The sequence below is a fragment of the Streptomyces sp. S465 genome, assembly GCF_026898115.1.
GTDB classification, from domain to species: domain Bacteria; phylum Actinomycetota; class Actinomycetes; order Streptomycetales; family Streptomycetaceae; genus Streptomyces; species Streptomyces luomodiensis.
Map to the genome: position 1 here is coordinate 9,583,866 of NZ_CP114036.1, position 55,004 is coordinate 9,638,869.

Below are 55,004 nucleotides of genomic sequence, written 5' to 3' on the forward strand. Positions count from 1 at the left end.
TTATTGGAGGGCCGAGCTGCGGGGTGCGCCGGAGGAGTTGGAGCTTCCGGTGGACCGGCGGCGGCCCGCGGTGGCCAGTCGCCGCGGTGGCTGGGTGCCGCTGACCCTGCGGGCCGACCTGCATGCCGCGTTGGCGGAGCTGGCGGCCCGGCAGGGTGTGACGATGTTCATGGTGTGGCAGGCCGCGGTGGCGGTGCTGCTGTCGAAGCTGGGCGCGGGTGAGGACATTCCGATCGGCAGCCCGGTGGCCGGGCGGAACGACCAGGCCGTGGAGGACCTGGTCGGGTTCTTCGTGAACACGCTGGTGGTGCGCACCGACCTGTCCGGCGACCCGGGCTTCGCCGAGCTGTTGGGGCGGGTGCGGAAGAGGGCGCTGGGTGCGCTGGAGCACCAGGAGGTGCCGTTCGAGCGGCTGGTGGAGGAGCTCGCCCCGGCCCGCTCGCTGACCAGGCACCCGCTGTTCCAGGTCATGCTGGCGGTGCAGAACGTTCCCCAGGCGACGATCGACCTGCCGGGCCTGGACATCGAGGCCCGGCCCTCCGAGGTCTCCATGGCCAAGTTCGACCTCGACTTCCACGTCGAAGAGCGCTTCGACGACCAGGGCCGGCCGGCCGGTGTGAACGGCGGGATCACCTACGCCTCCGATCTCTTCGACCGGGCCACGGCCGAGACGCTCGCCACCCGGCTGGTCCACATCCTGGGCACGGTCGCCGCCGACCCCCACCGGTCCCTCCACGGAATCGATCCGCTCGTCGCCGGCGAGCGGCGGCGGATCCTGACCGAGTGGAACGACACAGCACGCCCGGAACCCGCCGCCACCGTGCCCGAGCTGTTCGCCGCGCAGGCCGCCCGTACCCCCGACGCCGTCGCGCTGGTCTGCGGCGACGAGCGGATGACGTACGCGCAGCTCGACGCGGAATCCAACCGCCTCGCCCGGCACCTGATCGACCACGGGGTGCGCCCCGAGTCTGTTGTCGCGGTGGTGATGGACCGTTCGCCCCAGAGGATCGGCGTGCTGCTGGCAGTGCTGAAGGCCGGGGCCGCCTATCTGCCGATCGACCCGACGTATCCCACTGGTCGCATCGGTCTCATGGTGGCCGACGCGGCCCCGGTCGCCCTGGTCACCACGGCGTCCTTCGCCGGCCGACTCGACCAGCCCGACTCCGGCCCCCTCGACCCGGAGTCGGGCCCGGACCGGATCACGCTGGACGATCCGGCGGTGCGGGCGGCGGTGGCCGGGAAGGACGACGGCCCGCTCACCCGACTGGACCGTGCCGCACCGCCGCGTCCTGACCAGGCCGCCTACGTCATCTACACCTCGGGCTCCACCGGCACCCCCAAGGGGGTCACGGTCACCCATCGGGGAATCGACCGCCTGGTCCGTCCGGCCGAGTACGCCGATGTACGTCCCGGCGACGTCGTGGCGCACCTCGCCTCGGTGTCGTTCGACTGCACCACCTTCGAGATGTGGATCGCCCTGGCCCATGGGGCGACACTCGCGGTCGGCCCCGCCGGAACGCCGTCCGTGGCCGCTCTCAGCCGCTTCCTGACCAGCCACCAGGTCACCGTCGCGGTGCTGCCCACGGGGCTGTTGCACCAGGTGGTGGACATCGACGTGGAGGCGCTGCGAGGCGTCCGCAGCCTCCTCACGGGCGGGGACGTGCTCTCGGTACCGCAGTGCCGGACCCTTCTCCAAGCCCTGCCGCGCACCCGGCTCATCAACGGGTACGGCCCGACGGAGAGCACCACCTACACCCACACCCACCCGGTCACCGAGGTTGACGTCGGCGACGGGAGCGACATCCCCATCGGGCGCCCGCTGGCCGACACCCGGGCGTATGTGCTGGACGAGCGGCTGGCTCCGGTGCCGGTGGGAGTGGCCGGAGAACTGTATCTGGCCGGCGGGGGGCTGGCCCGGGGGTATCTGAACCGTCCGGGGCAGACCGGTGAGCGGTTCGTGGCCTGCCCCTTCGAGGGGGCCGGTGCGCGGATGTACCGGACGGGCGACCTGGTGCGCTGGGCCCGTGGCGGGCAGTTGGAGTTCGTGGGCCGCACGGACGACCAGGTGAAGATCAGCGGCTTCCGTGTCGAACCCGCCGAGGTGGAGGCGATGCTGGCCGCGCACGAGCTGGTCGCCCAGGCGGTGGTCGTCGCCCGCGAGGCCACCTCGGGTGGCAAGCGCCTGAACGGCTATGTGGTGCCGTCCGACGCCGCTCTCGCCGGAAAGCCGGACGGGTCCGCGGTGGCCGGCGCGATACGGGAGTCCCTGGCGGCCCGGCTTCCGTCGCACATGGTGCCGTCGGCGGTGGTGGTGCTGGAGCGGCTGCCGCTGACGGTGAACGGCAAGGTCGACCGCGCCGCGCTCCCGGAGCCGGACCACGCCTTCGGCGCCGGTGCGGGACGGACGCCGGCCACCGCCCGCGAGGAGCTTGTGTGCTCGGTGTTCGCGCAGGTACTGGGGCTACCGCGGGTCGGGGTCGAGGACGACTTCTTCGCCCTGGGTGGGCATTCCCTGCTGGCGGTGCGACTGGTCAGCCGCATCCGGGCAGTCCTCGGGGTGGAGATCTCCGTGCGCACCGTGTTCGAGGCGCCGACCGCGGCCGGTCTCGCCCGGAGGCTGACACAGCGCGGTGGCCCGGCGCGGCCGGCGGTGGTGGCCATGGCGCGTCCGCGCGAGCTGCCGGTGTCCTACGCGCAGAGCCGACTGTGGTTCCTGGACCGGCTCGAGGGCCCCAACCACATGTACAACATCTGCCTGCGGTTGCGGCTGTCCGGGCACCTGGACACCGCGGCCCTGCGGGCGGCCCTCGCCGATGTCGTGGCCCGGCACGAGAGCCTGCGGACCACCTTTCCCCTGGTGGGTGATCAGCCGACCCAGCGAATCCGGCCCGTCGAAGAGGTGGCCATCGAGCTGCCGGTCACCGCCGTTGAGGCCGAGGAGCTGGAGGAGCGCCTCGGCCGGCTCGCCGCCCACGCCTTCGACCTCGCCGCCGAACTGCCGCTCAGGACCGACCTGTTCCGTCTGATCCACGGTGAGTCGCCCGACGGCGAGGAATGGGTGCTCTCGGTGGTCCTCCACCACATCGTCAGTGACGGGTGGTCGATGGGTCCGCTGTGGCGGGACCTGTCGGAGGCGTACGCGGCACGGTGTGCCGGCCGTACGCCGGATTGGGAGCCGCTGCCGGTGAGTTACGTCGACTACACGCTGTGGCAGCGGGCGCTGCTGGGCGACAGGGATGACCCTGAGAGCGTGCTGGCCAGGCAGGTGGCCTACTGGAAGGACCGGCTTCGGGCGGCGCCCCAGGAGCTCGCCCTCCCGGTGGACCGGGCGCGGCCGGCGGTGGCCAGCCGTCGTGCCGGATGGGTGCCGCTGCGGATACCGGCGCAGGTGTATGCACGGCTGACCGAGCTGGCGCGCGGTCAGGGGGTGACGATGTTCATGCTGCTCCATGCGGCGGTCGCGGTGCTGTTGTCGAAGAGCGGCGCCGGCCGGGACATCGTGATCGGCAGCCCGGTGGCCGGGCGGCTGGATCAGGCCCTGGACAACCTGGTCGGGTTCTTCGCCAACACCCTTGTGCTGCGCACCGATCTGTCAGGTGACCCGGACTTCGTGGAGCTGCTCGACAGGGTGCGCGCGGCCAGTCTGGAGGCGTTCGAGCACCAGGACGTTCCCTTTGAGCGCCTGGTGGAGGAGCTCGCCCCTGCCCGTTCGATGGCCCGGCCCCCGCTCTTCCAGGTCCTGCTCGCCGTGCAGAACAACCCTCCGGCGGTGCCGCGGCTGCCCGGTGTGCGGGTGGCCGAAAAACCCGCCGGGTTGCTGTCGGCCAGGTTCGACCTGGACATCGAGGTCCACGAGCGGTGTGACGAAGCGGGGACGCCGGTCGGCCTGGACGGCGGGATCGTGTTCGCGGCCGAGCTGTTCGACCAGCGCACCGTGGAGACGCTGGCGGCCCGGCTGGTGCGGGTCCTGGAGGCGGTCACCGCCGACCCCACCATGCCGGTCCACCGCATCGACCTGCTCGACGGCGCGGAACGGCAGCGGATGCTCCAGGAGTGGAACGACACCGCCCGCCCGGTGCCGGACGTGACCCTCGCCGATCTGTTCCGCCGGCAGGCCGACCGCGCCCCCGGCGCCATCGCGCTGGTCTCCGAGGGCGAGCGGGTCTCCTACGCCGAGCTGGAGGCGCGGACCAACAGCCTCGCCCGGTACATGATCGGCCATGGGGCGGGGCCGGAAACCGTGGTGGGTGTGGTCCTCGACCGCTCGGTGGAACAGGTCGTCGCACTCCTGGCCGTCATCAAGACCGGCGGCGCCTACCTGTCCATCGACCCCGACCAGCCGCTCCACCGCATCGACCAGGTGCTCGCCGACGCCTCCCCCGGGGTTGTGGTGAGCACCGGCGAGGTCACCGCCCGCCTGCTGGAACGCCATCCCGGCCAACCCGAGTCGGCGCGGACCGCGGCGGAGTGGATCAGGCTGGACGATCCGGCGGTGCGGTCGGCCGTGGCCGCGGCCGACGTCCGCGCGGTCACCGACACCGACCGGACAACGCCACTGCGGCCCGGCCATCCGGCCTATGTGATGTACACCTCCGGGTCCACCGGCACCCCGAAGGGGGTGACCGTCCCGCACCACGGGGTGGTCAACCAACTGGCGTGGATGCAGGAGGAGTTCGGCCTGCGAGCGGCTGACCGGATCGTGCAGAAGGCGTCGTTCGGGTTCGACGCGTCGGTATGGGAGCTGTTCTGGCCGTTGCTGAACGGTGCCGGGATGGTGATGGCCCGGCCGGGCGGGCATCGGGATCCCGCGTACCTGACCGAGTTGATCAGCAGGGAACAGGTGACGGTCATTCAGTTCGTTCCCTCCATGCTGCGGGCGTTCCTGGAAGACGTCGCCGTGGAGAAGTGCACCACTCTGCGGGCGGTCCTATGCATCGGGGAGGCGCTCCCGGCGCCGGTGCGCGACCGCTTCCAGGCGGTGCTGGCGGTGCCGTTGCACAACCTCTACGGTCCCACCGAAGCCTCGGTCGCCGTCACCTCATGGCGGTGCGATCCGGAGCGGGACGGCGGGACGGTGCCGATCGGACGGCCCATCCGGAACACCCGGGCGTATGTGCTCGATGGAGGGCTCCGGCCCGTACCGCCGGGCGTGGCCGGTGAGTTGTACGTGGCCGGCGACGGGCTGGCCCGGGGGTATCTGGGACGACCGGCGCTGACGGCCGAGCGGTTCGTGGCCTGCCCGTTCGGGCCGGCGGGTGAGCTGATGTACCGGACCGGGGATGTGGTGCGGTGGGACGCCGAGGGTCGCTTGGTGTTCGTCGGCCGTGTGGATGAGCAGGTGAAGATTCGGGGGGTCCGGATCGAGCCGGGTGAGATCGAGGCGGCGCTGACCGGGCACCGGCAGGTGGCGCAGGCGGCGGTCGTCGCCCGGGAGGACACCCCCGGTGACCCGCGCTTGGTGGCCTATGTCGTTCCGGACTCCGGGAGCGGTGACGGGGGAGCTGGTGACGCCGGAGTCGGTGACGCCGCAGTGCGGCTGGCTGCGGTGGTGCGGCAGTTCGCGGCGAGCCGGTTGCCGGAGTCCATGGTGCCGTCGGCGGTGGTGACGCTGGAGCGGCTGCCGTTGACGGCGAACGGCAAGCTGGACCGGGCCGCGCTGCCCGCGCCGGACTACTCGGCCGGCACCGGAAGGGGCGGGCGGGGCCCGGTCACGCTGCGGGAGCAGCTGCTCTGCTCGATCTTCGAGCAGGTGCTCGGGGTGTCGTCCGTCGGGGCCGAGGAGAGTTTCTTCGAGCTGGGCGGGCACTCGCTGATGGCGGTGAGCCTGGTCAACCGGATCCGGGCGGTCCTGGGCATCGAGGTGCCGATGCGGGCGGTGTTCGAGGCGCCGACCGTGGCCGGCCTCCTCGGCCGGATCACCGAGGGTGGCGAGCAGAAGGCCACGGATGTGCTGGTGCCGATACGGTCGACCGGCGACCACGCGCCGTTCTTCTGCGCCCACGCCATCATGGGGCTCGGCTGGGAATACGGCTGGCTGGCCGACTGCGCACCAAAGCGGTATCCGTTCTACGCCCTGCGGCCCCGGGGCTTGGACGCGGCCTCGGCCGAGCTGCCTGATTCCCTGTCGCAGATGGCTGCCGACTACGTCGCGCAGATCCGTACCGTGCAGGCCAACGGCCCGTACCACCTGCTCGGCTGGTCTTTCGGCGGCCACGTCGTCCAGGAGATGGCCGCTCAACTGGAGGAGGCCGGTGAAGAGGTGGCGGCCTTGGTCGTGCTCGACTCGGCCCCGGTGGACGGCCGTCCTACCGCCGAGGTGCGGGCGGGCTTCGCCGAGCAGGAGGACACGGTGGCCGAGGCGCTTACCGGTGAGGAGCACGAGGCGTACGTCCGAATCGTGCGCAACAACACCAAGATCCTGCTGGCGCACCAGACGCGGAAGACAGCCGGCAACCTGCTGCTGATCTCCGGCGACTCGGACCCGAAGGCCGGCCTGTGGCGCCCCTTGGTCTCCGGCGAGGTGCTGGAGCACACACTCGACCGCTCGCACCGCGAGATGCTGCTGAACTCCAAGGCCGCCCGGCAGATCTGGGACATCGTGGCGAACGAACTGGGCCTGGCTGAGGCTGATGAGCCCCTTTTCGGGGGGATTCCCTTTCCCGGGTGCTGATCTGCCGCAGGTCACCGACAAGGAGGAACTCCATGCAGGACACAGCCCCTCGCGAGGCGGGCGACGCGCGGGCCACACCGGCCCCGGAACCGTCCGCCGGGCCGGCCGGCGCCGTCACCGTTCTCGCCCGCGCCTGCGGCGTCGACACCGAGACGGTCGAGGCCGCCGCCCGGCTGAAGGTCGCGGCCGTCGCCACCGGGGCACCGGTCCTTTCCCCCGACGCCACATGGCGCGACCTGATCCAGCGCGTGGCCACTCCGGGAGGGCGGAAGGAGGCCGACGACGCCTGGGACAGCACGACCGGGCACCCCCACGTGTCCGCCGAGCGCCTGGACGGCTACGTGCGGGGCGCCCTGCGCGTGCTCACCGAGTTCCCCGACGAACCGCACACCAGCCACGGCCTGCTGTCCGAGGCGGAGACCGAGGAGACGATCGCTTTGTGCTCCGGACCGGTGAAGCCGTTGCCGGGGCGTCGTTTCCACGAGCTGTTCCAGGACCGGGCGCGCCGCCACCCCGATGCGGTGGCCGCTGTCCAGGGCGGCCGGAGCTGGACCTACCGCGAGGTGAACGAGAACGCCAACGCCATCGCCTGGACCCTGCACCGGGAAGGGGTGCGCGCGGAGGACGTCGTGGCGGTGGTGACGGAACGCACCCTGGAATGGCTCGCGGCCGTCATCGCCGTCTTCAAGGCAGGCGGTTGCTATCTGCCGCTCGAACCGCACTTCCCCGCCGAGCGGATGGCGAACACGCTCACCAGGGGAGAGTGCCGGTGGGTGCTCGCCGACCACGGTGTCGCACCGCTGGAGGAGGCGCTGGCCGGCCAGGACACGCGGCGCCTGTATGTACGGGACGTTCTCGACGAAGGCGGCCCGCGCCACGACCTCGACCTCGCCGTCCCGGGGGACCAGCTCGCGTACATCTACTTCACCTCGGGCTCCACCGGCGAACCCAAGGGCGCCATGTGCGAGCACGACGGCTTCCTCAACCACCTCTACGCCAAGATCGAAGACCTCGGCGTCCAGGAGGGGGACGTCGTGGCGCAGACCGCGCCGCAGTGCTTCGACATCTCGCTGTGGCAGCTCGTCTCCGGGCTCCTCATGGGCGGCCGGACGCTCATCATCGAGCAGGACGTGATCATGGACGTTCACTCGTTCATCGACGCCCTGGCCGACAACGGTGTCCAGGTGGCGCAGCTGGTTCCCACCTACCTCGAACTCCTCCTCTCCACGCTGGCCGAGGAGCACCGGGAGCTGCCCGGCCTGCGCGTCATGGCGGTCACCGGCGAGGCGCTGAAAAAGGAGCTGGTGCGCCGCTGGTTCGACGCCTTCCCCACCGTGCCGCTGGTCAACTGCTACGGCCTTACAGAGGTGAGCGACGACTCCAACCACGGTGTCATGCACGCCCTGCCCGCACACCGCTCCGTGCCGCTCGGCGCCCCCGTGCGCAACTCGCGCGTCTACGTCATGGACGAGACGCTCCAGCTTCTCCCGGTGGGCTGCCCAGGTGAAATCGTGATCGCCGGCGTCTGCGTGGGCCGCGGATACGTGAACGACCCGGAGCGCACGGCGGCCGTCTTCGGCCGCGACCCCCACCGGCCGCCCGAGCGCCTCTACCGCTCGGGCGACTTCGGCCGCTGGCTGACCTCCGGTGAACTGGAATACCTCGGCCGCCGCGACTCGCAGGTCAAGATCAGCGGATTCAGGATCGAGATCGGCGAGGTCGAGGACCGGCTCCTACAGGTTCCCGGGGTGCGGGACGGCGCCGTGGTCGTCGCCGGATCCGCCACCGAGCCGCAACTCGTCGGCTACTACACCGGCGCGGACGCGCCGGACGTGGGGCAGGTCGCCAGGACACTCGCCCGGACCCTGCCCGAGTACATGGTCCCGCCGCGCCTCTACCACACCCCTGAGCTGCCGCTGTCCGGCAATGGGAAGATCGACAGGATCTCCCTGACCGATCTCGCCCAGCGAGAGCGGCACGGTACCGGGCACGTGCCGGACACGGAGTTCGCCACGGAGACCGAGCGCAGCATCGCGGACCTGTGGGCACAGGTGCTGAAGGTCCCGCGGGAGCGGATCGCACGCGCCTCCCGCTTCACCGAACTCGGCGGCACCTCACTCTCCGCGATCCGCCTGTCGATCGCCCTGGACCGCCAGGTGACCGTCGCCGACCTGTGGGACGCCCCCACCGTCGCGGACGTCGCCGCCCTGGTCGACCGCAAGGCCGCCGCGGCGCCGGACACCGCGTCGCAGCCCGTGCCACGCGTGCTCGCCGCACAGCCCGACAACGGCCCCGCCGCCTGGGCGGCCGACCACCGCGACGCCGTCCGCGCGGCCGTCGCCGAGTCCGGCGCCGTGCTGCTGCGCGGCATCGGGGTGCGCACAGCCGCCGACGTCGCCGCGGTCGCGGAAGGACTCGGGATCACCGCGATGACCGAACGCGAAGGCTTCGCCCCGAGGACCGCCCACGCCCCGGGGCTCTACTCCTCCAGCCATTGGCCGTCGGACGAGCCGATGTGCATGCACCATGAACTGAGCTACGCCGCGACGGTCCCCGGCATCCTGGTCTTCGGCTGCCTCACGGCCCCCGACCGGGGCGGCAGGACCAACGTCGCGGACTCCCAGCAGGTCCTCAAGGCGCTGCCGCCCGGTCTCGTCGCCCCGTTCGAGCGCCACGGCTGGCTGCTGACCCGCATGTACCACGAGGTGGGCGTGGCGTGGCCGGAAGCGTTCGGCACCGACGACCGTGCCGAAGTGGACGCGTACTGCGCCGCCGCCGGCATCGACCACGAGTGGCTGCCCGGGGACCGGCTGCGCACCCGCCAGCGGCGCGCCGCCGTCGTACGGCATCCCACGACAGGCGTTCCCGGATGGTTCAACCAGATCGCCTTCCTCAATGGGCTGACGATGGATCCGGCCGTCCGCGAGTACCTCACCGACGTCTACGGGCCGCACGGCCTGCCGTTCCACACGATGGTCGGCGACGGCACGGCCATCGACGGCGACACCGTGGAGGCCGTCAACGCCGTGTACGACCGGTTCACGGTCGGCGAGCCGTGGCGACGCGGGGACGTCCTCGTCGTCGACAACCTCAGGATGGCCCACAGCCGGGAACCCTTCGAGGGGCAGCGCGAGATCGTGGTGGTCATGGGCGACGCGGTGCGGATTCCCGGCCACGTCCGGCCGGGCACCGGCGCGGGCACCGGCGGTGAGCGGGCGTGACCGGCCCCCGCCCGCTGCCCCGGCCGCGTCCGTCCCGCCCCACGCCATGACGACAGGACCAGGGCACGCGGCGCGCGCCGAGCCGCAGCCGGTTCCCGGTGCCGTGCCGCGCGCCGTCCCCGCGTCCTTCGCACAGGAGCGCGTGTGGTTCGCCGGCCGGATGGCGCCCGACGCCTCGGCGTACCGCATCGTCGATGAGTTGGTCGTGCACGCCGCGGTGACCGAGGCCGACCTGCGGCACGCCTTCGTCCTGCTGGTGCAGCGCCACGAGGCCCTGCGCACGTCCCTGCGGGTCGTCGACGGCCGGCTCACACAGTACGTACTCCCGCGGATCGACCTGGCGCTCCGCCACGTCGACCTGACCGGCGCGGACGATGCCCAGCAGGTGGACGTCCGGCGCTCTCGCAGGACAGAGCTGGCACGCCGGCCCTTCGACCTGGAGCGAGCCCCCCTGTGGCGCGCGGAGCTGCTGGCGCTGGGGGAGACGGAATGGGCGGTGGTGTTCGCCGCCCACCACGTCGTCTACGACGCCGCCTCACGGTTCAACCTCCAGGCCGAGCTCACCGAGATCTGCGCGGCTGCCGAACAGGGGCGGGAGCCGAAGCTGCCGGAGCTGCCGCTGAGCTACACCGGCCACGCGCAGCGAGAGCGTGACCGGCTGTCGCCCCGTCGGCGAACCGAGTTGGCCGCGTACTGGCGCGCGCGACTGGCTCAGCTCCCGCCCGTCCACCGCCTGCCGCTGGACCACCTGAGGCCCGCGGCCCGGACGTTCGTGGGGGCCGAGGTGCGGGCCGGGCTCCCCCCGGAGGTCACCGCGTCGCTGCCGGGTACGGCACGGCGGCTCGGCACCGAGCCCGTCATGCTCTGCCTCGCCGCCTACGTGGCCCTGCTGCACCGCCACTCGGGACAGGAGGACATCGTGGTCGGTCTGCCGGTGACGGGCCGTCGTCAGGCCGACGTACTGCCGATGATCGGCACGTTCGTCAACATGCTGGTGGTCCGCGTCGATGTCAGCGGCGGCCCGACCTTCGCCGAACTGGTCCGCCGGGTACGGTCGGCGGCCCATGTCGAGGAGCGGTACGACATCCCCTTCCAGACCCTCGTCGAACTGCTGCCCGTGCCACGGCTGCCCGGGGTGCCACCCTTGTACCAACTGGCCTTCAACCATGTGCCCGCGGGCGGCGGCCTGGGGGCTGCCTCCTCCGGTTCCGCCGGCTGTGAGGACGACCTGCTGCTGGACATCACGGCTGACACGGTCCGCATCGAATACAACGTGGCACTCCTCGAGAAGAGCACCGCCGACGCGCTGCTTGCCGACTACCTCGCGCTGCTCGCCGCGGGACTCTCCGAAGCGGACATGCCCCTGCCGCGCCTTCCGGTCGCGCCCCGGCCGGGAGACGCCCCGTCGACGCGCCCCGCCCGGACGGCCGCGGGCGGGAGGCCACGCACCGCGACGGCGCAGCTGGTCGCCGACGTGTGGAGCGCCGTCCTCGGCACCGCAGTGACCGACGTCCACGACGACTTCTTCCACCTCGGCGGTCATTCGGTGCAGGCCCTGCGCATGCTGGCGCGCCTCGCGGCGGAGCACGACACCGAGTTGAGCATCCAGGCGTTCTTCGCCGACCCGACGGTGGCCGGTCTGGCCACCGAACTCGAACGCAAGCGCCCGAGGAGGACGGCATGGCGGTGACGGGCAGGATCGACGGCGTACCGAGCGACATCTGGCACGAGGAGGTGCTTGCCCCGCAGTTCGCCTACGAAGTGGAGCACCTCCTCGGACACTACCTCGCCATCGAGAAGGTCCTGCTGCTGGAGTACGTGCGGATGGGGCTGGTGGACGCCGCCGGGGCGGCCGGAATCGGAGCACGGCTCGACTCGCTGACCCCGGACGTCGTCCGCGTCGATCCGAAGGACAACATGTCGGACATCTCCTTCGCTGTCGAGCGATACGTCCTGTCCGGACCGGTCCCGCCGTTCCACGCGTGGCACGTGGACCGCAGCCGCAACGACCTCCAGGTCTGCGCCCAGTTGATGTCCGCTCGCGAGAACCTGACCGCTGTGGCCGCCGACCTGCTGTCGCTGGGCCGTGCGGCCACCTCGCTCGCCGCCCGGTACGCGGACGTGCCCATGCCGGGATACACCCATGCCCAGGCCGCGCAGATCATCAGCCCGGGCTTCCACCTCGCGGCCCTCGCCGCCGAGACCACGGCCACCTTGCGCGGGATGCTGCACACCTACGACGAGATCGACGCCTGCCCACTCGGCTCGGGAACGATGGCCGGCCAGGAGCTCGCCTGGGACCGGGTGCGCATGGCCGAACTGCTCGGCTTCTCCCGTGTCCAGCCGCACGCGCTGGTGGCTGTCGCCTCCCGCGGCTGGGCCATGGCGATCGCCGGCGACCTGGCCCGCTACGCGGTGACGCTGAGCCGCTTCGCCACCGACCTCATGGCCTGGGGCGGAAGTGGTTTCGGTTTCCTGGAACTTCCTGACGACCTGTCGGGTATCTCCGCGGCCATGCCGCAAAAGCGCAACTTTCCCGTACTGGAACGTATCCGCGGCCGGTGCGCCCACGTCGCCGGGCGCGCGGCCGACATCGCCGCCGGGCAGCGCAACACCGCGTACACCAACACCGTGGAGGTGTCGAAGGAAGCGGGCGGGCACCTGCGCACCCAATTCGACGCCATGCGCTCGGTGCTGCGGCTGACGCGGGCGGTCCTCGCCGGAGCGACCTTCTCGGCAGACCGGATGCGCGAGGCGTGTGCGGGGGAGTACCTGGGAGGTTTCACCCTCGCGAACCAGTTGACGCTGGAGTGCGGCATCCCCTGGCGGACGGCTCAGGTGATCTCCGGGCGGTACATCAAGCGGGCCCTGGACAAGGGGCTGCGGCCGACCGAACCAGACGGCTCGCTACTGGCCACGCTCTGCGCCGACGCGGGATACGAGGTCGCGCGGACCGGCGCCCTCCTCGTTGCCGCCTTCGACGTCGACGAGGGACTGCGGACCAAGCGATCGGCCGGCTCGGCCCACCCCGACGAGGTGCGGGCGATGCTCGCCGACCAGGACGGCGCGTTCGCGAACCTCGCCGACCAGTGGTCACTGCGCGAACGCAGATCCGCCGATGCCGCCCGCCAACGGGACGACCTGCTTGCCGCGGCCGAGCGGCGGTCATGAGGGAGCCGGCGCTGGTCGCCCGCCGGCCGGGCGTGGACCTGCGCGAGGGCGCGGGCACCGCCTGCGGCACTTTCGGCGAACTGCTTCAAGGGGTGCTGCCCGACGGAGTCGACTTCCTCGTCACGTTCCCGATCACCCGCGGCACCCGGGCGTGGTTCCGCTACGACCCTGACGGCCCACTGAACGTCTTCCCCTCCCACAAGACCAAGTCCTTGCGCCTGGCGCGGGCCATGTTCGACGCCCAAGGCGTCGGCGGCGGCGGCTCCCTGGTCCTCGACAGCGGCCTGGCCGTGGGGAAAGGGCTCGCCAGTTCCTCCGCCGACCTGGTCGCCACGGCCAGGGCCGTGGGGGCGGTGCTCGGCCTGGACACCTCGCCCGCGGCCGTCGAAGGCTGGCTGCGCCCGATCGAGCCCACTGACGGGGTGATGCACCCGGGCATCGTGGTGTTCGAACACCGGACGGTCCGGTTGCGCGCGTCGCTCGGCACACTGCCCCCGGCCACGGTGGTGGCCGTCGACGAGGGCGGTCACCTCGACACGGTGACCTTCAACCAGCGGCCCCTGCACCGCACGCCTGCCCAGAAGCGCGAGTACGAGCGCCTGATAGGGGACCTCACCATGGCCGTCGGTCGCGGTGACCTCGCCCGGGCGGGCGCGATCGCCACCCGCAGCGCGGTCCTCAACCAGCGGCACGTTCCCAAACGGAACCTCGACGCCATGATCCGGGTCAGCGACGAGATCGGCGCTCTGGGCGTGGTCTGCGCCCACAGTGGCACCATGCTCGGCCTCCTGCTCGACGCCGGCGACCCCGACCACCAGCACAAGCTGTCGGCCGCCGCCGCGGCATGCTCGCGCCTGCCCGGCGCCACCACCGTCTTTCGTTCGTTCACGTCACCAGGGAGCGCGCATGCGTCATGACACCATCGTCGACGCGATAGGCAACACCCCGGCCGTACGGCTGCGGGTGGACGCCGCCGAGGGGGTCGAGGTCTACGCCAAGCTGGAGCTGCTGAACCCCTACGCGATGAAGGACCGCGTCGCCCGGCAGATGATCCTCGAGGCCCGCCGGTCCGGTGCGCTCGAGGAAGGCGCGCCCATCGTGGAGAGCTCGTCCGGCACGATGGCGCTGGGAATCGCCCTCGTCGGCACCTACCTGGGGCACGCGGTGCACATCGTCACCGACCCCCGCATCGACCCGATCACCCTCGCCAAACTGGAAGCCCTCGGGTGCGTGGTCCACGTGGTGGAGACGATGACAGGGCAGGGATGGCAGAGCGCCCGGCTGGAGCGGCTCGCGGAGCTGATGAGCGGCATGCCCGGTGCCTACTGGCCCCAGCAGTACAGCAACCCGCAGAACCCCGCCGCGTACCGCGCGTTGGCCGACGAACTGATCGGCGACCTGGGAACGGTGGACGTCGTGGTCGGCTCCGTCGGCAGCGGCGGCTCCCTGTGCGGTACGTCCGCGGCGCTGCTGGAGCGGCTGCCCGACCTGAAGGTGGTCGCTGCCGACTGCGTCGGCAGCGTGCTCTTCGGCCAGCCCGACGTACCGGCCCGCAAACAGAGCGGACTGGGCAACAGCCTGTACCCCGACAACATCGACTACCGCCTCTTCGACGAGGTGCACTGGCTCTCGGACGACGAGGCGTTCGACGCCACCCAGCGGCTCGCCCGGGAACAGAAGATCTTCGCCGGGAACACCTCCGGGTCGGTGTACCGGATCCTGACCCACCTCGCCGCCGAGGCGGTGCCCGGCACCCGTCTGGTGGGAATCCTGCCGGATCGCGGCGACCGCTACGTGGACAGCGTGTACCGCCACCGGCCCGCCGGCCCGATCGCCGCCCGGCCCGTCGAGGTCCCCTACGGCACGACGGTCACCGGTTGGTCGTTCGCCTCGATCCCGCGCAAGAACCGACCCGTCCTGGTCTTTCTGGAGTCGAACACGACAGGGACGGGCATGCTCGCGTTGCGTACCGCGGTGCGGCTCGGCTTCGAGCCGGTCCTGCTGGCCAAGGACCCCGCTCGCTACGCCGGCCTCGACGGCACCGGCAGCCTGGCGGTCGCCTGCGACACCGAGAGCGACGCGGACGTCCTCCGGGCGGTTCGGGAGGCGATCGGGAAGCGGACCATCGCCGGGCTCACGACGACCAGTGACTTCTACCTGGAACACACCGCACGGCTGGCCGCCGCGCTCGGCCTGCCGGGCCACGCTCCGGAGACGATGACGGCCTGCCGCGACAAGTCGCTGACCCGTACGGCGCTGAGGGACGCGGGAGTGCCGCAGCCGGCGTTCGCCGTGATCAGCGACCCCGCCGACATCGCCGGTGCCCTCGCGTCCGTGGGTCTGCCGTGCGTGGTCAAGCCCGTGGGCGGATCGGGGTCGCAGGACGTGCTGTGGTGCCAGGACGCCGCCACCGCCATGGAGCACGCCGCCCGCGTGCTGGCCGTGACCGAGAACGTCCGCGGCCAGGCCACCGCCCGCAAGGTCCTGGTGGAGGAGTACGCCCGCGGGCCGGAATACAGCGTGGAGATGTTCTGCGACAACGGGAAGGCCGCCTGCGTAGGGGTGACCCAGCGCACCGTCGGCGCGCTGCCGTACTTCGTCGAGACCGGCCACGTCTTTCCCGCCGAGCTGCCGGAGGCCGCCTCCGGCGAACTCGCGGAGGCGGCCCGCCAGGCGCTCAAGGCGGTGGGCTTCGACCGAGGTCCGGCACACCTCGAGATCAGGATGACGGACATGGGTCCCGCGGTCATCGAGATCAACGCCAGGCTCGCCGGCGGCATGATCCCCGAACTCGTCCGCGTGGCCACCGGGATCGACCTTCTGGAGCAGCAGGTGCGGGCCGCGGCCGGGTACCCCGTGCGGCTGCTCGCGGACCGGACCCGGCACGCGGGCATCAGGTTTCTGACCGCGCGCCGGGCAGGACAGCTTGTGGCCATCACGGGAACCGCGGAGGCGGAGCGTGTGCCCGGCGTCGAACGGGTGGTGGCCACCGGGTCCCCCGGCCGCGCGGTACGGCCGCCGCGGGACGCCTACGACCGACTCGGCTACGTGATCGCGGGCGGCGGCTCGGCCCGGGAGGTCGAGGAGACCCTGGACGCGGCCGTGCGGCTGGTGGACGTGGTGACCGTCCAGGACTGACCGCCGGCCTACACCTTCGCCGGTGCGGCGGGGGCTGAGCGGAAGCCACACGTGCGCGGCCCCCACCGTGTGGGCGAAAACCCGCGGCGCGGTCATCCGCTTCTTCGTACGCCTCGCAGCTCGTGCGGTCGAGCAGACCGGTCCGTACCCGCGGCGGGCCCCCGCACGAGTGGAGCGCCCTCGGCCAGCGGCCCCCGGTCGGCGGGAGACACCACGGCGGGGCGCACGGTCGCTGCTCGCTGCTTCGCGACCCATGCCGCGATATGCGCACGCGAGCGCAGGCCCAGGGTGGTCCTGATGTGGCGGATATGCGTCTCGACGGTGCGCACCGACACATGCATCCGGGCGGCGATCTGCCGGTTGGTCAGCCCTTCGACCACCAGAGCGGTCACGTCCCGCTCCCGCTTGCTCAGCAGGTTGTCGGTGTCTTCCGCGGTCGCGCCGGCCGCCTGGGAGCCGAGGGCGAAGGCGAGGACATGACGGCGCCGCATCGCGCGTCCGGCTTCGAGCGAGGCGCTGGCCCGGCTGGCCGGCAGGGCCTTCAGCGCCGCGGACCGTGCCGCGTCCACCCGCTCCCGCCACCACGCATCACCCCACGAAGCACGCGGGCCGAGCTGCTCGGCTGCCCCGATGAGCTGAAGCACTTTCTCGAACCGGTAGGCGCGGGCGGCGACGATGGCCAGTCCTTGGAGCGCGTCGGCCGGCCCGGGTGTGTGCTCCGCGGGACACCGTAACGACTCGGCGAAGTACGCCTCCGCTGTCGGCAGGTCGTCCTTCTCGAGAGCGAGCGCGCCCGCCGTGACGAGGCTCGTGTGCAGCCACCGTGGCGACACCCTCATGCTCAGGAGCGGCAGGACCTCCTCGATCACCTGCTCGGCCCGGCCCAGTTCACCGTTGAGCAGCTGATAGCGGGCGAGACCGACCAGACAGAGGGCCGTCAGGGTCTCGTCACGCAGACGGTGGCCGATCTTCAGGCACTCCCGCAGGTCCGCCACGGCACCGCTCTGGTCGCCGTGGGCCTCGTGGAGCGCACTGCGGAGCAGCAGGAGACGGCCGAGGAGCGGATCGCGGTCGTAGCCGCGTTCCAGCTCCACGGCCTGCTCGGCATAGCGCATGGCCGTGCTGTAGTCCGCCTGCCGCCCCGCCAACGCGGCCGCGCACTCCAGAGCGACGCTCCGGTAGGGCGATGACTCGATACCGCGGTCCAGGACGTGCGAGAGCAGCGTCAGCGTGTCGTCCGCGGGTCCCCGTGACAACTCCACCGTGGCCAGTGCGCCGGCCAGGAGCAGCTGCCGCTCGTCAGTGCCAGGGATCAGCCAGTGGAGGGCATGGGTGAGATTGCCGTGTTCCTCCTCCAAACGTCGGAACATCGCGGGCTGGATGAACGTTTCCCGGTGGAGCGGTTCTGATAATTGTGTCAGCCAGGTCACCAGCCGCCCGTACGTCTCGGTGTCCTCGCTTTGAGCGACGAGCCGTTCGTGACCGAAACTCCGCATCGATTCCAGCAGCCGGAACCGAGCCGGACCGTCCTGATCGGTGCACGGAGTGATGACGGACTTGACCGAAAGGGCGATCAGCAGTTCGGACGTTCCCGGTTTCGCGGCGTTGCCGCCGGCGGCTACCGCGGCGGCCGCGTCAAGCCCGAAGCCCCCCGGTAGTACGGACAGCCTCCGTAGCAGCGACCGTTCGGCTGGATTCAGCAGATCGTAGCCCCATTGGAGCGAGGCCCGCAGGCTCTGATGCCGTTGGTCCGCCAGGCGCCATCCATTTGTCAGCAGGGACAGGCGGTCGTCCAGGCGAGCCCTGACCTCGGCCAGCGGAAACGCTCTTATCAGCCGGGCAGCCATCTCGATGGGGAGCGGCAGGCCGTCGAGCCGGATACAGATCTCGCCCACGTGCCTGGCGTTCTCCGGGGTGAGCTGGAAATCAGGCACCACTGCTCGCGCCCGGTCCAGGAATAAGAGCACGGCGTCCGACCGCAGACACTCCGAGAGAAATGAATCGCCGTCCACATCGGGTAGCGCCAGACCGGACAGTGAGAACATCGCCTCCCCGGGGAGCCGCAGGGGTTCACGGCTGGTGGCGATGACTCGCAGATACGAGTGTCCTGGCAGGAGTTCGCTCAGCATCACCCCGCACTCGTCCAAGACGTGCTCGCAGTCGTCCAGCACCAAAAGGCGCTCTCTCTCATGCGCGTACGGGGCTGCCTGCGGTGCGCGCGGAGCACCGTCTTCGGCCGGCTCGCCGATGGCGGTCAGGATCTGCCGCCGTATCTGGTCGATGTGGGTCAGCGGCGCCAACTTCACGACGACGACGTCGGAGTGTCTGCTGCGTTGCTCTTGCCCGGCCAGTTCCAGCGCCAGGCGCGTCTTGCCCACACCGGCGGGCCCCGTCAGCGTCAGCAGCCGTCCGCCGTGGAGCAACCTGCCCAACTCCACCATCTCGTCGGTTCGGCCGACGAAGCTGCTCAACTGGGTCAGTGGCCCGCCGTGAACCGCTGTGCCCATTCCGCCGGCCTTCTGCCGTTGCCGATAGGAGCGCTGTCGGCAGGCGTTGGAGCAGTACCGGGAGCGAAGCGGTGCCGCGCTTTCAGGGTTTCTCTTGTGGATGTGCTTGCCGCACATATCGCAGGAAATAGTGGTGTTGGAGGATTTATGGATCAATCCTGGCACCTCTCCATAAGCGCTGCCTTGCCCTGCGACGCCGCCCCGCGTCATGGGGGCGGTCGCGTCGTCGGGACTGAAGGATTTCGTGGCGATGGCACACGGCTGCGGTTCGCGAAGGCGGTTCATCCGCGAACGCAATGGTATTCATCATCGCCAGTGATTGCCCGGGTGCGGCCCAGCGCCGCTGGGCGCGGCCGGTGTGACCGGGTGTCGTGGGGGGTGAGACGACGGGCGCAGAGTTGGAAGAACGCCGTCGGGGAATATCCGGAAGCCGGAGAAGAGGTGTGGTGAGAGGGGGGAATGCCGAGGCGGTGACGCTCGGCCAGGTGGATTTCCGCCTGGCCGCGCAGCTGATTTCCAGCTGCGCTGGAGTGCCGCCTGGGGCGATTATCGACTCAGGGGTGTAACGGGTGAAAGGGAGGCCGGCGTTTTTCTCGCACCTTCTGACACGGGACTCCAGAGCTTATGGCTGGACGATCCCGGCGGCACGTACGTCTTCCCGAAGCCGGGTGACGAGAAGCCGCTGATGAGCTCATTCACGTGGGTAAGCGCCAAACCGGGGCTTTCCTCTCGGTGTTCTGAACCTCGACGTCACGTATCGTGACCGCGTGCCAGTTGCGCCCCCGTCAGCGGTTCGGCGTCCCGTGCCAATCACGCCGCACATGCATGCTAGTCATGGCTGTGCGCGGCAGCCAAGCCCGTTTTGCATCCTTATGCTGCCCGAACCATGCCCGTGTGGTGCGAAGAAATGCTCCTTTTGTTCCAGGAGTGTCATAAGTGCTCCGGTCCTGGGGTGGTCTCGTAGCGGAAGACAGCCGAGGCTGTTGCGGACCCTCGGCGGGCCGGCGTCCCGTAACTGCGGCTAGCACTGGCGCCGATCGCCAAGATTTCCTGGAGCATCACTCCATGTCGAGGTGAACGAGGGACAGGTGGTCTGTCGCGTGCTTCTGGACGATGTGGACGCGTGGTCACCGTTGCGTGACAGGTTCGCCCAATCGGCGAAGACCTGTGCCTCGCGCGAGCGGGAACCGCCCTTCGTTCCCTTCCGCAGCGCTCGCCCCCGCGAGCGCACGGGGCGCACGGAGTCCGGCGGCGCCCCGCCGGGGCGTTCCGGGCGGTACCACGCCCGGCTGACCGCACGCGGCGGGAGCGCGGACCGGCAGCGGCAGCCCGTCGCGCCGCGCCGTGCCGAGGAGACGACCGAGGACCTGGGGGTCCCGGCGCCACCTCGCGCTCTCTCGGCGTCACCGCGCACCAGCCGCTACCGCTGCACCCGGACACCACCGAGGTCACCGCCCCCGCCTGGTTGGCGACGGCCGTCCCGTCGCTCAGCCGGCCCCGACGCACTGCCGGTCGGCCTGGACACGGTCCCGGTCAACGAGGCGTGCCCGGAACCAGGGCCGTCCGGCCGGTGGCCGACGACGACCCCGATGGCGGTGCGTCCGCACCTCGGAGGGGGTCGCTCTCACCGTGGTGCCGGTCCGGCACCGGCGGCTGTCCGGCGGCGCATTGCCCAGATTCACCCTCGACACCGTCCGTGACGGCGGCGTCCCCACCGTCCGTGACGGCGGCCCCCAGGGCCATCTGGTCCGACGGCCCGGCGGTCCACGCGGTCGGCATCCGCGACCGTCCAGCCGGACCGGTCACCTGTCATACGGAGGAAAAACGTGCGCGCAACGGAGCAACCGGCGGCCTCAGCTCCAGAAAACCCGCCGGAGCGGACAGGCTCTGGTGCCCCGGGCATCGTCGGCGTCGGCACCGCCGTCCCGCCGGCCTCCTACACGCAAGAGGAAATCCTCGACACCTTCGGTATCACCGACCGGCGGATCCGCTCCGTCTTCCTCGGCGGGGCCATCGAACGCCGCAACCTCACCCTGCCCCCGACCGGCCCCGACGGGCTCCCCGCCGTCGAGTCCCAGGGCGACCTGCTGGGCAAACACACCACGAGCGGGCTGCGGATGGGCCGGGAGGCCGTCGGCCACTGCCTGAAGGACGCAGGCGCCGCGCTCGGCGACGTCCGATACCTGTGCTGCGTCACCTCCACCGGATTGCTCACCCCCGGACTCTCCGCGCTCCTCATCAAGGACCTGGGCATCGAACAGTCCTGCCAGCGCCTGGACGTCGTCGGCATGGGCTGTAACGCCGGGCTGAACGCCCTCAACGCCGTCGTCGGCTGGGCCGCCGGCCACCCCGGCGAGCTCGCCCTGATGGTCTGCGTCGAGGTCTGCTCCGCCGCCTACGTCTTCGACGGCACCATGCGCTCCTCGGTGGTCAACAGCCTGTTCGGCGACGGCGCGGCGGCTGTCGCGGTCCGCGCCACTCCACAGGAGCCCCCGCCGGACCCGGCTCTGCTGAGGTTCGCCAGCCACATCATCCCCGCGGCGGTCGACGCGATGCGCTACGACTGGGACGACCGGCACGGCAAGTTCAGCTTCTACCTCGACCCCGAGGTCCCCTACGTCGTCGGGGCCAACGCGGAGACCGCCGTGGCACGGCTCCTGGAGGGCACCGGAGCGCGCATCGGCGACATCGCCCACTGGGTGGTGCACTCCGGCGGCAAGAAGGTCATCGACTCGGTCCGCGTGAACCTCGGACTGTCCCGCTACGACGTGCGGCACACCACCGGGGTCCTGCGCGACCACGGCAACCTCTCCAGCGGCTCGTTCCTGTTCTCCTACAAGCGGCTGCGTGACGAGAGGGTCGCGGTACCCGGAGACCTCGGGGTGTTGATGACGATGGGGCCCGGGTCGACCATCGAGACGGCCCTGGTGGGCTGGTGAGGGAAGAAAGGTGTGCTGACATGAAGACCGAGTCTGACCGGACCCTGCTGCCCGACGGCCTGGGCATCCTGGCCCGGCTGGACGGCGGCAGCCCGCTGCCCGAGTTGACCGCAGCGGTGAACGCCGTGTGTGAGGAGGCCGAGGAACAGCGCGAGCCGACCGTCGTCGTCCTCCGGTTCGCGCCGGCACCGCCGGTGGCCCGCGCATGGCCCGGCGCCGTCTCCATCCATGAGGTCAACCGCTGGGAACGCGCCGTCCGTCGCCTGGAACGCCTCGACCACCTCACCATCGCCGTGGCCCAGGGCATGTGTGGCGGCCCCTTCCTCGACCTGCTGCTGGCCGCCGCCTTCCGGATCGGCACCCCGGACCTGAAACTGGTACTTCCGGTCAACGATGGGCACTTCTGGCCCGGTATGGCCCTCTATCGGCTCGTCCAGCACATCGGTCCGGCCCGTGCCCGTCGCATTGTGCTGTGGGGCTCCGACATCCCTCTCCCCGACGCCATCGACCTCGGCATCGTCGACGAGGTCGGCGACGATGTGACCGAAGCGGTCCGTAACGCAGCCGTGCTGTGCGGACGGCTCTTCGACCGTGAGGCCGGGATCCGCCGCCGGCTGCTGGAGGAGGCCGCGTCCGCCGAGTACCAGGACGCCCTCGGCGCGCATCTCGCCGCCTGTGACCGCGAGCTGCGCCGCCTGCGGAACAGTGGACCCGGCACCCCGGCCGGGACGGCGGCGGGCCACATCGAGGCGGCCGGATGAGCGCCGGTGTGCCCAGCGGCGTCTCCCTCGATCCCGTACCCGAGCCAACCGGCGGCATCGAGACGGACGCCCGCCGCCTGGCCGAGTACATCGCCGGCACCGAGCGGCAGCTCGCGGCGCTGCCGCCCGCTCCTGACCGCGCCCCCCACGACCGGGACCGCGCCGTCGCGGTCCATGCGCGCGCCCGCCGGGCCCGTCGGGCCTTCCTCGCCCGGCACACCGAGACCGCCTACAGGATGCTCACCGACGGGCTGACCCGTCCCGTACGCCTGGCGGACCTCGTGTACGAGGGCGCCGACCGGTTCCCGGGCCTGATGCCGACCCGGGCCCAGATGGCGGCCGAGCGCCGCTTCGTCCAGGCGGAGAAGGAGGGCCGGGAGATCGACCAGGGCATTTTCTGCGGCGCCGTGCTGCGCTCGCCCACCGCCGGCCGGCACCTCGTCGAGACGATGCTCACGCCCACCCCACGCGCCCTCACGCTCCTCGACGGCTTCCGTGCCGAGGGCCGGATCGAGCTGGACGCCGTGTACCTCGAACGTCGGGGTGTCGCCGGTCACATCGAGTTCCGCAACGCCGACCGGCTGAATACGGAGGACGACCGGCTGATCGCCGACCTCGAGACCGCCGTCGACCTCGTCCTGCTCGACGAAGCGGTCAAGGTCGGTGTGGTGCGCGGAGGCACCGTCGATCACCCCAAGTACCGGGGACGCCGTGTCTTCAGTGCCGGAGTCAACCTGACCGACCTGCGCGACGGGCGGATCTCCTTCGTCGAGTTCTTCCTCGGCCGCGAGCTCGGCTACGTCAACAAGATGCTGCGCGGTCTGCGCACCACCCCGTCGCCGGGTGACTGGAGCGAACGGAGTGTTGGCAAGCCATGGATCGGCGCCGTCGACACCTTCGCCATCGGTGGCGGTATGCAGCTCCTGCTGGTCCTCGACCACGTCATCGCCGAGGAGAACGCCTACCTCAGCCTGCCCGCCGCCGAGGAGGGCATCGTGCCCGGCCTCGGCAACCTCCGGCTCACCCGGCTCACCGGAGCCCGGTTGGCCCGTCAGGTGGTGCTCGGCGGACGCCGGATCGCCGCGACCGAACCGGAGGCCCGCTACGTGTGCGACGCCGTGGTGCACGCCGAGGACATGGACGGCGCCGTCGACAGGGCCGTCGAAGCGCTCCGCGCGCCCGCCGCCTCGGCCAACCGCCACATGCTCACCGTCGCTGAGGAACCTCTCGACCTGTACCGCGCCTACCTCGCCGAGTTCGCCGTCCTACAGGCCGAACGCGCCTACGCCCCGGACGTTCTGGCCAAGGTCGAACGGCGTTGGCAGGAACGCGAACGGCGGCGCACGACACCGGGGAGCGAGCGGTGAGCACCGCACCGACCTGCGGAAACCAGAGGCCCACGCCCCGCGCAAGCACGGCTGGCAGCGTTCACCATCTCGGATGCAGGAGGAGGTCAGGCGGATGAGACTGCATTCCTCCTCGTTGCACGGCTCGTTGCGGGATCCGGTCCTCGGTTCGATCGGATTTCTGAACGAGGTGATGAGCCGCTATCCGGATGCGATATCCTTCGCGCCCGGCGCGCCGCATCCGGACACGCTCGAGAACATCGACACCGAATGGTACGTCGGAAGATTCATCGATCACCTCGTCCAAACGGGACGGAGCCCGGAGCAGGCGCGCCGACTGCTTCTCGAGTACGGGCCGAGCCGGGGCATCATCAATGGCATCGTCGCCGATGCCTTGCGCCGGGACCACGGGATCGACGTCCCTGCCGACACGCTCGTCATGACTGTGGGTGCTCAGGAAGCGATGCTGCTGGTGCTGCGTGTGCTGTTCTGCTCGGGTGAGGGCGTGCTCGCGGTCGCTAATCCGTGCTTCGTGGGCATCGTCGGGGCGGCCCGGCTCCTGGACGTCGATGTGGTGCCGGTCGACGAGACGGACCTGGGGATCGATCTCGACGGTTTGGAGGAGGTGTGTCGTTCCGCTCGCGAAGAGGGCCGGCCGGTTCGTGCGCTGTATGTTGCGCCCGACTTCTCCAATCCGGGCGCGGCCCGTATGTCGCTTGACTGCCGTCGGAGACTTCTCGACCTCGCGGAGCGCGAGGGCTTCCTCGTCATAGAGGACAACGCTTATGGGTTCACGGCGGCAGCCGGAGCCGAACTGCCCGCACTCAAAGCGCTCGATACCGCTCGGAGTGTGGTTCATATCGGCACCTTCGCCAAGGTCGCCTTCCCGGGAGCAAGAGTTGGCTATGTGATCGCTGATCAGCCGGTGGGTTCCGCTCGCGGCGGCACCGTGCTCGCGGACGAGTTGGCCGCCGTGAAGAGCATGGTCACCGTGAACACGTCCCCGTTGTGCCAGGCCGTGGTCGGCGGGATGTTGCTGGAGTACGGAGGGTCTCTGATCGAGTTGAGCCGTCGCACGTCCGAGATCTACCAACGGAACCTGACTTGCCTGCTCGACGCATTGGACCGGCACCTGGGAGACGGATCGCATCCCGGTATCGGCTGGAACCGCCCTTGCGGTGGGTTCTTCGTCCGAGTGCGTCTGCCCGTCCCTGTGGATGCTGCTCTGCTGGAGGTGTCCGCGGCCGGGTACGGTGTGCTGTGGACTCCGATGCGGCAGTTCTACCTGGATCAAGCAGGTGATCAGCAACTTCGACTCTCGTGCAGCTATCTCGATCCCGAACGGATCGAGGAGGGGGTGCGGCGCCTGACCGCCTTTGTGTCGGAGGAGATCGAAAGCCGTTCGGACAGCGGCAGCGGTGGCTGACGCCGGAGCCCGCGGCGCCGGGGTTGTCGTCCAGCGGGGCGAGCCGGCGCAGTGTCAAGTTCGTGCGCCAGTACGCCGCGACCAGCAGCACCCGGTCCTCCAGCGGCAGGCTCCACGCCCTCGCCGCGACTCCTCCGCCTCCACGACCTCGCGATGCACTACGGTCACCAACTTGCCGAAGCAGCGCGGGCTCAGCCAGTGAACGGGCCTATTCATGACGGCTCCGACGCCTTGATCACATCAGCCACACCGAGATCATGCCAGGCCCGTGCAGCAGTCCGCGCGACCGCGCTACGTTCCCGTCATGCAGCAGCCCCCGGAACAGTTCCCGCGCTCTTCGATGGCCCGGCCGTCGACGTCTTCGACACCCATGAACTGCTCCTTGGCTGTCTGGAGTGGTACCGCAAGGCCCTGATGCGAAAGCTCGACGGGCTGTCCGACGACCAGCTCCGGACCCCTGTCGAACCGCTGGGCTGGTCACCGCTCGGCCTGGTCCAGCACCTCGGCTGGGTCGAACGCCGATGGCTGCGATGGGGTTTCGCCGCCGAGAACGTCGTCGCCTATCCACCTGGCGGAGACGCCGAGGAGTGGGCGGTCGCCCCCGACACCTCCACCGCACAGGTCATGGCCGCCTACCAAGCGGAAGTGACTACTGCCGATGCATTACGGGACAATCCTCAGGTGGTGGGGTCCACGGCGTACTCGGGGAAGGCATGAAAACCCCATAGCTCCGGGGGAGCCGATATTGGCGCGGAAGGCCGGCGAAGAAGGGTAATTTAGGGTAGTTCTTTTCAGTGCGACGGTAGTATCGTTTTGCGGGAAGATCGAAGCCGAACCGCATGAGCCCGGAGGGACTCTCTTGATTACCCATGTCCGGAGTGTGGCGCTCGGTGTACCCGACCTCGCCGCCGCGCGTGAATTCTGCGAGAAGCACTGGCAGTTGGACCTCGTCGACACGGGCTCGGATCGGGTGTTTCTCGGAGCCGGGTGCCAGGAGAACCAAGTGCTGCGGTTACGGGCCACCGCCGAGCCCCGGGTCGATCTGCTGTGCCTGGCCGCGGCCCATGACGCGGATGTGTACGCGATCGCCGGACGAGTGGCGGCGCACCCGCTCGGCCGCCTCGTCAGAGCCCGCCACCTGCGATGACGCTGGTCGCGGTTACCGGTTCCGGTTCCTTGACTGCGAGGGGCGCACGGTCGAGGTGTCGTCCCGGGTGGCGGCGCGGGCCTTCCGGTCGGTTGAACCGGGTGAGGGCAGGCCGACCGGGATCAGCCACGTGGTGCTCAACACGTCGGATCTGCCGACCGTGCTGGCCTTCTATCAATCGATTTTCGACCTCAAAGTGAGCGACTGGGTGGAGGACATCATGGTATTCCTCCGCTCCGGTACGGCCCACCATATGCTCGCGTTCACCCGCGCACCGCACACGTCGCTGAACCACGTCGCCTTCGAATTACGCGGGATCGGTGAATTCATGCGGGCAACCGGTGCCATGGTCAGGAACGGGTACTCGCCGCTGTGGGGGCCGGGCCGGCACGGTGTCGGGGCGAACACATTCACGTATTTCCAGGAACCTGTATCGAGATTCGTCGCCGAATACACCACGGGAATGCTGCGGATCGATCCCGACCACGAGTGGACTCCTCGCGTCTACCCGGGCAACGCGCAGACCAGTGACACCTGGGGGGTGGCGTCGCCGCGCGACGACGCCGTGTCGGCGAGCCTCCTGGGCTGCCCGGACACGGGACTGTGGCAGCCGCCGCCGGTGTGACCGGGAGGGGCGGGTCGATGAACGAGGGTGGGGAAGTGGGGCCATGGGGAGGAGACAGCCGCATGGGAGGCGAAGGGAGTCGGCGGATGGAGCGGGAGCCGGTTGCCGTGGTGACGGGCGGCGCCTCCGGCATCGGCAGCGCCGTCGTCGCCGACCTGGCCGCACACGGCTACCGGGTCGCCGTGCTCGCCCGTGACGCTCCGGCGGACGGCGACTCGGACAGGGTGCGGTGGACGGTCGGCGACGTACGTGACCCTGATGCCAACGCCAGGGTGGTGGACATCGCGTTGTCCCGCTTCGGAGGGCTGGACCTGTTCGTCGGCAAGGCGGGGGTTCACGACGGCGGGATCGGGGTGCGTGGCGTCGGCGGCGCCGAGCTGGCCGAAGTGACCCGGTATGTGCTCGACGTGGACGTCGTGGGCTACCTGCTCGGGGCACAGGCTGCTGTCAGGGCTCTCGCCGACAGTGGGGGGTCGATGGTCTTCACCCTGTCCGATGCGTCCTACCTCGTGCGCGGCAACGGCGCGGGTATCGCGTACGCCGCCGCCAAGCACGCAGCGCTGGGGGTGGTGCGCCACCTGGCCGCCGACCTCGCGCCCTCGGTCCGGGTCAATGCCGTGGCCCCGGGTGGGATCGTGACCGGACTGCGCACCGTGGACGGTCGGCACGTCTTCGCCGGCGCTGATGAGATCACGGCGACGGTGCGGGCGTTCAACCCGCTGGGCGTGGTGCTGCGCGCCGAGCAGGTCGCCCCGCTCTACCGGTTCCTGGCGTCCCCCGCAGCAGCAGGCATGACCGGTGAGGTGCTGCGGCCCGATGGCGGCCTGACCGTGCGCTAGTGCCGCGTCAGCCACGGTTCGCCCGGTCGCGAGGCGTCCTGGTGCGGTCAGTCGCAACGCGCCGAATCGGCCTCGTAGCGGGCCTGCTCGGTCGGTTCGGCAACGCCGCGGATGGCCGTGCCAGGGCGGCGAGCGGGGAATCCTTGGCTGACGCGGCACTGGGGCGCGGCTCACCCGTCCACCACCACGTCGAGCAGGTACGGGCTGGTGGCGGTGAGCGCGGCCCTCAGCGCGGGCACCAATTCGGCCGGATCGGCGACCTGTCTGCCCGCGCAGCCCTGGGCGGTGGCGAGTGCGGCGAAGTCCAGCCCGTCGAGTGTCGTGCCCACCGGTTTCCCCATGCCCAACCGGTCGGCGAAGCCCTCCACCGTGGCGTAACGGCGGTTGTTCACCACGATGACGGTGATCGGGAGACGCAGCCGGGCCGCCGACCACAGCGCTTGGATGGCGTACCTGGCGGAGCCGTCGCCCACCACGGCGACCACCCGGGTTCCCGGCCTGCCCAGCGCCATGCCGACCGCTGCGGGAAGTCCGTGTCCCAGCGCGCCGCTCGCGGTCGTGTAGAAGGCGCTGATGCGCGAGCGCAGCCCGGCCCACCTGTCCGGAACGATCTTCGGCGGCACCTGGCTGATGTTCCGGTACGCCGACTGTGCGCGACTGATGAAGGACGAGCGGCTGTCCAACGCGCGCTCGGCGGTCCCGCTGCGCTTCCTCCCGCCCGAGCAGCGCGAGGAGTTCGCGGACATGATCGACATCTACGGCCGCTGGCTGGCGTTCCATGACGGCAAGGAGCACACCCGTAACCGCCGACAGGCCAACCGGGGCTATGTGCCGTTCACCGACGAGTACCTCGAGCCGCGTGTCCAGGGCATCGTCGACGGACTGCTCGACCGGGTCGACCCCACCGGGTTCGACCTCATATCGGACGTCGCCTTCCTGCTGCCCGCGATGGTGATCGCCGATGTGCTCGGCGTCCCGGTCGAAGCACACGCCCGGCTCAACCGTTGGACGGACGACATCGCGCACCTGTTCGGCTCGACCTCGGTTTCGGTGGAGCACCTGCGCCGGACCCGGAAGAGCACCCGGGAACTCGCCGACTTCCTCGCGTCCGAGGACAACGCGCGCCGCTCGCGCACCGCGGGCGGCCTGCTGCACCGGTTACGGGAGACGGAGGTACACGGGTACCGCTTCTCCGAGCGCGACGTGGTCGCGCAGGCGGCGCTGCTGCTGTTCGCGGGCGTGGCGTCCATCCGGTACCTCATCGGCAACAGCGTGCGCGCCCTCGCCGACGTCCCCGCCGCCGAGCGGGATCTGCCGCTGCGCCCCGGCACCGTGGGCCCCGCCGTCGAAGAACTCCTGCGCGTGTGTACACCGGTCTCGTTCGTCGGACGCGTCGCGGGCGAGGACTTCGAGTACACCGCTTCCGACGGGACCGTCGTCCCGCTGCGCAAGGGGCAGCCCCTGCTGCTGTACGTGGCCTCGGCCAACCGCGACCCCGACGTCTTCGAGCGCCCGGACGAGCTGGTCCTCGACCGGCCGCTGCCCAACCGGCATCTCACCTTCGGTATCGGCCGGCACCTCTGCTTCGGCGACCCGCTCGTGCGCCAGACGACCCGAATCGCGCTGAGCACCCTGTACCGCAGGTGGCCGGCTCTGCGGGTGCCGCCGCAGGCGACCGACTGGAACAACAACCTGGGCTTCCACGGCTTTACCTCGCTCTGGGTCACCGGCGGCGATTGAGTACCGGACCGGCCTGTACACCGCGTACCGCCGGTTCCCGGCCTGGTTCCGAGCCGGGGTCCGGGACCGGATGCGCCGGACGGCGCCCGGCGAACCAGCGGTCGCAGGCCCGCCCGGCCTCGCGAACCGTCGGCCTGGTCGCCGTGCTCGTCCGCCACCAGCGGCTATCCACCTCACCACCCGGACCGGACTCCTCAGAGCGGACAGGAGAACACCACCGTGACAGCATCCACCGTTCACAGTGTCGTCAACGGCAAGCGGGTCGAGCCGCTCCCGGGCACCGAACACCTCGAGGTGCTCGACCCGTGCACCGGCGAAGCGCGGCTACACGTACCGTGCACCGGGGCCGAAGACATCGACCGCGCCATGCGCGCGGCGGCGTCGGCCTTCGAGGAGTGGTCGCGGACCACACCTGGCGAGCGTCAGTCGGCGCTGCTCGAGCTGGCCGACGCCGTCACCGGGCAGGCCGCCGAGTTCAGCGAGGCGGAGCTGCGTGACACCGGAAGCCGGGACGCCGCGGGCGAGATCCGCGGGATCGTCGACGAACTGCGCTTCTTCGCCGGTGCCGCGCGGCTGCTCGACGGTGTGGCGGGGGGCGAGTACGCACCGGGGCACACCTCCTACACCCGGCGCGAACCGGTGGGAGTGTGCGCGCAACTCGCGCCGTGGAACTTTCCGCTGCTGATGGCGGTGTTGAAGGCGGCTCCGGCGATCGCCGCCGGGAACACCGTCGTGTTCAAGCCTGGGCAGACCACCCCCTCGTCGGCGCTCATGCTGGCCGACCTCGCCACCCGGATCCTGCCGCCCGGCGTGTTCAACGTGGTCTGCGGCGGCCCCGCGACGGGGCGGCTCATGGTCGAGCACCCGGTGCCCGCCGCGGTCTCGCTGACCGGATCGGTCGCCGCCGGTGTGGACGTGGCCACCCGTGCCGCCGCCACGCTCAAGCGCACCCACCTCGAACTGGGCGGCAAGACCCCGGTCCTCGTGTGCGCCGACGCCGACATCGCCGACGCCGCACGGACCATTGTCACCGGGGCGGTCACCAACGCCGGGCAGGACTGCACGGCCGCCAGCCGGGTCCTGGTGGCCGACGCGGTGCACGACCTGCTGCTCGAGGCGCTCGTGGCGGAGGCTTCGACACGGCGCCCCGGTCCGCCCCCGGAACCCGGCAGCGCGTACGGGCCGCTGAACAACCCCGAGCAACTGGCGCGCGTGCAGGGATGCGTCGACGCGCTGCCGCCACAGGCACGAGTGGTCACGGGTGGCCACAGGGTGGGCGACCGAGGCTTCTTCTACGCCCCCACCGTCATCGACGGAGTGCGCGGGGAGGACGACATCACCCCTACGGAGATCTTCGGCCCCGTGATCACCGTCGAGCGCTGCACCGACGAAGCGGACGCCCTCCGGCGGGCCAACTCCTCACCATACGGCCTCGCTTCCGCCGTCTGGACCACCGATCACCGAAGGGCGATGCGGCTCTCGGCGGAGCTCGCCTACGGCACCGTATGGGTCGACACCCACCTGCAGTTCCCGTCGGAACTGCCGCACGGTGGCTTTCGCCAGTCCGGCCACGGCAAGGATCTGTCACGATACGGTTTCGAGGCGTACACACGGGTCAAGCAAGTGACACACCGCCTATAGCAGTTGGATTCGACGATCGTGGAACGTTCCCCCGGCGTTTTCGCGCCGCAGTGGCGACTCACCAGCATCGGCATCGCCGTGGCCATCAGCCTGTTCGCGTTCGAGGGTCTGGCGGTCGCGACCGCGATGCCCTCGGCGGTGCGCGAGCTGCGCGGGCTCGCCTTCTTCGGCTGGTCCTACAGCGCCTTCTTGGTCATGAACATGGTGGGCCTCGGCGCGGCGGGCCAGTGGTGCGACCGCGTCGGTCCGCGCAGGCCGCTGCTCACCGGCATCGCCGTGTTCACCGTCGGCCTGCTGGTGGCGGGAACCGCTGTGAACATGGCGATATTCGTCCTGGGCAGGAGCGCGCAGGGAATCGGCGTCGGGCTGGCCTCGACCGCGGTGTTCAAGATCGTGGCCACCGCCTACCCGCCGGAACTGCGCCCCCGGGCACTGGCCATCATCTCCGCGGCCTACGTCGTGCCGGCGCTGGTCGGGCCGATCCTCTCGGGCACGATCACCGCGCACGTCGGGTGGCGCTGGGTGTTCCTCGGCCTGGTGCCGCTGGCACTGGCCTGTGGAGGGGCGCTGCTCCGCGCTCTTCGCATGTCGGCCGCGCCCCGGAGCACACCGGCGGGCGGATTCCGCAAGCCCCTGTTCGCGCTGCTCGCCGGGGGTGGGGTCGTCCTGCTCCAGACGGGGGGAAACGCCGTCGTCGCCGGGCGGACGCCGCTGACCGTGCTCCTGCTGGGGGCGGGCCTGCTGGCGCTGGTGGCAGGGCTGCGGGAACTGCTGCCCCGGGGGTCGACCCGGCTGCGCCAGGGAGTGCCCGCCGTGATCGCGGTGCGCGGCCTGCTGGCGGGGACGTTCTACGCGGTGGAGTCCGTCGTGCCGCTGACCCTCGCCACGCTCCACGGTTTCGGGACCGCGGCCGCGGGCCTGCCCTTGCTGGCGGGTTCCATCGGCTGGTGGGCCGGGGCCCAGGCGCAGGGCCGGATCTCCAAGATGACGAGGCCGTCGCTGCTTCGGTGCGGTCTCATCGCCCTGGCGTGCTGCTTCGTGGGCATGGCGGCCCTGTGTCTTGAGGGGGCTCCAGGGTGGCCGGTGTACCTGCTGTGGATCGTGGGCGGGCTGGGCATGGGGATGTCCGTTCCCACCACCGGTGTACTCGTACTCGAACAGTCCGCCGAGGACGAGACGGGAGCGAACTCGTCGGCGCTGCAGATCAGCGACGTGACCGCGGCTGGCCTGGGCACGAGTGGGGCCGGGGTGCTCGTCGGGGCCACCGCGTCCGGGCACCTGGGGTTCGGCGCCGCAATGGGAGTGCTGGGCCTGGTGGCCGCGGCCGTCTGCGCCGCCGCGGCGGTGGGTGCCTCGCGCACCGCCCCCGCGGGGGGAAGTACCGCTGTGGGCTGAGCCGCACGGCCCCGCGCGCACCGTGCGCACCAACAAACGGCTGGCATGTCTCGTCGGTAGGTCGCTAGCATGACCCGCATGTCGACTCCGCGTGTTTCCTAGCGACCCACCCTCGCCCAAGGGGACAGGTCTGCCTTCAGGAAGACGCGGAGAGTTTTCATTGATTACACTGTGTAATGTGGATGTGCGTGTCGGCCCACGTCTGCTGCTGTCGGATGTCAACTTCCACATCTCCCCCGGTGACCGGGTCGCCCTCGTCGGGCGCAACGGGGTGGGCAAGACGACGCTCATGCGCACGATGGCGGGTGAACTGCGGCCCGCCGCCGGGACCATCAGGGCGACCGGACCGGTCGGCTACCTGGCACAGGACCCGCGCGGAGCCGACCAGAACCAGACGGTCATGGACCGGGTCCTGGCCGCCCGCGGCCTGGACCGCGTCACAGCCGCGCTGCGCGCCGCGGAGACCGCCATGGCCGAAGCCCGGTCCGACACCGAGCGCGACCGGGCCATGCGCGCCTACACCAGGGCGCAGGACGAGTTCGACGTCCTGGGGGGCTACGCGGCCGAGGCCGTCGCCGCACAGGTGACTGCGGGCGTCGGCCTGCCCGACCGGGTGCTGACGCAGCGGCTCGGCGAACTGTCCGGCGGGCAGCGCAGGCGGGTGGAGTTGGCGAGGATTCTCTTCGCCGAGCAGGACACGCTGCTGCTCGACGAACCGACCAACCACCTCGACGCCGACTCCGTCACCTGGCTGCGCACCTTCCTGTCGGGGTTCTCCGGCGGCCTGCTGATGATCAGTCACGACGCCGATCTCATCGCGGCCGTGGCGAACCGGGTCTTCCATGTCGACGCCGAACGACTGGCGATCGAGGTCTACAACACCGGTTGGCGGCGCTACCGGACCGACCGCGAGGCCGCCGAGCGCAGGAGGGTCAGGGAGCGCGCCAACGCCGAACGCAAGGCCGCGGCGCTGCGCGCGCAGGCGGAGAAGATGCGATCACACGTGGCGACCGCGGTGGCCGCGCGGAACATGGTCCGGCGCGCGGATACCATGCTGCGGGAACTGGAGCCGACCCGCAGGGCCGAACGAGTGGCCCGGGTACGGCTGCCCACCCCGGAGCCCTGCGGGCGCGTCCCGCTGGCGGCGGTCGGCTTGGCCAAGTCGTACGGCGAGCACACGGTCTTCGACGGGATCGACCTGGCCGTCGACCGGGGCAGCCGTCTGGTCGTGGTGGGGCTCAACGGTGCGGGCAAGACCACGCTGCTGCGCGTCCTGGCAGGCGAGGAGCCGCCTGACCGGGGACGGGTGGTGCCGGGACACGGCCTGCGTCTGGGGTACTTCGCCCAGGAGCACGACACGCTCGATCCCGCCGCGACGGTGCTTCAGTCGCTGTCGTCCTCGGCCCCGGGATTGACCGACGGCGAGGTACGGCAGGTGCTCGGCGCGTTCCTGTTCCGAGGCGACGACGCCGACAAGCCCACCGGTGTCCTCTCCGGCGGCGAGAAGACCCGGCTGGCGCTGGCGTGCCTCATCCACTCCGGCGCGAACGTGCTGCTGCTCGACGAACCCACGAACAATCTGGACCCGGTCTCCCGTGACGAGGTCCTGGCCGCCGTGGGCGACTATCCGGGGGCGGTCGTCATGGTCACCCACGACCGGGGCGCGGTGGAGGCGCTCCGCCCCGACCGGGTCCTCTTCCTCCCCGACGGGGAGGAGGACCTGTGGAGCGAGGAGTACGCCGACCTGATCTCCCTGGCCTGATCTGGGACAACGGCACGCCGCCCGCTCCGTCGGGACCTGGCCCCTTGCGAACCCGTACCGGCAGAACGCCATACGGCCATACCCGGTCCTTCCCGGACCGGCCGATTCGCTGAGGGAGCACCATGCACGACCTGAAAGGCCGCACAGCACTGGTCACCGGTTCCTCGCGCGGGATCGGCCGCGGCATCGCCGAGCGGCTGGCGGCGGACGGCGCCCATGTGGCCGTCCACTACGGACACGACGAGCAGGCCGCCCGGAAGGCCGTGGCACATATCCGCGAACGTGGCGGGGAGGCGTTCGCCGTCGGCGCCGACCTGTCGACGGTCGCCGGGGTGGACCGCCTGCTCGCCGAGGCGAGTTCCCGGTTCGCCGACGGCGGCAGGGACAGACTCGACGTGCTGGTCAACAACGCGGGCTTCAGTACGACGTTCTTCGAGGCCACCACACCCGAGATCTTCGACAGGCTGTTCGCGGTGAATGCCCGGGCACCCTTCTTCCTGGTGCAGCGCGCGCTGCCACTGCTCGCCGACGGCGGCAGGGTGGTGTCCGTCTCCTCCGCCGCGGTCCGGGTTGCGGTGGCGGACGTGGCCTACACGATGGCCAAGGCCGCGGTGGTGGCGATGAACCGGACCCTGGCGCACCTGCTGGGTGAGCGTGGCATCACGGTGAACACCGTGGCCCCAGGCGCCGTGGACACCGACCTGACCGCTGCGGAGCGGCGGGAGCAGCCGGAGACCAGGCAGGTCATCATCGACATGACCGCGCTCGGCCGGATCGGCGCCCCCGCCGATGTCGCCGACGTCGTGGCGTTCCTCGCCTCGGATGACGCGAGGTGGGTCACCGGACAGCTCATCGAGGTCAGCGGTGGCCTGTTCCTGGGGCTTCCCCCGGGGCTCGCACACTGACCGCGTCCGCCAACGACAGAGGGGAGGGGTCCGTGTTCCCAGGCCCTGTCCGGGCGACCTTCGACACTGCGACCTCAGCGGCCGCGCCTGGTCGCCCTCGCACTGGGCGCTGCTGTCGGCATGCCCCCGGCTACCGCGGGGAGGCGCCCGCCGGCGTCGCGGGCCCGCCGCACTGGTGGGCCACGGTGTCGGCGCCATCGCGGCGCTGGTCACCGATACCGCCACCGGCAGAAGCCTGTTCGGCGCCCAGCAGATGCGCGAGCACCGCGACTGGTCCGAGCAGGAGTGGGACGCGGAGGTGACCGCGCTCACCGAGTCGGGCCTCCTGGACTCCTCCGGGCGGTTGACCGAGACGGGCAGGCGGCTGCGCTCCCGGATCGAGGACGCGACCGACGCCGCCGCGGCTCCCCCCTACCGATCCTTGGGAGCCGAACGCGCGGAACGGCTCATCGCGCTGTGCAAGCCGCTCCGCGATGCCGTGGTCGCCTCGGGCGACCTGCCTCGCGACGACGCGGCGGGCCGGCCCGCCCACGAGTGAGGTTGCACCCACCACCGTCCACCCGCACCGGTAGTACCCGCCGACCACCGGTGCCTACGTGAGAGGAGCCCCCGCACACCACCCGCCGGCCGTTGCCCACCCACCACCTTCTATGCGCCGTCCCGCCACGGGTCGCGTCCGTACCGCCATCCGGACGTGGCCCGCTCCTCAAGCAGGTCGTCCGCTCCGCGGCAACACCGCGGAGCTCGGCGTCGGGACCGCTCCACCGCCAGGAGCGGCACCCGATGCCGAGCGGTGCGCACCACCTGCGGTCCCCTGCCCCGTCGCGCGACCAATCCCCAGCGGAGCTACCCGACTCACGCAGTGGAAGTGATCCATGGACGTCACCACACTCATCGACACGGTCGCACAGATCAAGAGTGAGGCCGACGAGCTCGCACACCAGGAGATCATCGACAGGCTCTCCGGCCCGCTCGCGGAGTTCACCACCTTGACGGAGAACCAGGACTTCGCCGAGGCGTACAGCCCGAGCGGGAACTACACGCGGCTGCTGCTGAACGACCCGCAGGAGCCCTACCAGATCGTCCTCGTTTTCTGGGGCCCGGGACGGGGGAGCCCGATACACGACCACGACGACACGATCGGCGCGGTCAGCGCGCTCATCGGCGAGGCGAAGGAAATCAAGTACAGCGTCACCCGGTGCGAGGGCGAACACGTCGAAACTCACCCAGGGCAGCGAGTTCATCATCGCGCCCGGCAGGGTCACCCCGATCCTGCCCGAGGACGACAAGCAACTGCACCTGATGGTCAATGAAGAGACGCGCTGGGCGGCCACCGTCCACGTCTACCTCACCGCGATCCACCACTACCGGCAGTACGAGCCCGCACCGGACGGTTCTTTCCACACGGCCGAGACCTCGCTGTGGTTCGACGAGTGTGGAGTCGGGCGCAAGATGACCAGGAGCACCCGTTCCTGACCTCGCCAGGGCACACCTCCCGGCCGCCGGGGCGCGCCACGCCCACCGTGCGCGTCCGGTCCCGTAGAAAAAGGGGGTAACGATGGACATGCTCGACGCCGTGGCCCGCCAGGTCCGCCTGGCGCCGGATGCACCGGCGCTCACCGACCACCGGGGCACCCGGTTGACCTACGCCGAACTCCACTCCGCCGCCCGCGCGGCGGCCGGCGCCCTGATCTCCCTCGGCGTGCGCCCCGGGGACCGCGTCGGGCTGGTGTTGCCCCGCACCGCTGACCTGTTCGTCCTCAAACTCGCCGTGCTGCTCGCGGGTGCCTGCTTCACGCCCTTGGACCAAGCCCAGCCACCGGACCGGCTACGCCTGCTGCTGAGGCGCGCCTCCGTGGCGCTGCTGGTCACCGACGACGACGAACTGGCCGGGGCCGCCGGCGTCCCCGCGGTCCGGCCCGAGGGGCTGACGGCCCGGGAAGGCCCCGCCCCGCGCGATCCGGGTGCCCGGCCGGAGCACCCCGCCTACTGTCTGTTCACCTCGGGATCGACGGGGACGCCGGTGGGCACCCTGATCAGCCGTGCCGCGCTGGACGTCTACGTCGCCGCGTTCGCGCGGCTGGTGGGGGCCTCGCCACAACAGCGCGGAGCGCAGATCGGCTCGCCCGGGTTCGACGTCACCATCGACGACGGTGCGGGAACACCAAGTGCCCACGTCAGACGTTCGTGGAGCAGATATCTGGCCTCACCCGCAGGCATGGCCAGCGCACCGAGCGACTGCGTTCCATCCTGACCGCAGTCGGCCTCGCTCTGGCTGGTCGAGCCGGCGCCCGCCTGGCTGCCGTGCTTGGCATGTCCATCAGCCGGAGTACGGTCTTACGCCTGGTCAAGGCGCTGCCCGAGCCGGAGGTGCCGACGCCTCGGGTGGTCGGCGTCGACGAGTACGCCACCCGTAAGGGCCGCCACTATGGCACTGTCCTGGTGGACGTCGAGACCAGTCGGCCGATTGACCTCCTGCCTGATCGAGAAGCATCGAGCCTGGCCGCCTGGCTCGCCCAGCGGCCAGGGATCGAGGTCGTCTGCCGGGACCGCGCGCTGTTCTTCGCGGAAGGCGCCACTGCCGGGGCACCCCAGGCGACGCAGGTCGCCGACCGCTGGCACTTGTGGCACAACCTCGGGGAAGCCGCTGAGCGGGCGGTCGCCCGCCACCGCCAGTGCCTCCGCGTCCTGGTCCCCGATCGCGAGGCGAAGGCCGAACCACCCGTGCCGCCCGAGCAGAAGGCGGACTCTCCCTGGCGGAGCGAGCGGTTCGCCAACCGCGTCCGAGCCCGGCACGCCACGGTCCACGCGCTGCTGGAAGCCGGCCACAGCCGCCGCTCCATCAGGCGTCAGCTCCAGATGACCCACCGACCGTCAAGAGCCTCGCCGACGCTGCGAAGCCGGAAGACCTCTTTCGCAGTCAGTGGCAGCACAACAGGACCTCCGTCCTCGACGATTACAAGCTCTACCTGGACGAACGCTGGGACGAGGGCTGCACCAACGCCTGGAAACTCTGGGAGGAGATCGTTCCCTTGGGCTATCGCGGCAGCTACGGCCGGGTCAGCGCATACCTGCGAGCGAAGCGCACCTCGCCACGGCCGGTCGCCGCGCAGCAGCCGGCACCCTGTGTGGTGACCAGATGGATCCTCAGCCGACCCGAGACGCTGACCGAGATCGAACAGCTCCGGCTCAAGGCCGTCCTGGCCAACTGCCCCGAACTCGATGCCCTGACCCGTCACGTCCGGTCCTTCGCCCACATGCTCACCGAACGCCAGGGTGAACGACTCCCGCAGTGGCTCGACGCCGTCCGCCAGGACGACCTGCCCAGCCTCCACATTCTCGCGGCCGGAATCGACCGAGATCGCGACGCGGTCATCGCCGGCCTGACGCTGCCCTGCAGCTCCGGAGTCGTCGAAGGCCACGTCAACCGGATCAAGATGCTCAAGCGCCAGATGTTCGGCCGCGCAGGCTTCGACCTCCTGCGCAAACGGGTCCGCTCACCCCGTAGTCATGTTGTCAGTCCCTGATGCGAGGATCCGGGCGACCTTACGCAAGGGAGATCAGCATGGGCACCTGGGATACCGGTCCCTTCGACAACGACACAGCCGCAGACTTCGCCAACGCTCTCGACGACGCCGAGCCCGAGGCGCGCGAAGCCCTGATCCGAGGCGTCCTCATCCGGACGATCGACGCCACCGGCTATCTCACGGAAGCAGAAGAGGCGGTGGCCGCCGCTGCACTCATCGCGGCGCAATGCCCGGGAGGCGAACCCGTCGACAAGTCCTACGGTCCGGAAACACCTATGCCCGTGTTCCCTTCCGACCTTCGGGCACTCGCCGACAAAGCCCTCGCCCGCATCGCCAGCGACGAGGACGGGCCGGCTTCAAACTGGGTCGACCCGGAGGACTGGAAGCAGTGGCGAGCCATACTGACGCGCCTTCGCGCCGTGCTTGCCCCGCCACCCCCTTCAATCGCTGCATTCGATGTCCAGCCATAACGGAGCGTCACTCGGCACGGAACCTGAGCCAGAACCGCTACACGTGAACAAAGCCACCGGAGCGTGCCTGGTCGTCGTCCGGGGTGAGGCTGAAGATCCACAGTCCGAAGGGGATGTCGTTCGTGAACGGCGGGTAGGTCGTACCCGATGCGTACGGGGCTGCCCGGTGCCACGGCTGCTTGCGGCGCCGCAGCGCGACGCCGGGCGGTTCCTCGAGGAGGATGCTGCGGCGGTCGCGCAGTGCGGCGGCGTAGTCGGCCAGGTCGTCCTCGAAGCCGTGGCCTGCAGGGCGTGTCACCTTCCAGCCCCAGTCGGCCGGCGGGCGGCTGGGATCCACTCCTGCGGCTGTCCAGTTTTCCCACCCTGGTCCGGGCACCTGATCCCCCTCCGCGACGGCGCTGGAGATCTGTCTTGGAACATTCTGGAGCGGGCGTGCCTGGCGGAAGCCGGAAGAGCGGCGGCGTCGGGCTGGGCGGGTGGCGGGCCGTCGATGTGCGAGATCGCCCAGAAGTGGGGGATCGTCCAGGGGCCGGATGGCCTCTCGGCCGTCCGGACCCGTCGTGTTGCGCCCGGAGAAGGCCCTGGGTGTCCTTGTCTATGCGGTTGCTGGTGGCTGGCTGCCGCTGTCTGGTGCTGTGGGTGGTAGTGCTCCTGGTGGCGGGTCGGGTGGTGGCTGGGGAGTGGTGGGGGCTGTGGCTTGCCGGTAGCTGATGATGGCTTGGATTCTTTTTTCGGGGTCTGTTATCTGGTCGAGTGTGGCTGCGAATTTCTCGTCGAGGTGTGTTCCTTTTCGCTGTCGGGCGTGTTCGAGGATCAGGCTGGTGAGGGGGACGGCGAGGTATGCCGTGATGACGGTCGCTCCTACGGCCCACCAGGGTGCGCCGCTCAGGGCGCCGGCGAGGACGGCGGGGAGTCCGGCCAGGAGGCCGGTGAGGGGGGCGAGGGGGGACGGGTTCATCGCGTGGATGCCCTTCCAGCACGTGACGGCTGGGCCGCCTCATGCCTGAACGAGCCGTGCGGGGACGGCTGGGACGGGGAGAGGCGGCACAGGTGTGCCGTGGTGTGAGGGCATGCCAAGGGCCGGCGCCGCCGCGGGGCGGGCCGGTGGTGTTTTATGGCAGGCCTGTCAGCCCCTTGGGAGGCGGGTTCGCTGTTCCCGTGGGGTGGTTTCGAGGGGGTGTTCGGCGGTTTTTGCGGGGGAGGTTCTCTTCGGCTTTTTGGGCAGGGTGGGCTACATAGCGAAAATAACAAAAAGAATGCTTATGAAGCCCTTAAGCCGGTTCATTTAACCTTTTCCGCGCCGCCTTTCTCTTGCTCGCTGGCCTCACGCACCGTCCTGCGGGCACACCGGACTTGCTCACCAGTATCGGTCATCTCGGTGCCGTCGGTGGCTTGTTGAGCCAGATCAGCACCAGGAGTTTTCTCCGGCCGCGGCTGGCTGAGGGAGTCGGCCGACTCGGAGTCGGTGGCGCCATGCCGGTCCGAGGGGAACGTTCAGATGCTGATGAGGCCGGCTGTGGTGAGGAGGTGCTGCTGGCCGGGGTGGAGGAGCAGCCAGCCGCGGCGCTGGCTTTGGAGCCAGTGGCGGGCGGTGGGGCGGCGGGGGTGGGTGCGGGCATGGTGGTAGGCGCGTTGCCACAGGATGGGCCAGGGAGGGTTCCACCAGGGGTCGATCGTGGCGAGTGCTTGCTGGGTGGGGGAGGGGCTGCTGCGCTTTTTCGCGAGTTCGCGCTGTCGGTTGAGCCATTCGCCGAGGGGGAAGCCGTCATGGATGGTCTTGATCGGCGGGCAGAGGTGGCCGTGTTCGCTAGCCCAGGTACGGGCGTGCGTGAGGGCTTCGGCGTGGGGCCGGGGGCGGGGGCTGGGAGGCCGCTGTTCGGCTGTCTGGGCGGTGATGCTGATTGCGTTCAGCAGGTGCTGTTGGTCTGGGTGGAGCTGGTCGTACTTCAGGCATGCTCGGGTGATCCAGCCGCCGAGGACGGTGCTCGGTGCGGGGATGCGGGCGGCCGGGGTCGGACGCTTCGCCCGCAGCGATGTGGTCGCGGGCGCGGTAGTAGTTGCGCTGCCAGTGCAGGTCCCACGGTGGGTTCCACCAGGGGTCGATCGCGGTGATTTCGGTCAGATGGGGTGAGGGTGGCATACCGGCTCGGGCGCGTTGTTTGGCTCGGTTGCGCTGGCTGAACAGCCACAAGCCCAGGGGGTGGCCGTCGTGCAGGGTGTCACGGGGAGCTGCGAGGTGGCCGTGTTCAGCGTGCCAGGCCCGGGCGTGTGCAGGGCGGTCTCGAAGCCCGGTCTCAGATCGGGGCGGTGTCCAAGGGCGGCTGCCAGGCTCGCGGGGACACTTCGGGTCGGTGACACGCCGTGTGCGACGTCGACCGGTGGGAGCTGACGGATCTGCGGTTCGCCCGGCCCGGCCGTTTCTGGTCTTCCGTATCCGGGACCGGCCCCGCAGACGGCGTCTTCGGGGCAGGGCGCGTGTATGTCCGTTCCATGCCCTGGACCGCCGCTGCGGTGATGCCAAGGTCGGCGAGGAGTTGCTGCTGCTCGGGGTGGAGCTCGTTGTACGTGCTGCACTGGCACTGCAGCCATCGCGCGGCCAGGGCGTCGTCGAGGTCATTGAAGCCGTTCTCGGCCTGGAGGGGCGGCCAGCTGCGGCGTCTGGGGCCCGGTAGTAGTGACGCTGCCACCTCAGGTGTCAAGGTGGGTTCCACCAGGGATCGATGTCTTTGAGGGCCTGGGCCCGGTCGGCGGGTGTCGATTCCAGGGTGGGTAGTTGGTGTGTTGGGTGTGGTGTGAGCTGCGGGGTTGGGTGTTGGTTGAGAATGGGGTTTGGTGGGGGTGGGGTGGGGCTGGCCTGGGGTTGTGTGGGTTGTAGTGGGAATTGCCGGGGCGTTGTGGGTAGCTTCTGCGTCTAATGGTCCGGGGGTGTGTTTTGGCTGGTCAGTCGTGTTGTGCCTGGTCATAGGCCTGGTTTCGTGTTTGTGGTGTCGGAGCTTTGTAGGGGCCGTCTGGCGTGTGCGGTGGGGAAGGGAATGATGTCGTCGAGGTGTTCCTGATGGAGTCGGGTGGGTCGGGGAGGCTGATGGGGATCTCTGAAAACGACCAGGTGCGCTCCTCGCCCTACTTGATCCCGTTTTCAACGGATAGGGGAAGTTCGGTGAGCGACGCGACGGGTCCAGTTCCCCACGGGCTGATCACTGCCGTTGGCACCCCTCCGTCTGAGGTGGTCGTTCTCCCGGGCGTCTTGGCTGCCCGCAAATCCATAGCGGCCAGGGGGCGAAAACGGTCGCTCGTCTCTGTCACCGGACAGCGCGGCAACCACGGGTGTCCGATTGACTTCTTCTCCGCCTCCGGCGAGAACCCCGGCACGGACCAGGGCGCAGGGCGGATCGCGCTGGGGGCGAGCTGCGCGCTGAGCGGAAACCGCTGCGGTGATGCGGGCATCCGGAGTCGGATGGTGGTATGTCTTCCATGCCTGCCCGCCGCACCCGGTTACCTCGCCCTCATCGTCTTGTTGCCCGTCCCAGCTCGGGGGGCAGACCCGTTCGGCCGCCGAGGAGCGCACCCGGCCCTCAGCATGGTGCAGGGGGTCTGGACTGGGCGCGGCGCATCGAGTTGGTGTCGATCCTGATCGCGTCTTTGGTGGCGGTGGCCGGCCTCTGGTATTCGAGTGTCCAGACGCAGCAGGCCAATGATCAAGCCCGGCAGGAGAGGGCGTTGACGAAAGAGGGGCAGATCACCGACCGCTTCAACGCCGCGGTGGGCAACCTGGGAGACGAGGCCGACGAGGTGCGCCTCGGTGGAATCTTCGCTCTTCGGCGGATTATGGAAGACTCGCCTCGCGATCAGCCAGCCGTTGTGGACGTTCTCTCGGGGTATATCCGCACGCGTGCGCCAGCTGCCGGAGGCGGGACGAAGCGGGACGCTGGCGGCCGGCCCGCCCCCGACGTGCGGGCAGCGTTCGAAACGCTCACCCAACGGAACCCCGTCCATGACAAGTCAGCCCGGGTCGATCTGCGTGATACTCACCTGCGCTACATCGGTGTGCGGCCAGGCCCGGCCGGAGCGGAAGAGACAGGGGCGAACGGGCAGAGGCTGGAGCGCGCCAACCTCTCCGGTGCAGACCTGGCCAACGCACATTTGCCCCGGGCACGTCTTTCGGGAACCCACCTCGTCGGCACCCGACTGGAAGGCGCCGATCTCCGAAGGGCCGACCTGCGCGGCACGGACCTGCGCGGAGCGCAACTCGTCGGCGCCGACCTGAAGGGCGCAGACCTACGGGGCGCCTGGTTGCGAATCGAAGGCAACACCGGCGGCAACGGCAAAAACGACCCTGACACAGATACCCCGGCCTCCGAACAGCCTGCCAAGATCAGCGCGGGCCAACTCCTCGAAACCCAATGGGATCACACCACCCTGCTCCCGTCCGCGCTGAAGGACGACCCCCGTATCCGCAAGCGGCTCTCCCGCATGCACACGGGCACGCGGTGAGAGAGGACCCGTTTCAGCGGACGTAGTCCGTAGCCGGGCCGGGGGCGGAAACGGTCGTCTACGCCCCCTCACGGCGATCCAATGAGCAGAGACGGCGAAACCGGGCATGTCGGCATACCGGTCAATCGGCCCACTCCGCAGTTTCGCCTCCCCGTGCAGCCCCTCCCGCGATGGAGTCCGTTCCATGCCGGGCAGGCGGGAGGAGAAGGCCAGTTCAGCCCTGGGTGTCGACGAAGCTTCGTTCCTACTCGACCGCCGGATCGTCCGAAGGGCGTGGCGCTTCGACAGGATGCAACTCCTCCAACCGCCTGGACGGCCCTGGCGCTGGCTGGCTATCGGGCGGCCCCTCCCTTGTGGCGGCCGTCCGCCAGCCAGCGCGGGTCTGCCTGGGGGAAGCAAGCTGAGCAACTCTGCGACGATACAGATCGAGGGGTGGGAGATTCAGATATCGCCATCAAGGCTGGTAGCTCCTGGCTCAGTGGTCGGTGGGTTGGGGGTTTTTGCCGGTCCAGTACAGGGCTGTGTCGATGTCGCGTGGGGTCCAGCCGTCGGCGGGTGCTCGGCTGTGTTGGAGGAGGCTGTCGAGGAGTTGGATGTAGCGGCTGTAGCGTCCCGGTGTGCGGGTGAGGGTGAGGCCCAGGGTGTCCAGGGCGTGTTGGACACGGCGGTCGTAGACGGCCATCCGTGTGGGGGCTGCTGCTGTCAGGGCGGCTGAGGCGAGGGCGTCGCCGGTACGGAAGCCCGGCAGTTCCCACATGATGCTGCGGCCTTTGCGGGCAGCCTCACTGCGCGGTACCGCGGTGTCCCGGACTGCGGTGACGGCCCGCTTGGTGACCTCGCGCACGTGTGCGTCGGGCAGGGACATGAGCGCCGATACCCACGCGGTCTGTGCGGAGAGCCGTTTCCAGACGACCAGGGCCGCGATGTCCGTCTTCCCGAGGCTGCTGGCGTGCTCGGTTCGTTGCACGACGTCGTGGAACACCTCGTCGTAGTGCGGTGAGACTCCTGCCAGGTAGTCGGCACGGGCGGGGATCAGGACGTCCCACACCTGGCTGCAGACGGCAGCGAACTTATCGTCAGTCGGCGTATCTCTGGTCTTTTTCACGTCCGCATCATGCCGGTGCGGACGGCCGGCGGTGCGGGGCCCTTGCTCTTTTCTTCGGCGAGGTGGTCGAGCTGGATGGCCTTCCAGATGTCTTCTTGGTGATGCGTTCGGTATCCGTCGCAGATGCGGTGATGGCGGCTTGGCGGATGAGGCGGGGAGGCTACCGATGCCGGCCGGCGCCGGTGCGCTGTGGAGGTAGGCGTGGTGGGCGGGGGAAGCGTGCCTAGGGCGGTGGTGCTGGCGATCGAGGGCGTTTTTTCGAGGTCGGTGATGACGTCGGTGAAGGGGTGCCGGTTTGCCGTGGCGGGGCGGGGAGGGGCCGCAGTCGATGGAGGGTTGGCGCGGGCCGGCGGATGTGCGTCCGCGCATGCGCCGCTGAACAGGGTGTGGCCGGTGACGTCGATGCCGGCGTAGACGCAGGTGGCGTGGATGCGTTCGGTGAGGTCTTTGAGCAGGTCGGCGGCTTGGGCGCCGGTGGTGGTGCGGGGGTTGAGGCGGTGGATCTCGTCGATGAGGACGAGTTGGATGCCGGCGGTGTTGTAGGTGTGGCAGACGGCCTCGGTGATCTGGGCCTGGGTCATGCGGGTGGTGGTGGGTATGCCGAGGTAGCGGGCGAATTCGGCGGTGAGGCTCTTCGCGGTGGCGCCGGGTGGGACGAGGACGTAGGCGACCGGCACCTGAGGGTGTGGCCGGGCGGGGTGGGGGTGCGGTGGGTGTGGGCGAGGTGGCAGGTGCGCCCGACGTGGAGCAGGGCGGTGGTTTTGCCTGCGGCTGCGGGGCCGGTGACGATCAGTGAGGGCCGTGCGGTGGTGGTCTGGTGGCGGCCGAGGATCATCAGGGTGCGCACGCTGGTGGCGAGGGTGTCGATGGCGGGGGTGCGGACGGTGACGAACGCGGAGTGGTAGGCGAGGCGTTCCTCCGGGCTGCGGGGCTCTTGGCCGGGCTGGGGCGGTGCGGGCGGCGCCGTGGCGACGAAGTGGTGCCAGCCCGCCAGGTGGTCACGGGCCATGACGCGGTCATCGTGTCCGCTGTGGACTGCCCCGCTCGGCCGACGTCGGGTGTGGTGTTGCTGCCGGGATCGGCGGCTGTGGCGGGCGGGCGGCTGCTCACCATTTCAGGGCCTCTGCGCGCGCGTCGTAGAGACCGAGTCCGGTGTAGGGGACGGCGGGCGAGCCGTCGTCGGCGTCGTCTTCTTCAGCGTCCAGGGCCAGGTCCTGCTCCTCGTCGAAGTCGTCGAGGCTGTCGGTGTCCGTCGCGGGCCCGGTCGGGCCGGCACTGGCCTCTGTTTCGCTCGGGTGGCTGTTTGCGGAGCGCGGTGGGGGCAGGGGTGTTCGGGCGGGCTGGGTGCGGGCCAGGAGGCGTTGTTCGCCTGCGGTGGCGTTGCCGGTGCGGGTGCGGCGCATGAGCTGGTCGAGGGCGTCGGCGAGGTCGGCCTCAAGGCTGTCGGGGTCGGTGTGGCGGGTGACGGTGGTGCGGATGCGTTGCCAGGTCTGTTCGTTGAACGGGCGGTGGACGTGGGCGCGGTGGATCCAGGGGATCTCGGCGAACGTGCCGTCGGACAGGCGCAGCCAGATCTGGCGGGCGTCGTGGGGGTTGGTGTGGACCTCCCATTTCCCGCCGCGGGCGGTGATGGGGGAGGGCTGCCTGCGGTAGGGGGCCAGGAGGTCGCAGTCGTAGGTGCGGCGGTGCAGGCGGATCCCGCGTTCGGTGATGGCCTGCCAGCGCACCGGCAGCAGTTCGAGGTAGTCGTCCCTGGTGAGGGGGACGGGGACGTACCCGGCGACCGAGATGAGGGCGGCCCACACCTGGTTCGGTGTCAGTGCGGCCTTGGGCAGCACGGGATGACGCAGCCCTTGGTGCGGGCGGTGGTGGTAGTGCACGAGCCATTCGTCGAGGAGGTCCTGCAACTGCGCGACGGTGAAACACGCCTCGCGTTCGGCGTCACGCCCGCGGCGGGTGACGTCGGAGCCGGTGTAGCCGGGCAGGTGCTGGCAGAACAGGGTGTTGATCGAGCCGAAGGTCCGCTCGACGATGCCCTTGGCGGTGGGCGCGTAGGCCGGGGCGGGCTGCACGCTGACGCCGAGGGTCTCGCAGGCGGCAGTGAACGCCCTGGAAAGGAATACTTTGCCCCGGTCCACGACGATCGTCTCGGGGATCACGACCGGGCGGGCGGCCGCGTCCTGAAGTCGCTCGTCCAGCGTCAGCAACCGAACCCGGGAAGCAGTTGGCTGTGGGTGAAGCGCAGGGCGTCGGGCCAGGTGGGCTTCGACGGGTGGGGGACGGCCATCTCCGCCAGCAGCAGGGCCGCGTCCACGGCCTGGGTCCCGCCCGGACAGAGCACGGCCGCGAGGATCGCTCGCGTCGCAACGTCTACCGCGATCGTCATCTCAGGCCGGCCCAGGGTGCCGTCGTCGAACAGGGCCAGGACATCGAGCCGGTGGTGTCGATCTGCACCTGCTCTCCGGCCGCAGGGCGACGGTGGGCGTGTGCCCTCGTCCGTCCTCGGTGATGGGCGGGGTGCGCACCGGGTGTGCGGGATGGTCGGCGGGGTCGGCGAGCTGATGGACGAGCCGGTAGAAGGTGGCCTGTGCCGGCATCGCCACCGCGCCGCCGTGCCGGTCCTTAAGGATGTGCGCGACCAGCGGCATCAGCCCTTTGATGGTGCCTTTGGAGCGGCCGCGCTGGCGGCGCAGCGCCTCCTTGACCGCGGCGACGACCCGCTCGTCGGCTCGTCCGGTGGGGCTGGGGCCACGGGTGGTGCGGTGGTCGATGAGCCCCCACAGGCCCTGTTTGCGGTAGGCCAGGCGCATGCGCTGCACCGTCGTACGGGACACCCGGCCGAAGCCGAGCGCTGTCAGCTCTGCTGCTTTGGCCTCTTCCCGTTCGGCCAGCGTGTGCTGCTCGGGGTCGTACTGCTCCCGCACCGGCCCGCCGCTGCCCAGCCCGCCGGGCAACCCGCACTCGACTTCCCGGACGTGGCGCTGCCAGGCCAGCGCCTTCTCCCGTGCCGCGGCCGGGGCCGTCTCGAACAGCCCCCACCGCGGCACCGCCTGAGGCTGCTGCGCCTCTGCCCCCAGGAGGGCGAAGCCTGGATCGGCGAAGAGGTGCCCGGCGAGCACCGCTTCATCACTGCCGTCCTCGCCGGCCAGGTGAACGCACTGCCCGGCCAGGGCAACGACCTGCCACCGCAATCCGCGGAAGCGAACATGAGACCCGACCTCCACCACCGGCCGACCGCTCAGTCGGCTGCTGCTCACACCGCCTCCCCGCACCAGGCGCAAGCCCCGCCGCACCCCTCGCCTGACGCCGGGCACTCGGCCGCGGGGACGCAGCCCTGGCTCTCCCCGCCACGCCCGGCGCCGGCGTCATCGTGCCGGCTTTCGGCCGGCGCTGCGCCACAGGCCTCGCGGAGGGAACCGGGACTGACGATGACCCGTTCGTGCAGCGGCGCCTTGAGTGCTGTCGTCAGCGTGTGGTGCCACAGGGCGTGGAAGACGGCCGGGAGGACCTCGATCGGGTCGCCGGCCGCTTCGGCGCCCTCGATCAGCGGCCGCGGCCGCGAGAAGGCCTCGAGGACTGCGGGCATCAGGCCGGGCCTGCCCTGGTTGCGGGGGTGGCGGTAGCCGGCCAGCCATTTCAGGTTCGCCGCCAGAACTTCGTCCAGCGGCGCCAGGCGCCGGTAGGTCCAGCCAATGTCCGCGCACGCCGCAGCCACCGCATGCGCGGCCTTCAGGGCGCGTTCGCCGCCTATCGGGGTGGCCGGGGCAGTCGGCCAGCAGAGCGGTGCCGTCGGCGTAGCGAGCGAACAACTGCGGCACCCAGGAACGCACCTGGCCCCGACGGTCGCGCCACAGCAGTCGTACCGGTTGTCCGGCCATGCCGGTGACCTGCGGGTAGCGGTCCAGGGCCATCAGCTGCGTACGCATGGCGTTCGATCCGGCGGCCACGTGCCGCCCGGTGGTGGCCGACCACCACAGACCCGGCCCCCACCGCCGTCCCGGGACCACCGGGAACGCCGACACCGGATCGAGGTCTTCGAACGCGACCGCGAGGGCGGCGTCCGCCCACCGCTGCTGCACCGCCCGCCCGACGGGATCGAGGAAGACCGCCTCGAACCCGGCCCCGATGTTCACGTCCACCTGCCTCGGTCTGCTGCCAGACCCGGCCGCCGTACCCTTGCCGCTCACCTGGCCCAGCCAAACCGGCCCGGCTGCCGGCCGGAGCTGTTTCGGCGTTTCGATCACGTGGAGCCGCGTGATGCGGTAACACCGGGCCACCACACCAGCGCCCCAAAGACCTGTCCCGGGCCGCCCAATTCCCGGCGAACCGGCGCCTACTCGTCGCCCGCGCCCTGGTAGGCCTTGAGCGCGTCCGCCAACGGGCCGGGGGACAGCTTCGCCCACTGGGCCACATCCCGCGGCGGCACCCCGGCGTTCACGGCTGCCACGACAGTGTGCTGCAGGGCCTTCTCGAGCAGGGCGGCGCTGTGGCTGAGGATGCGCAGCAGATGCTGGGCCACGTCCGCACTCGAACCGGTCTGCGCCCCGCGCAGCTGGATGAGCTGCTCCTGAGCGCCGTCGACGAGGCTGGTGATCTGGGCGCGCTGCTCGGCGGGCACGGTCGAGCGCCACATCGTCCCCGAGCCCGGCGCTTTCTTCTCCTTGCCCAGCACGCGCAGCTGTCCGGCCATGGTGGAGGGCTGGTTTTCCTGGCGCAGCCACCAGGGATCGTTGTCGTATCCGGGGGGTCCGCCGGTCCCGCGGCAGATGCGGATGATGCTGCCCCTCCAGGAGGTCAGCGGGCCGCCGTAGTCGGTCGCGGCCAGCGGCCCCAGCCACGGGCGGTCCACTCGCTCGCCGAGCCGGCGGCAGAACATCCCGTCGGCGGGCAGCGCCCGCGGCTGTCCGGCGCCGCTGTCGGCCCACGCCAGCTGGGCCATGGCCGGGTCCAGCAGCGCGTCGGCGACGGCCACCACCTCGGGGAAGACGACCGCGTCCCGGCCCACGATCCGCCACTGCTCCAGATCATCCCCGGCGTTGCCGCCCGCGACCTGGTGCAGACGCCGTGGCCAGATCGTCTCCTGCTCCCAGTGAAGGGCGTGCTCCCACCACCGGGCCACCACCGCGTGCGCCAGAGCGAACACGCGCTCTGGCTCCGCGCCGGCCCGCACCGCCCGCCGTGCCACACCGGCACCACCGCCGCTGCGCCGCGGCCACCTCCGGCACACCCCGCACGTCCAGATGCTCAAGAGGCTGGTCGGCGTCCGCGTCCAGGAGCCACCGCCCATGCCGAACACACCCGGGACCAGAGCGGCGCGTACCGCACCATCCGCACTGCCGTCCCCGTACGCCGGGCCGTGCACAGGCGGCAGCCGAATGCCACCGGCCCGGCGACCGCGCCGCCAATCCGCCACGCCGCCGCCGGCACTCCGTCTTCCTCGGCGGGCAGCTTGGAGTCCTCCCGCGCCCAGGACGGCAACGCCCGCGCCAGCACGTCTTCCTTGACGCCGCACAGGCCTGCCAGGCGCTGCCGTCCGGCTGCGTTCAGCAGCACCTCGGCATCTGCTCGCGCACCTCCGCCACCGTGCCCGGGTTGGTAGTTGCGCCAGTGCCAGCAGGACCGCAGCACCTTCGCTTCCAGCCCGTAGCGGCTCGCGATGCGGCAGATCAGTGATGACGTCGTTTCCCCGGAGAGGGGAGCGACACGGAAGATCCCAGGTGCGGGACTGCAGTCGGGGGCAATCCTGTTGGCGTCGGCCACCTCGTCTATCTCTTGCCGGTGGTTTTGAAGCGGAAGCCGAAGAGGCCGCCGGTTTCGTGTTCGTCGGTGAGGCGGGGGCTGCGGATGTAGGGCTCGGGATCGAAGCCGCGCTGTGCTGCCATACTCAGGCTGTCGGTGTTGATCGTGACGATGTACTGCAGGTTCTCTTCCTCGGTGACTTCGGCGGCCAGTTTCAGGCAGCGGCGACTTGCCGGTCGTCGACGCCGTCGTAGAGGTGGCTGTCGTGGATGAGGAAGTCGGGACCACGGCCGTGGCGGTGTGCCAGCACCGCGAGGGTCAGGTCGAAACAGAAGATGACCATATTGCTGATGCCGCGGCTGCCGTCGCTGTCGATGCGCGGGGTGATGGTCAGGCTGTTGCGGCCGGCCTCGATGGCGAGGTAGGCCTCGCGCCCTTCACCGTAGAGGCGCTGGGCGTAGTGAGAGAACAGCAGGATGGCTTCGTCGGTCTGACGGCGGCGCTCCTGGAGATCAGTGTCAACGGCCTGCTGCAGTTCCACACTCTTCGCGGTGATCTGCCGGGCGCTCGCTTCGAGGGTCTGCGCCGCTTCGAAGCGGTGACGCAGCGCCTGGAGAGCGGCCTCTTCACGCCCGAGGGCTGTCTGCAGGGCCGTCAGAGCCTCCAGCGCTCCTCCCTCGGCAAGGTCTCGAAGGAGGCGGGCTTGGTCCTCGCCCAAGCGTGCCCGCTCCGAGCGGCGTGACTGAAGCCGCTCTGTGAGTTCGGCGATCTCTTCTTCCAGGAAGCGTCGGCGGTTGCGGACCACTGAGTGGTGGAACGTCCTCACATCTTCGAACCGTCGGCGGACCTGATCGTTGAGGACGACGCCGAGCTCGCGGTAGACAGGCTCAAGGTAGTCGACTTCGACGTCGGTGGTCTCGGTGACGGCTGCCTGGAGCTCTTCGAGGTTGTGCTGGTCGATCACATCTTCCTGCGCCAGTTGCTTGATGCGCCGGCTGACCTGGTCCGCTCTGTCCTTGAGCCGCTCGTACTCGGGGACGACCTGAAAGGCTGCCACCTGTGCACGGAGCCGTTCCACCTGCGCCTCGGCAAGCGTGATCTGGCCCCTGAGGTCTGCCGTAGACCCCACGATGCGCCCCCACACGGGGTCATCGACCGCTTTCTTCAGCTGGACACGTGTCGCCTTGCGGGCGGCCAGTTGCCTGTACTCGTCGACGAGCTGCCAGTCCAGGCCCAGAAGGTAGGCGAGGTTGGAGGCGGCTTCCGGGGCGGACTGGCGGGAGAAGGTACGGGTCGGCTCGTTGAAGCCGTGCGACGAAATGCGCCGGGCGAGGAAGGACAGCAGTACCCTTCCGCTGACGCCCGGGTGGTCACCGCGCAGATCGAAGAGATCCCGCTCGATCAGCTGTGTCCACCGCTCCACGGGCAGTTCCACAGCACCTGTGCGGGGAAACATGGCACCGTCATCTGTCCCGGTCACGTCCTCGTTGAGTGTCACGAATCCGGCGCGCTGTCCGCTGCGGCGGACAGCAAGCGGACTGCTCAGCCCCGGCCAGTCCATTTCAAGGTTGAACGTGATGTGCCGCAGCGCCTTGTTCAGGGCGAGCGGTATTTGTCGCTCGAGATCCGAGCAAGAAGTGGATCAGCTCGATCAGGCTGGACTTGCCGGCGCTGTTGCGGCTGTCAGTGTCTGCGGACGAGGCGGTGGTGGAGGCGACGATCAGGTTCAGGCCTTCGACGAAGGACACCTCTTTGAAGCGCTCGTCGTCAGCGCTCAAGCGGCGCAGCATGCATGCTCCTTGCAACGAGGATGTCCTGGTCGAGCTCTATGGCGCCCATGCTGTAGAGCACGTCCAGCGCCAGGACGAACCAGCCGAACGATACGGGCGAAGCGTGGCCGTGCTCGGCCCGCCATGTCCTCAGCCGGGCCCACGTCTGACTGACCGACCGCGGTTCGTCCAACTGCAGCAGGACCTGGGCGCCGACGGCCAGCAGGCACCGGTCAGGTGCGATGCCCTTCGTCGGAGTGATCATGCAGATATCCCGATCCCAGGCTGCCAGCCAGTGGGAGGCGCCTCGAAAATGTCGCACCGGCCGAAGAAATGCGCGAGTACAACGAGGGCGGCACGCAGCACCTTCGGCCGCGGCTGTGCGTTGCCCAGCACGTACATCTGGAGCTGCCACAGCACGTCTTCAGGATCGTCCCAGTGCCTGCGAACCTGCTCGTAGTACACGTGGAAGCCCCGCGCGACCTCATCGTGTTCCAGCTCCCGCATAGTGCCCGCGTAGAACGCGTCCACGAGGTGGGCCTGCCGCATCCCGCGGAGCAGGTCCTCGCGTGCTTCGCCTTCGAGCCGGTTGAAGTCCAGTTTCTCGATGCGCACGTCCGGCAGAGGCATGAGCGGGTCAGAGGAGGTTCGGAGTTCCTGAAGCCGCTTCAGAAGAGGCTCAAGACCATCCATCCCGATTCCGAACGTCATCTCCTTGATCGGGATCTCGCACCGGAGGACGTCTTCCGCCGTCACTTGGTCCAGTTGCATGCACTCGTGCCACAAGCGTCGGCTACCCATCTGCTCAAAGTGCAGGTCCGGCCTGCTGGCGGAGGCCTCGGACAGCATTGTTGTCACTTCGGGGTGAACGCCGCGTCGATCGTTATGCACAAACACGAACGTGTCGAACTGCCCACTGCGTTTGGCGAGCGCACCGGTCAGGTCACCGTCGAACTTCTTGCGGATCTTGCTCGGCTTCACCGTCTGCGGGGCATAGCAGGCGTACAGCTTGCGGGAGTGCAGGGTAAGACCATCTGCCGACATATCGCCCAGACTGCCCGCAGTGCGAACATCCAGGAAGTCTGAGTACCTCGAGCACATGAGCCGGTGGAAGAAGTCCTCGAACTCATTCTCGTACAACTCCGCCATGAGTTCCAGGAATGCAACGCGCGTAGGCACGCTGCTCGTACCGCACATACCCCCCTCACCTGCAAGGAGGAAAGAATAACTCTATGTGATCACTCTCGGAAGTCTTACCGTCACACTCCACGCAAGGAGCCTCGTCGGCTGGGGCATCAGGGCGGATATCGACGGTGCTCAGGAGCGCCTGCTGGTGGGGGTGGAGTTGCGGATAGAGGGTGGTCTGTTTGCGGGCCCAGCGCTGTAGTTCGGGCGGGAGGGGCTGGCCTGTGGCGTGGAGGGTGCGGTGTTGGTGGTATTTGCGTTGCCAGGCGAAGGGCCAGGGCGGGTTCCACCAGGGGTCGAGGAGGGTGAGTTCTTGCAGGGTGCGGGCGGACAGGAGGCCTGCGCGGGCTTTGCGTCGCTGCTGGATGAGCCAGCGCCCCAGAGCGAAGCCGTGGCGGCGGGTGTGTTTGGACACGGCGAGGTGCCCGTGTTCGGCGGCGTAGGAGCGGGCGTGGGGGAGGCCTTCGCCCGGTGGGTAGCGGCGTGTCGTCGTAGGAGTCGGCACGGGTTCGGTGGCGGGCGCGGCGCCGAGGCCGGCCAGGAGTTCTTGCTGGTGGGGTGGAGGCTGTCCCACAGCTGTGTCTGGGTGGTGATCCAGCGGCCTTGGGCCGCGGTCAGGTTTCCGCTGGTCGTGGCGGTGCGTGCCCGGTGGTAGGCGCGCTGCCAGGCCAGGGGCCAGGGTGGGTTCCAGTGTGGGTCGAGGGCGTTCAGCGCGGCGATCCGGGCGGGGTCGGTGCGCCCGTCAGCGACGCGGTGTCGTTGGCGTAGGAGCCAGCGCCCCAGAGCGAAGCCGTGGTGGCGGGTCCGTTCGGCCATGGCCAGGTGCCCGTGTTCGGCGGCATAGCTCCGTGCGTGGGCGAGCCCTGTGTCTACGCAGGCGGGGTTTTGGCCGGCGTCGGTCACTGCGCGGGCGACAGCAGAGGTGATGCCGATGTCCGCGAGGAGGTTCTGCTGCTCGGGTTGCAGTACGTCGTGCCGGGCGCACTGACGGCGCAGCCACACTGTCACCTCGTCCTCGTCCCCGCCGTGATGGGCCGGGCACCTTCAGCTGTCCCTTCTGCCATCGCTTACGGGCCTGCTGGTAGCACCGCTGCCAGGGATAAGGCCACGGCGGGTTCCACCAGGGATCGAGTTCGGCCAGCAGCCCGCCACGCGGCCACGCGCCTCCGGTGGTTTGAGCGTGTCGGCGGTCCTGGCGGCGCTGCTCCACCAGCCAGCGGCCCAGGGCAAATCCGTCGTGCACGTACTCCGAGGGCACTGCCAGGTGCCCGTGTGCCGTGGCGAAGGAACGAGCGCTGGCCATGCCGTCCAACGCCCACAGACCGGCGGCAGCAACCTGCTCGTTCACAGCCTGGGACGCCCTGGTCCCGCCCCGCACGTTCGCGGCTTCCTCGGCCGTGATGCCGATGTCGGCCAGCAGGCGCTGCTGGCCGGGGTCCAGACGCCGATAAGCTGCGCATTGTCGCGACAGCCACAGGGCGAGTT

Annotated in this window: 38 protein-coding genes and 8 pseudogenes (1 of these 46 only partly in view); 26 read left to right on the top strand and 20 right to left on the bottom strand. The window is 70.1% G+C overall.

Going from position 1 to position 55,004, the window contains the following annotated elements; translation table 11 throughout:
- The 6 genes in view from N6H00_RS39770 to N6H00_RS39795 are tightly spaced (at most 46 nt apart) and all read left to right on the top strand, a layout consistent with a single transcriptional unit that may run on beyond the window.
- Window positions 1-6,670, top strand: the final stretch of a protein-coding gene (locus N6H00_RS39770; RefSeq protein WP_268976778.1) for a non-ribosomal peptide synthase/polyketide synthase. The gene continues 12,524 nt to the left of window position 1, outside the view; only the last 6,670 of its 19,194 coding nucleotides appear in the window; its start codon lies beyond the left edge, outside the window; its stop codon occupies window positions 6,668-6,670.
- A 32-nt stretch (window positions 6,671-6,702) separates the two neighbouring features.
- Entirely contained in the window at window positions 6,703-9,891 is a 3,189-nt protein-coding gene (locus N6H00_RS39775) for a non-ribosomal peptide synthetase (RefSeq protein WP_268976779.1), read from the top strand.
- 46 nt (window positions 9,892-9,937) lie between these two features.
- Entirely contained in the window at window positions 9,938-11,581 is a 1,644-nt protein-coding gene (locus N6H00_RS39780) for a condensation domain-containing protein (RefSeq protein ID WP_268976780.1), read from the top strand.
- Window positions 11,572-13,062, top strand: a complete 1,491-nt coding sequence (locus tag N6H00_RS39785; protein WP_268976781.1) for an argininosuccinate lyase — start codon at window positions 11,572-11,574, stop codon at window positions 13,060-13,062. Before N6H00_RS39780 ends, N6H00_RS39785 begins: the two co-directional genes overlap by 10 nt.
- Window positions 13,059-13,979, top strand: a complete 921-nt coding sequence (locus N6H00_RS39790) for a GHMP family kinase ATP-binding protein (RefSeq protein WP_268976782.1) — start codon at window positions 13,059-13,061, stop codon at window positions 13,977-13,979. The genes N6H00_RS39785 and N6H00_RS39790 overlap by 4 nt, the downstream gene beginning before the upstream one ends.
- Complete coding sequence (locus N6H00_RS39795; RefSeq protein WP_268976783.1) at window positions 13,969-16,200, top strand: pyridoxal-phosphate dependent enzyme; 2,232 nt, start codon at window positions 13,969-13,971, stop codon at window positions 16,198-16,200. The genes N6H00_RS39790 and N6H00_RS39795 overlap by 11 nt, the downstream gene beginning before the upstream one ends.
- Window positions 16,201-16,292: 92 nt before the next feature.
- Here N6H00_RS39795 and N6H00_RS39800 read toward each other — a convergent pair whose 3' ends face one another.
- Window positions 16,293-18,707 carry an ATP-binding protein gene (locus N6H00_RS39800; protein WP_268976784.1) on the bottom strand — a complete coding sequence of 805 codons (2,415 nt, stop codon included), beginning with the start codon at window positions 18,705-18,707 and terminating at the stop codon, window positions 16,293-16,295.
- 1,826 nt (window positions 18,708-20,533) lie between these two features.
- Here N6H00_RS39800 and dpgA point away from each other — a divergent pair.
- From dpgA to N6H00_RS39820, 4 genes are all read left to right on the top strand, one after another.
- A complete protein-coding gene (dpgA, locus tag N6H00_RS39805) occupies window positions 20,534-21,646 on the top strand; it encodes a 3,5-dihydroxyphenylacetyl-CoA synthase DpgA (protein ID WP_443073184.1) in 1,113 nt (370 codons plus the stop codon).
- A gap of 20 nt (window positions 21,647-21,666) precedes the next feature.
- Window positions 21,667-22,407 (top strand): enoyl-CoA-hydratase DpgB, encoded by a 741-nt coding sequence (gene dpgB / locus N6H00_RS39810; RefSeq protein ID WP_268976785.1) that lies wholly within the window; start codon window positions 21,667-21,669, stop codon window positions 22,405-22,407.
- Window positions 22,404-23,774 carry a (3,5-dihydroxyphenyl)acetyl-CoA 1,2-dioxygenase DpgC gene (gene dpgC / locus N6H00_RS39815; RefSeq protein WP_268976786.1) on the top strand — a complete coding sequence of 457 codons (1,371 nt, stop codon included), beginning with the start codon at window positions 22,404-22,406 and terminating at the stop codon, window positions 23,772-23,774. The genes dpgB and dpgC overlap by 4 nt, the downstream gene beginning before the upstream one ends.
- Before the next feature lie 94 nt (window positions 23,775-23,868).
- Window positions 23,869-25,179 carry an aminotransferase-like domain-containing protein gene (locus N6H00_RS39820; RefSeq protein ID WP_268976788.1) on the top strand — a complete coding sequence of 437 codons (1,311 nt, stop codon included), beginning with the start codon at window positions 23,869-23,871 and terminating at the stop codon, window positions 25,177-25,179.
- Between the two features lie 31 nt (window positions 25,180-25,210).
- Here the strand turns inward: N6H00_RS39820 and N6H00_RS39825 are convergent.
- Window positions 25,211-25,427 (bottom strand): annotated as a pseudogene (locus tag N6H00_RS39825) (transposase family protein); the annotation flags it as partial.
- Between the two features lie 166 nt (window positions 25,428-25,593).
- Between N6H00_RS39825 and N6H00_RS39830 the strand changes: the two are divergent.
- The 4 genes from N6H00_RS39830 (at window position 25,594) to N6H00_RS39845 (ending at window position 27,790) form a co-directional block, all read left to right on the top strand.
- On the top strand, window positions 25,594-25,896 hold the full coding sequence (locus N6H00_RS39830; protein WP_268977285.1) for a mycothiol transferase: 303 nt from the start codon (window positions 25,594-25,596) through the stop codon (window positions 25,894-25,896).
- A gap of 163 nt (window positions 25,897-26,059) precedes the next feature.
- Window positions 26,060-26,326, top strand: a complete 267-nt coding sequence (locus N6H00_RS39835; RefSeq protein ID WP_268976789.1) for a hypothetical protein — start codon at window positions 26,060-26,062, stop codon at window positions 26,324-26,326.
- A 130-nt stretch (window positions 26,327-26,456) separates the two neighbouring features.
- On the top strand, window positions 26,457-26,951 hold the full coding sequence (locus N6H00_RS39840) for a VOC family protein (protein WP_268976790.1): 495 nt from the start codon (window positions 26,457-26,459) through the stop codon (window positions 26,949-26,951).
- 62 nt (window positions 26,952-27,013) lie between these two features.
- The gene (locus N6H00_RS39845) at window positions 27,014-27,790 is read left to right on the top strand and encodes an SDR family oxidoreductase (protein WP_268976791.1); all 777 of its coding nucleotides are present in this window, start codon (window positions 27,014-27,016) and stop codon (window positions 27,788-27,790) included.
- Between the two features lie 170 nt (window positions 27,791-27,960).
- Here the strand turns inward: N6H00_RS39845 and N6H00_RS39850 are convergent, their stop codons facing one another.
- Complete coding sequence (locus tag N6H00_RS39850) at window positions 27,961-28,413, bottom strand: thiamine pyrophosphate-dependent enzyme (protein WP_268976792.1); 453 nt, start codon at window positions 28,411-28,413, stop codon at window positions 27,961-27,963.
- Between N6H00_RS39850 and N6H00_RS39855 the strand changes: the two genes are divergently transcribed.
- The 11 genes and pseudogenes from N6H00_RS39855 to N6H00_RS39910 all read left to right on the top strand — a co-directional run bounded on the left by N6H00_RS39855 (window position 28,364) and on the right by N6H00_RS39910 (window position 39,230).
- Entirely contained in the window at window positions 28,364-29,530 is a 1,167-nt protein-coding gene (locus N6H00_RS39855) for a cytochrome P450 (protein ID WP_268976793.1), read from the top strand. The genes N6H00_RS39850 and N6H00_RS39855 overlap by 50 nt on opposite strands.
- Before the next feature lie 219 nt (window positions 29,531-29,749).
- Complete coding sequence (locus tag N6H00_RS39860; RefSeq protein ID WP_268976794.1) at window positions 29,750-31,171, top strand: aldehyde dehydrogenase family protein; 1,422 nt, start codon at window positions 29,750-29,752, stop codon at window positions 31,169-31,171.
- Between the two features lie 18 nt (window positions 31,172-31,189).
- Window positions 31,190-32,566, top strand: coding sequence for an MFS transporter (locus N6H00_RS39865; protein WP_268976795.1), 1,377 nt, complete (start codon window positions 31,190-31,192; stop codon window positions 32,564-32,566).
- A 160-nt stretch (window positions 32,567-32,726) separates the two neighbouring features.
- Entirely contained in the window at window positions 32,727-34,328 is a 1,602-nt protein-coding gene (locus N6H00_RS39870; protein WP_268976796.1) for an ABC-F family ATP-binding cassette domain-containing protein, read from the top strand.
- A 122-nt stretch (window positions 34,329-34,450) separates the two neighbouring features.
- Window positions 34,451-35,233, top strand: a complete 783-nt coding sequence (locus tag N6H00_RS39875) for an SDR family NAD(P)-dependent oxidoreductase (RefSeq protein WP_268976797.1) — start codon at window positions 34,451-34,453, stop codon at window positions 35,231-35,233.
- A gap of 175 nt (window positions 35,234-35,408) precedes the next feature.
- Window positions 35,409-35,771: a helix-turn-helix domain-containing protein gene (locus N6H00_RS39880; RefSeq protein WP_268976798.1), complete on the top strand. Its 363-nt coding sequence runs from the start codon at window positions 35,409-35,411 to the stop codon at window positions 35,769-35,771.
- Window positions 35,772-36,108: 337 nt separating this feature from the next.
- Window positions 36,109-36,546, top strand: a complete 438-nt coding sequence (locus tag N6H00_RS39885) for a hypothetical protein (protein ID WP_268976800.1) — start codon at window positions 36,109-36,111, stop codon at window positions 36,544-36,546.
- Window positions 36,536-36,709 (top strand): hypothetical protein, encoded by a 174-nt coding sequence (locus N6H00_RS39890; RefSeq protein ID WP_268976801.1) that lies wholly within the window; start codon window positions 36,536-36,538, stop codon window positions 36,707-36,709. The genes N6H00_RS39885 and N6H00_RS39890 overlap by 11 nt, the downstream gene beginning before the upstream one ends.
- A gap of 88 nt (window positions 36,710-36,797) precedes the next feature.
- Window positions 36,798-37,274 (top strand): annotated as a pseudogene (locus N6H00_RS39895) (AMP-binding protein); the annotation flags it as partial.
- A gap of 86 nt (window positions 37,275-37,360) precedes the next feature.
- Window positions 37,361-38,760 (top strand): annotated as a pseudogene (locus N6H00_RS39900) (ISL3 family transposase); the annotation flags it as partial.
- A gap of 38 nt (window positions 38,761-38,798) precedes the next feature.
- Window positions 38,799-39,230 carry a DUF4259 domain-containing protein gene (locus N6H00_RS39910; RefSeq protein WP_268969407.1) on the top strand — a complete coding sequence of 144 codons (432 nt, stop codon included), beginning with the start codon at window positions 38,799-38,801 and terminating at the stop codon, window positions 39,228-39,230.
- A 37-nt stretch (window positions 39,231-39,267) separates the two neighbouring features.
- Here N6H00_RS39910 and N6H00_RS39915 read toward each other — a convergent pair whose 3' ends face one another.
- From N6H00_RS39915 to N6H00_RS39925, 3 genes are all read right to left on the bottom strand, one after another.
- Window positions 39,268-39,528: a hypothetical protein gene (locus tag N6H00_RS39915; RefSeq protein ID WP_268969406.1), complete on the bottom strand. Its 261-nt coding sequence runs from the start codon at window positions 39,526-39,528 to the stop codon at window positions 39,268-39,270.
- Window positions 39,529-40,724: 1,196 nt separating this feature from the next.
- Window positions 40,725-41,144, bottom strand: a complete 420-nt coding sequence (locus N6H00_RS39920; protein WP_329618703.1) for a helicase associated domain-containing protein — start codon at window positions 41,142-41,144, stop codon at window positions 40,725-40,727.
- Window positions 41,038-41,847 (bottom strand): helicase associated domain-containing protein, encoded by an 810-nt coding sequence (locus tag N6H00_RS39925; protein ID WP_268976805.1) that lies wholly within the window; start codon window positions 41,845-41,847, stop codon window positions 41,038-41,040. The genes N6H00_RS39920 and N6H00_RS39925 overlap by 107 nt, the downstream gene beginning before the upstream one ends.
- Window positions 41,848-42,848: 1,001 nt before the next feature.
- Between N6H00_RS39925 and N6H00_RS39930 the strand changes: the two genes are divergently transcribed.
- Window positions 42,849-43,721, top strand: coding sequence for a pentapeptide repeat-containing protein (locus N6H00_RS39930; protein WP_268976806.1), 873 nt, complete (start codon window positions 42,849-42,851; stop codon window positions 43,719-43,721).
- Between the two features lie 475 nt (window positions 43,722-44,196).
- Here N6H00_RS39930 and N6H00_RS39935 read toward each other — a convergent pair whose 3' ends face one another.
- From N6H00_RS39935 to N6H00_RS40730, 14 genes and pseudogenes are all read right to left on the bottom strand, one after another.
- Window positions 44,197-44,826 (bottom strand): hypothetical protein, encoded by a 630-nt coding sequence (locus N6H00_RS39935; protein WP_268969404.1) that lies wholly within the window; start codon window positions 44,824-44,826, stop codon window positions 44,197-44,199.
- Window positions 44,823-45,503, bottom strand: coding sequence for a TniB family NTP-binding protein (locus N6H00_RS39940; protein ID WP_268976807.1), 681 nt, complete (start codon window positions 45,501-45,503; stop codon window positions 44,823-44,825). Before N6H00_RS39940 ends, N6H00_RS39935 begins: the two co-directional genes overlap by 4 nt.
- Window positions 45,404-45,835 (bottom strand): hypothetical protein, encoded by a 432-nt coding sequence (locus N6H00_RS39945; protein ID WP_268976808.1) that lies wholly within the window; start codon window positions 45,833-45,835, stop codon window positions 45,404-45,406. The genes N6H00_RS39940 and N6H00_RS39945 overlap by 100 nt, the downstream gene beginning before the upstream one ends.
- Before the next feature lie 97 nt (window positions 45,836-45,932).
- Window positions 45,933-48,083 (bottom strand): annotated as a pseudogene (locus tag N6H00_RS40715) (transposase).
- Window positions 48,080-48,959 (bottom strand): annotated as a pseudogene (locus tag N6H00_RS39955) (TnsA-like heteromeric transposase endonuclease subunit). Before N6H00_RS39955 ends, N6H00_RS40715 begins: the two co-directional pseudogenes overlap by 4 nt.
- A 200-nt stretch (window positions 48,960-49,159) precedes the next feature.
- The gene (locus N6H00_RS40320; RefSeq protein ID WP_329618490.1) at window positions 49,160-49,969 is read right to left on the bottom strand and encodes a hypothetical protein; all 810 of its coding nucleotides are present in this window, start codon (window positions 49,967-49,969) and stop codon (window positions 49,160-49,162) included.
- Between the two features lie 101 nt (window positions 49,970-50,070).
- Window positions 50,071-50,586 carry a hypothetical protein gene (locus N6H00_RS40325; protein WP_329618489.1) on the bottom strand — a complete coding sequence of 172 codons (516 nt, stop codon included), beginning with the start codon at window positions 50,584-50,586 and terminating at the stop codon, window positions 50,071-50,073.
- A 5-nt stretch (window positions 50,587-50,591) separates the two neighbouring features.
- Window positions 50,592-52,126: pseudogene (locus tag N6H00_RS39970) on the bottom strand (ABC-three component system protein).
- A 1-nt stretch (window position 52,127) separates the two neighbouring features.
- A complete protein-coding gene (locus tag N6H00_RS39975) occupies window positions 52,128-52,355 on the bottom strand; it encodes a hypothetical protein (RefSeq protein ID WP_268969400.1) in 228 nt (75 codons plus the stop codon).
- Window positions 52,333-52,599 (bottom strand): ABC-three component system middle component 6, encoded by a 267-nt coding sequence (locus tag N6H00_RS39980; RefSeq protein ID WP_030405088.1) that lies wholly within the window; start codon window positions 52,597-52,599, stop codon window positions 52,333-52,335. Before N6H00_RS39980 ends, N6H00_RS39975 begins: the two co-directional genes overlap by 23 nt.
- Window positions 52,596-53,483, bottom strand: a complete 888-nt coding sequence (locus tag N6H00_RS39985; RefSeq protein WP_268969399.1) for an ABC-three component system protein — start codon at window positions 53,481-53,483, stop codon at window positions 52,596-52,598. Before N6H00_RS39985 ends, N6H00_RS39980 begins: the two co-directional genes overlap by 4 nt.
- 55 nt (window positions 53,484-53,538) lie before the next feature.
- A complete protein-coding gene (locus tag N6H00_RS40720; RefSeq protein ID WP_443073185.1) occupies window positions 53,539-54,093 on the bottom strand; it encodes a Helicase associated domain protein in 555 nt (184 codons plus the stop codon).
- 134 nt (window positions 54,094-54,227) lie between these two features.
- Window positions 54,228-54,527 (bottom strand): annotated as a pseudogene (locus N6H00_RS40725) (helicase associated domain-containing protein); the annotation flags it as partial.
- A gap of 184 nt (window positions 54,528-54,711) precedes the next feature.
- A pseudogene (locus N6H00_RS40730) lies at window positions 54,712-54,822 on the bottom strand (helicase associated domain-containing protein); the annotation flags it as partial.
- Between the last annotated feature and the right edge of the window lie 182 nt (window positions 54,823-55,004).

Coding starts and splice junctions, on each gene's coding strand:
- N6H00_RS39775 (WP_268976779.1), top strand. CDS start 6,703: ATGCAGGACACAGCCCCTCGCGAGGCGGGCGACGCGCGGGCCACACCG.
- N6H00_RS39780 (WP_268976780.1), top strand. CDS start 9,938: ATGACGACAGGACCAGGGCACGCGGCGCGCGCCGAGCCGCAGCCGGTT.
- N6H00_RS39785 (WP_268976781.1), top strand. CDS start 11,572: ATGGCGGTGACGGGCAGGATCGACGGCGTACCGAGCGACATCTGGCAC.
- N6H00_RS39790 (WP_268976782.1), top strand. CDS start 13,059: ATGAGGGAGCCGGCGCTGGTCGCCCGCCGGCCGGGCGTGGACCTGCGC.
- N6H00_RS39795 (WP_268976783.1), top strand. CDS start 13,969: ATGCGTCATGACACCATCGTCGACGCGATAGGCAACACCCCGGCCGTA.
- N6H00_RS39800 (WP_268976784.1), bottom strand. CDS start 18,707: ATGGGCACAGCGGTTCACGGCGGGCCACTGACCCAGTTGAGCAGCTTC.
- dpgB (WP_268976785.1), top strand. CDS start 21,667: ATGAAGACCGAGTCTGACCGGACCCTGCTGCCCGACGGCCTGGGCATC.
- dpgC (WP_268976786.1), top strand. CDS start 22,404: ATGAGCGCCGGTGTGCCCAGCGGCGTCTCCCTCGATCCCGTACCCGAG.
- N6H00_RS39820 (WP_268976788.1), top strand. CDS start 23,869: ATGAGACTGCATTCCTCCTCGTTGCACGGCTCGTTGCGGGATCCGGTC.
- N6H00_RS39830 (WP_268977285.1), top strand. CDS start 25,594: ATGCGAAAGCTCGACGGGCTGTCCGACGACCAGCTCCGGACCCCTGTC.
- N6H00_RS39845 (WP_268976791.1), top strand. CDS start 27,014: ATGGGAGGCGAAGGGAGTCGGCGGATGGAGCGGGAGCCGGTTGCCGTG.
- N6H00_RS39855 (WP_268976793.1), top strand. CDS start 28,364: ATGCGCGAGCGCAGCCCGGCCCACCTGTCCGGAACGATCTTCGGCGGC.
- N6H00_RS39875 (WP_268976797.1), top strand. CDS start 34,451: ATGCACGACCTGAAAGGCCGCACAGCACTGGTCACCGGTTCCTCGCGC.
- N6H00_RS39885 (WP_268976800.1), top strand. CDS start 36,109: ATGGACGTCACCACACTCATCGACACGGTCGCACAGATCAAGAGTGAG.
- N6H00_RS39890 (WP_268976801.1), top strand. CDS start 36,536: ATGGTCAATGAAGAGACGCGCTGGGCGGCCACCGTCCACGTCTACCTC.
- N6H00_RS39910 (WP_268969407.1), top strand. CDS start 38,799: ATGGGCACCTGGGATACCGGTCCCTTCGACAACGACACAGCCGCAGAC.
- N6H00_RS39925 (WP_268976805.1), bottom strand. CDS start 41,847: ATGACCTCGACGACGCCCTGGCCGCGCGATGGCTGCAGTGCCAGTGCA.
- N6H00_RS39945 (WP_268976808.1), bottom strand. CDS start 45,835: ATGGCCCGTGACCACCTGGCGGGCTGGCACCACTTCGTCGCCACGGCG.
- N6H00_RS39975 (WP_268969400.1), bottom strand. CDS start 52,355: ATGCTGCGCCGCTTGAGCGCTGACGACGAGCGCTTCAAAGAGGTGTCC.
- N6H00_RS39980 (WP_030405088.1), bottom strand. CDS start 52,599: ATGATCACTCCGACGAAGGGCATCGCACCTGACCGGTGCCTGCTGGCC.
- N6H00_RS39985 (WP_268969399.1), bottom strand. CDS start 53,483: ATGGCGGAGTTGTACGAGAATGAGTTCGAGGACTTCTTCCACCGGCTC.